Source organism: Mangrovitalea sediminis (assembly GCF_002514725.1).
In the GTDB taxonomy this organism is placed as follows: Bacteria; Pseudomonadota; Gammaproteobacteria; order Pseudomonadales; family Oleiphilaceae; genus Mangrovitalea; species Mangrovitalea sediminis.
The window spans coordinates 519044-576478 of record NZ_NTLB01000004.1; the positions used below are offsets into that span (position 1 = coordinate 519044).

Consider the following 57435-nt stretch of genomic DNA (forward strand, 5'->3'; position numbering starts at 1 on the left):
GGGATAGCCAATGCCGACCGAATACCCACAATGATGGCGACTGTATTGCGCCAGGTTGTTCCTATCGAGCACGCCCTGCCAACGCTCATAGACATCGCCCGCAATGGCTCCCGGCCGGATCTCCCCCGCCGCGGCCATCATGGCCTCCTGGCAAATGGCATTGATGTGCTCTGCGTCACTGGGCGCTTGGCCAATAAAGACGAAGCGCCCCATCGGGGCATGGTAGCGGCGTACACAGCCCGCCATTTCCAGAAAGAGCAGGTCACCGTGCTCCAGCGCCATGTCGTCCCAGGTCCCGTGCTCATGCTCCAGGTTGCGGGTCGAGCGCACCAAGGGGACGAATCCCGGATAGGTTCCACCGCGGCGAAACATGGCGTCGTAGATCGCCGCCATGATTTCCCGGGCGTTAACGCCCGGACCGGCAGCAGCGATGGCCGACAGCAGCATGGAATCAGAGATCGCAGCCGCCTGCCGGGTCAGCGCCAGCTCGGCATCGGACTGGATAATGCGGATGTTGTCCACCAGGCTACCCAGGTTTTCCCAATCGGCCTCGGGTGTGCCTTCGATCAGGCCTTCCGCAATGGAATATGGCAGAAAGGTGCTGCTCATATCGATCCCCAGCACCCCCTTCTCCAATCCCTGCTCACGCAGGACCCTCAGGGTTTCCGACACGGCTGCTGAGGGCATGAGGGAGGGCCGGCGGCTGAGCTCGCGGGTCGGCGCACCGGCCGTCATCGACCAAGGACTATCGATGGGTGCCGCCTCGGCACCATCCACCGGGGGTGGCTGCGTGCCGTCCGTGTAGCCGACATGTACCACATCCGGCACCTGATCTCTCAGGGTCGCCCGCTCCATGGCTCGCGCCACCAGCATCGGTTCGCCCTTAAGGGGGAATATCAGCAACTGACAGGCGAAATACCCCATGTGATCCAGGCCGGTCAGGTAGTAAATATTTTCGGGACTCGCGATCAGGCAGGCATCCAGCCCGCGTTCCGACATTTCATCGCGCACTCGCTGGCGACGTTGCTCATATTCGGCGTCACTGAAATAACGGCTGCTTGCCACCATCTCGCCGGCTCCTTTGGTCCATGGGCGGCATCGCCGGCCCGGGAATGCATGCATCGCCGCAGGAAGAACCTCCGGCGCCAGTATCGACGAATAGTGCAGTTGGAAGCGGGATTCAAGCCTTTATATTGAGGAGTTTCACGATCGATCACCGTCTTTTTTTCAGACAGCTTCGACGATGGAACTTATTGATTGAACAGCAATAAACCTTACCGATTTCAGACGTTACTCTGACGACTGAAACGCTCCGTGATTTCTTCTGCGGTTAACGGCAGGCTCAGCAGGAACCCCTGGGCAATACCGCATCCCTTTTCCTTCAGGAACGCGAGCTGCTCTTCGGTTTCCACGCCCTCGGCCACCACCGGCATACTCAGGCTATGGCCCAGGGAAATCACTGCCGTAGCGATTGCCGCATTGTTTTCGTCACGCGGCAGACCGTGCATGAACTCACCTGCGATCTTGATTTTATCCACCGGCAATTGCTTGAGAAGACTCAGCGATGAATAGCCTGTGCCGAAATCGTCGATCACGATATGCAATCCGAGCGCTCTCAGCTCACGCAACACACGCTCGCCTTGGCCGGACACATGCAGGACACTCTCGGTAACCTCCAGCTCCAGCTGTAGGGCGTTGGCATCGATCCCATGGCTCTCCAGCATCTGATGCAGGCGTCCCACCAGATTGTTACGCGTTAATTGCGAGGCGGAAATATTCAGCGACAGCGGTCCTACTGAAATACCGGCATCCTTCCAGGCGCTGGCCTGACGACACCCCTCCTGGAGTACCCAATATCCTAGGGAATGGATCAGGCCGGTATCCTCGGCGGCGGGGATAAACTGTCCGGGCAGCAGCAGCCCCCGCGAGGGATGACGCCAGCGAATCAGACCCTCGGCCCCGACCATACGTCCGGTCCGCACATCGAACTGGGGCTGGTAATAGAGCACGAACTCGTTGCGTCGAATACCTTCCCGCAACTCGGTTTCCAGCTTCAAAAGGCTCGATGCCCGAGCTGTCATTTCGGAAGAATAAAACTCAAAAGTGCGACGCCCCCTTTCCTTGGCACGGTACATGGCGGAGTCGGCTGTCATCGTCAGGGCGTCACTGGAGTCCGCATCATCCGGGAACAGGCTGATACCGATGCTGACCCCGACATTTACCGTCTGGTGATCGATCAGAACCGGTTTATCGACTGCTGAAATAATCTTTTCGGCAATACGGATAACGTCTTCCGTGTGCGCCACATCTCTCAGGATAACGGCAAACTCGTCCCCTCCCAGGCGGGCAACTGTATCTTCCGCCCGCACGCAGGCGCGCAGCCGTTCTGAGACGATCTGCAGGAGACGGTCCCCCGCAGGATGTCCCAGGGTATCGTTAACCAGCTTAAAACGGTCGAGGTCCAGCAGCATGACCGCCACACGGGCGGGATGACGCTCGGCCTCGATAAGCACCTGATCCAGGTTGGCATAGAAAAGCAGGCGGTTGGGCAACCCGGTAAGGGAATCGTGATGGGCCAGGTAATTCAACCGTGCCTCAGCCTGCTTGATGGCACTGATATCGGATAACACGGCCACATAGTTGCTAACCCTTCCATCCGACGCATGCACGACACTGATATTTTCCCAGAGAGGAATCACCTCGCCACTCTTGTGGCGGTCCCAGATCTCCCCCTGCCACTGTCCTGCCGACTTCAAGTCATCCCACAAACGGCGGTAGAAGGCCTCATCGTGGATACCGGATTTCTGGAAACGCGGCGCCTTACCCATCACCTCATCGGCGCTGTATCCGGTAATCGTCGTATAGGCCTTATTCACCGCAATAATGCGCATATCGGCATCGGTGACGATGATGCCCTCATTGGTGCTTTCGAACACGACGGCAGCCTGGCGCAACTCAGCCTCGATCTGCTTTCGCTCAGTAATATCGGTGGATATGCCACAGACGGCCTGACCATCACCCGATTGCTGCAGGGGGAACTTGACGGAAATAAAAATTCGGTCGCCATCCTCAGACGGGACAACTTCCTCGAACTCCTGAGGCTGACCGCTGTTGAGCACCGACAAATCGTTCTGCCGATAGGTCTCTGCAAACTCGGGCGAAAAGACATCCCGGTCGCTCTTTCCCGTCAATTCATCGGCAGGCTGCCCAATCATCTCCGCCATCCGGCGGTTGACGAACAGGTAGTGGCCATCGCGGTCTTTGAGGTAAGCCAGTGCCATCGTGTTGTCCAGAACGGTCCGGAGCTGCGCCTCGCTTTCCCGGGTGGCATGCACATGAATCAAAACCACTGCGCGGAACCAGGCGAGAATAGCGCTGATCAGCGCTACCAGGACAAGCATGCCTCCTACGTATACCCGGTCATTCCACAACAGGGTCCAGGGGCTGACATGCACCCATTCCGAGGGAATACGGGCAACCAGTTTCCAGGCATCGTCCACACTCTGCAACGTGCCCGTGCTCCGATTCGAAGCAACGGAGGTATCCCTGGCCGGGAATAGCGTATCGACAACGAAAGCAGACGACGCGGTCTCGATCACACCTTCATCCATCGACTGGATACGCGACCAGGCACCATTGAACAGCACATCCGGTTGCGGCAGCCGATGCCATTGCACCATACCGCCCTTGCCTGGCAGGCGCCGGAGAACCCAACGGCCATTGCGCTCGACGATAATAAATTCACGACCCGATACCAACGGCGCACTGTGTGAAAAACCATCGAACAATCGCTCGTTACGCAGGTTCATTTGCAGGAAGCCGACCCGCACGCCTTCTCTCCCTGATACCGGACTCGACAACCGCAATGTTGGTGTCACAGACGAAGCCATATCCTCGCGATCAGAATCACTCTCCAGCGACGACAGGTAGACGTCCCCATCAGGGAGCCGCTGCTCCGTTTCCGATAGATGGACCGACCGGCGTAACTTTTCCGCTGGCACAATCTGCGTCTGCGCATGCCCACGACTCCGGTTCACCCGGATAAGCTCATGGCCACGGTTATCGACGAGCCGGATATCGTTGTAGAAATCGACATTGTCGATAAACACGCCAAACAGCTGTGCCAGGTCTTCCCGGTGGCCGGGCGTCTGCGAGAAGGCATAATTGCGAAACGCCGGCGTCTGCATCAGGATTTTCATATGCGCGACACCCGCATTGAGGTTACTGACAACCCCGGCGGCTTCCGCATCGAGTTGCGCGCGTTCCTGCGTGAGGATTTTTTCGGCTTGATGATTCTGACGTTGATAGTCGAACCAGAGCGCAATCCAAACGGACAGCACGGAAGCGATCAGGAAGTACAAGACAAAGCGGCCCAAAAACAGCCGAATATGTCGGGGAGAGCCCTCGATTTTGGTCATGTAGCCCGCCAACGTTGCCCCCTCCAGACACAGGGAATATTCCCCCAGTCAAAACAGATTACTGACGACCTCGCAGGGCTATTCTGACACGGATCAAGGACAAAGGGTTTTGCTAGCTACCTATCACAATAAATTGCAAAGGTGCTTCACGATCATTGCGGAGACAACAACGGCAGCAAGTCCTGACGCATGGCAGCCAGGACATCAAGGTAGTAAATGTGCGGCCAACGCGAGGTCCCATTAACAATCATGGCAAAGGCCCCCCAGCCTCCGGAAGTCGTACGGAAGTAGCCTGCCAGTGACATCACCGAATAGGGCTGGTTGAGTGAACCAGTCTTGACACTGAGTTGATTCAGCCAGGAGTCGTCACCATGGTGCAACATGCGCAACGGCGAATAGCGGGGAACGGAAAGCGCGCCCAGAAAGGCGGGGAACAGGTCGCTGCGGTGATAGAGGTGGCCCAGCAAGGCGCCGATATCGGCGGCAGACAGCGTATTGTCCAGGGTAAGACCGCTGCCGCTGCGAAACACCGGGGATCCCCCCCCCGCCGAAATATCCGTTCCAGAGTCGCGGGCACTCGATAACGCCAAAGCCTGCAGACGACGCCCTGCGGCCGCGAGCGAAACCGTCTCAGGCGAAGGCTGAGCGGCCACCAGATCCAACGCCAACATATCGGCCATATAATTATTGCTGTACGCCATCATACGGGCCAGTTGTTCACGTAAAGCCTGCCCTTCAACGCTTGCCACCTCTCGGGCACTCGCCGGCGGCGGCAAATCGGTGATCCGATTATCCCCGCGGACAACGATACCCGAGCTTTCGAGAATACCGCGAAGTACCAGGCCTGTCTGATCCGCCGCGTTCGACACCGCCCGGTAAATCTGGAGGGGTTCTGCATTCAGGGGAATATGGCCCGACACGATGAGCCGATCATGTCCGTCATGGGTTTGCCGCGATACAGACACATCAGCAGAGCCCGCGGCCGAGGTCGTCAGCACCTTGCCCCCCAGGGTGACGCCTGTGGCAGAAACCCGGCACCAACCGATTCGAGCCGGCCCGCCCACCTGCTCAGCAGGGCTGACCTGTACGCACCAGGTGGCGAAATCGATCCCTGCCGCCGACAACGGCGCATTGTAGGCATGTCGCGAAGCCGATCGCGCAGAGCAGCGGTCGCGCGCTTGACAGGAAACGGCACCAAAGAGGGACTCATTGATCACCAGGTGGCCGTCGACTTCTCGAACGCCCTGATGACGTAACGCGCTGACCAATGACCAGAGATCACGGTCTTCCAACGTAGGATCACCGGCGCCCATAAAAATGAGATCGCCGCGGAGGACGCCCTTATCGAGCGGTCCCGTGACCAACAAGCGTGTGACAAAGCGATGATCGGGCCCCCATTGCCCGAGGGCCGCCGCCGCCGTGTACAACTTGGAAACCGATGCGGGAGTGAGACGGGTCTGAGCATTGCGCTGCCCAATGACTTTTCCGGATTCGAGATCGACAGCAATGGCGCTGACTCGTGCGCCCTTGGCCTGCAACGCCGCCAGCGCCGGGAAATCCCCGGCAATGGCCGTGAAGGCGGCCAGCCAACCGACGAGCAGCGCGCCGACCAGGCATATCCGCTTCCGCATCCAACGTTTCACGGTACTCAATTCCGTCATAACCGCGCCAAAATAGATTTTGGGTGAGAGAAAAGCCCATACTCCCATATACTGGACAAAGAGCGCCTATCCACAGAGATCCTTGCCATGCCCCTTGGTCGCATAGCTTGTCTCGGATTAGCCTGCACCCTCGCCCTCGCAGCAGCCACTGCTACCCAGGCAGACTGCGTCGTTCGTGCCGGCTGGGAACCCTGGCCCCCCTATACCTACCGAAATACCGTTGGCAGGCTGACCGGTGTCGATATCGAACTGGTACGCCTTTTCAGCCAAGCCGCCCATTGCCACATCGAATTTCTACAGATGCCCTGGAAACGCCAGCTAAACAGCCTCAAAGCGGGCACCATCGACATCATGATAGGGGCTTCGATGACCGCCGAGCGCCAAAAGATCGCGCGCTTTTCCATTCCCTACCGCAAAGAAACCATGCGGCTATTCGTCCGTCGTGACGAGCTTAAACGCTACGATTTCCGCACTTTCGATACCCTTCTGCACCAGCGATTCCAGCTCTGCGCAACGCGTGGCTATTTCTATGGCAGTGCCTTCCAGGCCATTCTCGACAATCCGAAAGAGCGTCAGGACGTTACCCTTGTGACCAACTCCAGCCAAGGTTTCATGATGCTTCAGCTACATCGTGTGGACGGTGTGCTGGAGGACGCGTTGGTCGCCCACTTTCTGCTGCAGGAGCTGGCTTTTCGCGATGCGGTTGTCGCCAGCCCGTTACCGGTCAACGAAGATGATATTTACCTGATGTTCAGTCGGCAGAATGACAGCCAGCAGCTCGTCGACCGCTTCAATCAAGCCATCCAAACAGTACGAGACGAAGGGCGCTACGCCAGCATCCTGCGCCCCTATACCGGCAAGGGTGATCCCCAGTAACGCCCTGCTGGCGCCTCCTTACTTACCGCCTAACTTGGCGCGAATAAAGGCCGCCGCGTCTTTCGACAACTGATCGATCTTTGCCTTGTCCTTGGGGTTGTCTTTGGGCACGCCATAAGTCACCCGATAGGGAAACCACTGCGCCTGCCCGTTATTCACCAACTCCAGCAGGGACACGATGACGTAACCATCGCCTAAATGACTGAAGTGCGCCTGGTAGCATACTTCTGTCGTCGCCTTTGGCTTCTCGGCCTTCACCCAGTCCGCCTTGTCGCCACCGTCGAACCAGAAGCGGGACAACTCAGGCTCCTTTGTACAGGGTTTGATAGCGCTGACCTCGCCCGCCTTTTGAAAAAAGAAACCAAACAGCAGTTGCATGGCTTGCTGATTCGCCTGCAGTTCAGCCTGGGCGTAGTGGGCCGGGTAATACAACACGTTCGACAACACCTGCGCCTGCGACTTGCCAAAGGCCATCATGACCTCCGTAGCCACCGCCCGGGCGGAACCCTGATCCGCATGAGCCTGGAGACTGGAAAGTGGAGCCAACGCCAGCGCCATCATGATTTGCGCGATCCACAGCGGCATTTTTCGGCTAAACGGAAACAGTTTTTTCATCAGAGGCACCTTCGAAAGACCTTGTCGTCATGCTCGGGGGGAGACCACAGACTAAAGTACCTTCTCTACAGTGTCACCACCCGCACCGCCACCACAAACAGCACCAGGCCCGTCACCCTATCCACCCATTGGGCATGGGCCCGCAGCCAGGGTAAAACCGCAGAGTGCGACAGCACCAGCGCTACCAGCACATACCAGCCGGTATCGATCAACCAGGCTGTGGCTGCCATTATGGCTCGCGACGCCTCATTCTGGCCGGGACTGACAAACTGGGAAAACAACGCCAGGAAAAAGACGGCAACCTTGGGGTTCAGGCAGGCCGTCAGAAAACCATCCCGCGCCGCATCAACCAGTGAAACTGCCGCAACATCAGTTCGCTCCGACAGAGGACCGGCGCCTGACGAACGCAACGACTTGAAGGCAATCCATGCCAGGTACAGGGCTCCCAGCCATGTGATGGCATGAAACAACCAGGGCACATGCAGGATCAACGCAGCGAGTCCCGCTACCACCAACAAGGCATAAAGACCGACACCCAGCCCGTGCATAACGCCGGTCACAACACCGTGCAGACGGGAACCGTGCAGCGTGTGACGCAGCACCATGGCGAGGCTGGGCCCTGGCGACATGGCGCCGAGCACGCAAATCGCAGCCACCGACAGCCAGGCGGACCACAGCATCAGCTGCCTCCGGACGCGTTGGCTGGAGAAGGCACCGTCTGCCAGTGCCGCCCGCCATCATGGGTCTCCAGCAACGTTTGCTGCGACAAGGCCCATCCGTGCCGGCGGTCGACAAATTGCAGCGACTGCCACGGCTCGATCAAATTCTCCGTCAGCGCCGTCCAACGACCGCCCCCGTCTTGGGTGCCATAAAGCACACTGCCCCAACGCATCCAGCCGATCCGGGCATCGACAAAACTGATCACCGGCGTTCGATATCCGCTGCCGTCACGGCGTTTCAGTGGCAACTCCGGCTTCCAGGTACGGCCGCCATCGGCCGAATGGAAAATCACTGCCTGAGCGTGCTCGCCGCCCTTCTCATCCTGCCAACTGAAACTGGCGGCGATGACCGCATTGTTTTCATCCAGGAAAATGGGCGGAGAGACCTGCGAGAATGCCTCGCTTTCCTGGGGTGAGAGCGGCATCGACTGGTCAACCCACTGGCGGCCGCCATCGCGACTGACCTGCAGGTAGAACTTCGGAATCACGCCGTACGCACCATTGAGCCAGGCGTGACCGGCATCCTTGAACGTTACCCCGGCGATGCAGCAGATATCGTTCAAGGGCCCAATCATCAGGGGCCCACGAAAATATCCAGGCCGCGTACCGGCGACGGCCGTCCAGTGCGCCCCGCCATCTGTTGTGGTCAACAAGGCAACGGCTTCATGGTTCATGCCGGAGTCCAGGCCAACCAGCAGGCTGCCATGACGGGCATCGGGGAACTGCAGGGAAATGGGGCCACCGCGCCGGGTCAGGGGGACCGACGTCCAGGAGTCGCCGGCATTCGTGGTACGGAACAGCCAGACGCCTTTGCCCGGCAGGGATGCAGCCACCCAGGCATGACGGGCGTCTAGGGCCGTACCCAGGATATAGCGCAGGGATTTCAGGGGTGCTGGCGTAAGATCCTGCCAATGACTGCCGCCATCCGAGGTGCGAAACACACCTCCCACAAAGAGCCAACCGTGCTGATCGTCCAGCAATCGCATACCGGCATACTGGCTTATCGGCCATTGGCCGCTCACTGAGGATTCCTGCGCTGAAGAGGGTCCTGACGGCGAGCTGGCACAGGCACTTAGGAGCATCACCGACAGCAGGATGGTCCAGTTTTGCGGTCGCATCACACGCAACAATATCAGCAACATAGAGGAAACAATCCTGAAAACCGGGGTTACAGGTTCGAAGAACCGGCAGACAGGGACTTATAGCATAGCGTCATCGCCTTTTCACGATCCTCGACATCGGTGCAAAGGTCAAACAGCGCTCCTTGAGAACCAAAACATTTCCACATAAGCAAATTCCTTGAAGCTATAAGCCCTTCAACGCGATAATGCCGACAGCCAGCCGACCTCCAACCGTGAAACGCTGAAACAGATGCTCACTGTTCTACCCCTATGCCTGATGGGCCTGCTTGTGGGATGCCTGGGTGCCCTGACCGGCATCGGCGGCGGCATCATCCTTGTCCCGTTGCTGACACTGCTGTGGCACGTGCCCCTGCATGCCGCAATGGGTGTGTCCCTGATAGCCGTGGTCGCCCAGTCGACCGGTGCTGCAGCCACTCCCGGCCGGGACACCCTGCGCAACGACCGTGTAGCCATTTTCCTGGAAACCGGGGCTGCCGTCGGCGCAGTGATTGGCGCAATTCTGACGGCTCATGCGCCCCTCCCACTGCTCTCTATTCTGTTTGGCCTGCTTCTGCTGTTCGCCAGTTACAGCGCCTTCCGAAAAACCGGTCGCCCGGAAACCGATGCCGCCACACCCGACATCACCAACTGCGATGGCTGGGCTGGCCGCCTTCAGCTGCATGGCGAATGCCTGGACCGCGGCGAACGCACCCGCTACCGTGCCCAGTCCGTCTGGTCTGGCTGGAGTACCATGACCGTAGCCGGCTTTCTGTCCGGATTACTCGGAGTTGGTGCAGGCGCGGTCAAGGTCATTGCCATGGATCAGATCATGAAGCTGCCCTATAAGGTGTCCACCGCCACCAGCAATATGATCGTAGGCCTGACCGCGGCGGCCGGTATCGGCATCTACCTGAAGAACGGCTTCATCAACGCCACACTGGCAACACCCGTGGTGTTGGGCATGGTCGGCGGAGCCATGTTGGGAACGCGCATCATCACCCATGCGCCAGTAAAACCCTTGCGGGTACTGTTCAATGCTGTCGTGCTGAGTTTTGGCCTTCTCATGATCGCCAGAGGTGTCGGGTTATGAGCATACAGACCGACCTGGCAACGGGAAGCAACCGCCTTCTGCAATGGCTGCTTCTTGTCTCCTTGAGCATGCTGGTCGCAGGCGGCATCCTGTTTCTTGCCCATCACGGTATGACCTGGCCTGCACCGCACGCCGCCAATCACGGAGACGCCGCCTTGCGCAGCATCCCTTACGCCCTGCATCCAGGGTCGGGACGTTTCTGGATGGAGCTGGGCCTGGCCCTGTTGCTTTGGTCGCCGGCGCTGCGCCTTTGCGGCCTGTTATGGCACTTCATTCGTATCGGCGACTGGCTGTACCTGTCCATGACCGCACTGCTTCTGGCACTGATTGTTCACAGCCTGCTGCCTTGAATTCCTCGGGCGCCGATGAAATTACGTATGAAACCACCACCTTTTGCCGGTATCCTCGCGAGCCCCATCGGCGTATAATCGTTTCTTCATAACGTTGGTCCGCCAGCGTTTCATCCCCCGTATTCCGAGTTTTTCATGCAAACACCGTCTTTCTCCGACCTGGGCTTGGCCCCGGCCGTGCTTCGTGCCATTGCCGACGTCGGTTACGAAACACCCTCGCCTATCCAGGCACAAAGTATTCCGGTCCTGATGCAGGGCCGTAACCTGCTGGGTACCGCTCAGACCGGCACCGGCAAAACCGCTGCGTTCGCCCTTCCGTTACTGAGCCGGCTGGACCTGTCCGCCGTCAACCCGCAAATTCTGGTACTGACGCCGACCCGTGAACTGGCTATTCAGGTCGCTGAAGCCTTTTCCACCTACGCAGCTCAACTGAAGGGATTCCATATACTGCCCGTATACGGCGGCCAGGAATTCCGGGGGCAGTTGAAAGCCCTGCGTCGTGGCGTTCACGTGATCGTCGGCACTCCCGGGCGTATTCTCGACCACCTGCGTCGCGGCACTTTGGTGCTGGGAGAATTACGTGCACTGGTGCTAGACGAAGCGGATGAAATGCTCCGCATGGGCTTTATCGACGACGTCGAAACCATCCTGGCCGAGACACCCTCCGACTGCCAGCGAGCCCTGTTTTCGGCCACCATGCCGCCGCCCATCCGTAAAGTGGCGGAGAAATACATTCCGGCTGCCGAAGAAATTCGCGTTTCCAGTCCGACCTCGACAGTCGAAAGCATTCAGCAGTTCTCCCTGCGCGTATTCGCCGAGCGAAAGATGGAGGTGCTGACCCGGATTCTTGAAGTCGAGGATTTCGACGCCGCCATCATTTTTGTCCGCACCAAGGCGGAAACCACCGAGGTCGCCGAGAAGCTGGCTGCCCGTGGGCATGCCGTCGCTCCGCTGAACGGTGACCTGAACCAGCGTCAGCGCGAACAGACCATCGAAGCGCTGAAAAATGGCCAGCGCGACATCGTCGTTGCCACTGACGTCGCCGCCCGGGGCCTCGATGTGCCCCGAATCACGCACGTCATCAACTACGACATGCCCTACGACGCCGAGGCCTATATTCACCGTATCGGCCGTACGGGCCGGGCCGGTCGCGAAGGGCGCGCCATTGCACTGGTAACGCCGCGTGAAAGCAACTGGCTGCGCACCATCGAACGCACAACGCGCAGCACCATGAAGCCCTATGAGTTGCCGTCGCCGGATGATCTGCAGCAATTGCGCCTACAGCAGTTCGAGGCCCAGCTGCTCAATCTGACCAATGACGGCGATCTGACCGAGGTCCAGGCACTGCTCAGCACGATTGCCGAGCGTCAGAAACTGGATATTTCACTGATTGCCGCGGCGCTCGGGCGATGGCTGGAAACTGCCCAGCCCGGCATACTGCCGCTGAAACCGCCGGCGCATGTGCCTCAACCCAGCGCCGAACCGCGCCGCCCACGAGGAGCCCAGCCACGGGATGGCAATCGCCCCCCTCGCCGCCGTGACGGGAAGCCGGGCTATGCAGGAAAAGGTCGCAAGGACGGCGGCAAGCCGCCCTTCAAGGCGGGCCGCAAAGAATACGCGGCCAAGAAACCACAGTCCTGAAAAGCAAAAAGGCTGCCCTCGGGCAGCCTTTTTTTGACGCTAGAACGATCAATGGGATCTGCGGCGATCGTAAACCACGAAGCTGTAAGAATAGGGATTCTGCTCCGAAGCACCATGTTCCTGAGCGGCAACCTCTTCCCACTCATCCCAGTTCACTTCCGGAAAATACACGTCTCCCTCGACATCCGCATGCACCTGAGTGATGTATAGGCGGTCCATCAACGGCAGCGCTTCCTTGTATAGCTGACCACCTCCGATCACGACCATCTCATCCACACCATCCAGCTCAGCCTGGGCTTGGGCACGGCGAAACGCCTCGTCCAGATTGCCCGCCCGAGCCGCTCCCGCAGGACAAGCCCAGTCAGGATCGCTGGTCACAACAATATTCAGTCGCCCCGGCAGGGGCCGGCCGATTGACTCGAAGGTGCGCCGGCCCATGATTATCGGCTTCTGCATCGTCACTTCCTTGAAATACCGCAAATCCTCCGGCAAATACCAAGGCAGCTTGTTATTGCGTCCGATGACACGATTACGCGACATCGCAACAATCAGAGTTTTTCTCATATCAGGATGATCCTGTACTTCTCAGACAGCGATGGGAGCCTTGATCGCCGGCCAGGGGTCGTAATCCACGAATTCGAAATCCTCGAGTTCGTACTCGAACAGTGAGGCCGGCTTCCGGCGGATCACCAGCTTGGGCAAAGCCCTGGGGCTGCGACGCAACTGCTCGTAGACAATTTCTTCAGTGATGTGGTTTTGATAGAGGTGACAATCCCCGAAGGTATGCACGAACTCTCCGACGTCCAAATCACACTGTTGCGCGATCATGTGCGTCAACAGGCTGTAGGACGCAATATTGAACGGCACGCCAAGAAACAGGTCCGCACTCCGCTGGTAAAGCTGGCAGGACAAGCGGCCATCGGCGACATAGAACTGGAACAGACAGTGGCAGGGCGCCAGCGCCATACGACCGTTTTCCGCATTTTCCTGTGGCCCTACAGACTCGTCAGGGAGATCTGCCGGGTTCCAGGCGGAGACGATAAGGCGCCGGGAATTCGGTTTGCGGCGTATCTGATCGACCACCTCAGCAATCTGATCGATGACACGACCATCCGGACATTGCCAGCTACGCCACTGCTTGCCGTAGATCGGCCCCAGCTCGCCATTGTCCAGGGCCCACTCGTCCCAGATGGAGACCTTACGCTCGTTCAACCAGCGGTTATCCGTCGAACCCTGCAGAAACCACAGCAATTCGACGATCACGCTGCGCAGGTGCACCTTCTTGGTGGTAACCAGAGGGAAGCCCTGTGACAGGTCGAAACGTAGTTGACGCCCAAAGACAGAGCGGGTTCCAACGCCCGTACGATCACCGCGGTCGGTCCCTGTCTCCAGGATATCGGTCATCAGGTCCAAATACGCCTGCATGTTTTTCAGGTCCCCTCATCGACGGCGCGGGTCACTCTGGCCTGACGCCGATAGGCCCAAACCAGCAAGATGATACCCACAAGGATCATCGGCAACGACAGCAACTGCCCCATGGTCATCCAATGAAAGGCGATAAACCCCAACTGGCGGTCCGGTTGACGGACAAACTCGACCAGGAAGCGGAAAATACCGTAGAGCAGCAGGAATAATCCCGACGGAGCCATTCTAGGCCGCTCCTTACGCGTATACAGCCACAATACCGTGAACAGAACGATCCCTTCCAGCCCAAATTCATAAAGCTGCGAGGGGTGACGCGGAAGGTTGTCGGGTGCTCGCGGGAACACCATGCCCCAAGGCAGATCCGTTGGCCGGCCCCAAAGCTCGCCATTGATGAAGTTACCCAGGCGACCCGCCGCCAAGCCGACGGGAACCAGCGGCGCCACAAAATCGGCCAACTGGAAGAAGGTCGAATTCACCTTGCGCGCAAAAAGCAACATGGCGAGCATGACCCCGATCAGCCCGCCATGGAACGACATGCCGCCGGTCCATACTTCAAACAGCCAAAGCGGATGTGCCAGGAAGTAGTCGAAGTTGTAAAACAGGACATATCCCAGACGACCGCCCAGGATCACGCCGATAGCGATGTAGAACAACAGGTCGCCCATCTGTTCTTCGTTAATCGGCGACCAGGGTTTACGGGTGCGCATACGGCCCAACCACCAGCCGCACACAAAGCCCACCAGATACATCAGGCCATACCAGTGAATTTTCAGGGGGCCCAGTTTCAGGGCTATCGGATTGAAGTCTGGATACTTCAGCATGTCGGCCTCGCCAGTCGAACCATTATGCAATCAGAAAATGCGACCCCACGACCAGCAACAGCAAAGCAAAAGTCCGCTTCAGCCAGACATGAGACAGCTTGTGGGCCAGGATGGCTCCTACCCGCGCAAACGGAACACTCGTCAGGACGATTCCGATCAGCGCCGGCAGGTAGATAAACCCGGCGGAATAGGGCGGCAAATGCGGTTCGCCCCAACCGGTATAGACATTGGCTACCGCCCCGGCCACCGCTATGGGCAAGCCACAGGCAGCGGAAGTACCGACGGCCGCCTGCATGCGCACGTTGCACCAGCTCAGGAAGGGCACCGTCAAGGTCCCCCCTCCAATACCGAAAATCGCCGAAGCCCAGCCGATAAAGCCGCCGGCTGATCCCAACCCCACAGCTCCCGGCACATCGCGGGATGCCTTGGGTTTGACATCCCAGACCATGCGCACGGCCATCAGCAAGGCAAAGACACCGATGATTTTCTGCAACATGGGCCCGCTGAGAAGCGCCGCAGTCTGAGCCCCCAATGCCGCACCGATCACGATTCCGACCGCCATCGGCCGAAAAATATCCCAACGCACGCCACCTTTCTGATGATGCGTGCGAATCGAGCTCAGTGAGGTAAAGGCGATCGTCGCCAGGGAGGTCCCCACAGCGAGATGAGTCATGGCATCAGTGCCAACGCCCTGCAGGTGAAAACTGAGAATAAGCGCTGGGACAATGATCAGGCCGCCGCCAATACCGAACAAGCCGGCCAGAGTACCGGCAAACGCGCCCACGAGAAGGTAAATTACCAGCGATGTCAGTATGGTCATAGCGCTAGCAGGTTCCGGAAAACTTGGGGGTGGTATCATACACAACCCGGCGACCACCTGCATAAAAGGATGCAGGTAAGGAAAGCCCGTTGCGCAGGACGCCAGAAGCCGACGAGCGATCCTTGCAGGCCGTCGGAAATCGTCTGATGTGGAGTTTTACCGTGTGCCTGATGCTATTTGCGTTGCAGCAACACCCACGCTTCCCACTCATTCTCGCGGCGAACCGCGATGAATTCCATGCCCGCCCCACCCTTGCGATGCATTGGTGGCCGGATCGCGATATCCTCGCCGGACGCGACGAACAGTCCGGCGGCACCTGGATGGGAATTACGAGGAATGGCCGTGTCGCCGCCGTCACCAATTACCGCTCGGGACGCCCCGAGCCCGCCTCGCGCAGCCGCGGCGAACTCCCGTTAAAGGCACTGGCAGGAGAACACGAAAACCCTGACTTTGCGAAAACCCTGGAGCAGGATGCCGACCTATATGGCGGTTTCAACCTGATTTGGCTGAATGGTCGTGGCGGACTCTACAGCAGCAATCGCGACAACGTCAGCTTCCGGCGCATGTTTCGTGGCACTTTCGGCCTAAGCAATCACCTACTGCAAACCGCCTGGCCCAAAGTTGAACGGGGCCGCACCGCTCTCAAGCAAGTTATGACTGCAGCAACCTCGGTGGAGGAACTACACGAACAGTTGCTGACCATGCTGGGCGACACTCTCCAGGCGCCCGACAGCAACCTGCCAGACACCGGCGTTGGACCAGAAACGGAACGCTTCCTGTCGCCTCTGTTTATTCGCGGGCCAGGCTACGGAACCCGCGCCAGCACGGTCATTACCCGCGACACCAACGGCACACTCACCGTCAGCGAAATCAGCTTCGGCCCCGATGGCCGGCGAGAAGGCGAACAACGTTTCCAGTGGCAACCCTGAGCCGGGAATGGATTATGTCGGGTCCTGCCGCTCACGTCGCTGACGCAGGGCCCGGGACTGGCACTCCAGCACATGCTGCACCAGCACTTCACGATCGGCCTCGGCAAGATTCTCGAAGTCCGCACGGATAAGATAGCCATCCCCACTCTGATCGCAGGAAATGACGCGGGCAACAATTCGCACGTGTTCGCCGTCGGGATAAAACACCAGATTCAGCACCACATGCTCACCGGTCTTGTACCATTCGTCGACGGGGAACAAGATACCGCCAGCACTGAGGCTGACGTCCTCCACACGGAGATCGGCAGATTCCGATGCGCCAGCCTGGCGAAACATCTCCATCATCAGATTGAGCTTGCGGTCCAGCAACGCCAGCGTTTTGCCCAGCCGGGGCGATTCCTCGGAGACAACCTCCAGCTCGTAGCGCAGCTCCTGCTCCAGCGTTTCCAGTTTCGCGTTCATGGAAAGCCGGGACAGCTCAGACGCCAGCTCCACCTCATCACGCAGCCGCGCGTGACTCATCGCAACGCGATCCTTGATCCGAAAATACCGACGCCTTTCTTTACCCTGCCACACGCTGGCTCTCCACAGATCGATCAAAAGAAGTCCTGGCGGTGATTGACACCCTACCATTAAGCATACCCCGTAACGGCTATCCAGGCCGCATTTTCAGGCAATACCTCGCATGCGGAAGGCTTTGCAACCGGACAAGGTCAAAAAACCGAATGGGGCAACAACGCCAGCTTCGCTGTTATACTGGCGCCTCCTTTTTCACCGATAATGATCGACAGGGCCATCATGACAGAGGAAGGCGTTACCCGCGTTGCCGATTTCGAGAAGGCACTCAGCGAACTGGAGGAACTCGTTCGCAAACTGGAACAGGGTGAGTTGTCGCTTGAACAGTCCCTTGCCGCCTTTGAGCGCGGCGTAAAGCTGACACGTGAATGCCAGACTGCGCTGCGCTCGGCCGAACAACGCGTTCAGCAGTTAATGCAACGGGAAGATGGCAGCGTTGAGAGTATGCCGTTTCAGCCGGATGCCGATGCAGAATGAGTGTCGAAAACTACTTTCAGCAGTGCCGTGCGCAAATCGATGCGGCATTGGACCGCGCGCTGCCCACGCCGGAACAGCGCTTCGGCCAGCTTCACGAAGCCATGCGCTACAGTGTTCTGGGCGACGGCAAGCGTATTCGCCCCGTCCTGACCCTGGCGACGGCCGAAGCCTTCTCGGTCCCCGTTGAACGGGTACTGGCGCCAGCCTGCGCCGTAGAGCTGATCCATGCGTATTCGCTGATCCACGACGATCTGCCCGCCATGGATGATGACGACCTGCGCCGTGGACGTCCCACCTGCCATATTGCCTTTGATGAAGCCACCGCTATCCTGGCCGGTGACGCGCTCCAGGCACTGGCCTTTGAACTCCTGGCTACGGCACCAGCGCTGTCTGCCGATATCCGCTTGCGCATGATCCAGGCGCTGACCAGTGCCAGCGGACATAGTGGAATGGTGGGGGGACAGGCTATCGACCTCGCTGCTGTCGGCGCTCAACCGCGCCTCGAGGATATCGAGCGGATGCACCGCTGCAAGACCGGGGCACTGATCGAGTGTGCCGTCAACCTGGGCGCCCTGACCGCAGCCGACGCGGCCACTCCCTGGATGGACGGATTGCAACACTACGCCCAATCGATTGGCTTGGCGTTTCAGGTCCAGGACGACATCCTCGACGTCGAGGGGCAAACCGAAACGCTGGGCAAGCAACAAGGTGCCGATATCGCTCGCAACAAGCCCACCTATCCAACCCTCTTGGGCATGGACGGCGCCAAACAGCTGCTGCAGCGTCTGCACCAGCATGCGTGCGACAGCGTGTCCTCACTGGGTTCGCGTGGTGAGCGATTAAGGGCGATTGCCGACTTCGTGGTACAGCGTCATCGCTGAACAGGGGCCAGTATGGCCTCCAGCTCCTTGTTTAGCGCCCGAGATTTGCCGCTAAGCAATGAAATCAACCGCATTGATCCCGTATAATGCGGATATCATTTCGCAAAACTGAAGCTCAGAGCCGGATGCAGGACACCTACGTATTTCAGGAAATTCCCACACGGCGCCCTAACACACCGTTGCTGGACCGCATCGATTCACCGGCCCAACTCCGCTTACTGGACGACGACCAGCTGGTTCAGGTGGCAAGGGAACTCCGCTCGTTTCTACTCTGGTCTGTCGGCCAGTCCGGTGGACATTTCGGCGCAGGCCTCGGCGTGATCGAACTGACACTGGCATTGCACTATGTGTTCAACACGCCGGAAGATCGCCTGGTCTGGGATGTGGGCCATCAGGCTTATCCGCACAAGATCCTGACGGGCCGGCGCGAGCAGTTGACCAGCATCCGCAAACGGGATGGGCTGGCCGGTTTTCCCAACCGCGGCGAAAGCGAATACGACACCTTCGGGGTCGGCCATTCCAGCACCTCGATCAGCGCTGCGCTGGGCATGGCAATTGCCGCACGCCTGAAAGGCATCTCCCGCAAGAGCATTGCGGTCATCGGCGATGGCGCCATGACGGCAGGCCTGGCTTTCGAGGCGTTGAACCATGCCAGCGATCTCGATTCAGACCTGCTGGTCGTTCTCAACGACAACGACATGTCGATTTCCCACAATGTCGGCGGCCTCTCCAACTATTTCGCCCGCCTGCTGTCGAGCCGCACCTATAACCAGATGCGTGACAGCAGCAAGAAAGTCCTGTCCAGCGCCCCAAACCTCATGGCGCTGGCCAAGAAAACCGAAGAACACGTCAAGGGCATGATTTCCCCCGGCACGCTGTTCGAGGAGCTAGGGTTCAACTATATCGGGCCAGTCGACGGCCACGACCTGCCCTTGCTGCTGGAAACCCTGCGCAATATTCGCGACCTGGATGGCCCCCAGTTCCTTCACGTGGTCACCCAGAAAGGCAAGGGCTTCGCACCGGCCGAGCGCGACCCGATTGGCTACCACGCCATCAACAAGATCGAACCGAAGCCCACGGTACAGCCCACGCCGGTCCCAAGCGCACCGAAAAAACCCAAATACTCCAATGTATTCGGGCAATGGCTGTGCGACATGGCCGAAGCGGACCCTCGTGTCGTCGGCATAACCCCGGCCATGCGTGAAGGCTCTGACCTGGTAGCGTTTTCCGAACGCTTCCCGGATCGCTATTTCGACGTCGCCATTGCTGAACAGCATGCCGTGACCCTGGCAGCAGGATTGGCTTGCGACGGCGCCAAGCCAGTGGTGGCCATCTATTCGACCTTCCTGCAGCGAGCATACGATCAACTGATCCACGACGTTGCAATCCAGAACCTCGACGTCCTGTTCGCCATCGATCGTGCCGGACTGGTCGGCGAGGACGGCCCCACCCACGCCGGGGCCTTCGACCTGACCTACCTGCGCTGCGTGCCGAACATGGTGATCATGGTACCTTCCGACGAGAACGAAACCCGTCAGATGCTGTATACAGGCCTCGAACATACCGGCCCAGCAGCTGTGCGCTACCCTCGCGGCACGGGTCCCGGCACGGAAATCGTCGCAGAGATGAGCGCCCTGCCCCTGGGCAAGGGCCGCCTGGCCCGCCAGGGTCATCGGGTGGCGATTCTCGCTTTCGGGACCGTACTCGCCGCTGGCCTGGAGGCTGCCGAACCCTTGAACGCCACTGTCGCCGACATGCGGTTCGTCAAACCACTGGACGAGGCATTGATCGACAGCCTCGCAGACAGTCATGACCTGTTGGTGACGTTGGAAGAAAACGTGATTGCCGGTGGCGCGGGCTCTGCCGTGGTGGAATATCTCAACAGCCGCAGCCGCACCCTGCCCGTGCTGCAACTGGGCCTACCTGACCGTTTCGTCGATCACGGAAAGCACAGCGAGCAACTTCACGAATGCGGACTGGACGCCGAAGGCATCCTGTCTTCTATTCGTCACCGTCTGCAGACATTGGAAAAAGACACTCAGAACCTGCGCCTGGCACAGCACCTCTGAGCAGAGGATAGATCGGCGCCGGGCAGCTGATGATGCCTGGCGCCGGGATAACTCAAAGCGCGTCGTCGTCCTGATGGGTGTTCAGCCAGTGGCCCATCTTCGACATTTTCGTATCCAGGTAATGTTCGTTGTGAGGATTGCGCCCCACTTGCAGCGATACCCGCTCGACGACATCGATACCCAATTCCCTCAGGGCTTCCACCTTCTTCGGATTATTGGTCATCAAGCGCAGTTGGTGAATGCCCAGATGCGCCAGCATGTCCTTGCACATGCTGTAGTCACGCAGGTCGGCGGCAAAGCCCAGGCGCTCGTTAGCTTCGACGGTATCCGCCCCCTCATCCTGTAAATGGTAGGCTCGGATCTTGTTGAGCAAGCCGATACCCCGGCCTTCCTGTCGAAGATAGAGAAGAATACCGCGCCCCTCACGGGCAATACTGCGCAACGCCTCTTCCAGCTGATAACCGCAGTCACAGCGCATACTGAACAGGGCATCGCCGGTGAGACACTCGGAATGGGTACGACCGAGAACCGGTGCACCATCGGTAACGTCACCGAGTGTCAGCGCCACGTGCTCTCTGCCCGTATCCGGTTCTTCGAAGCCGTGCATGCGAAAGACCCCGAACGGCGTCGGGAGACGGCAAGAATCAATGAAACGAACGACCACCGGATAACCTCGCAATTCTAAAGGCCGCGGCATTTTAGCAGAAGGCGCGACGGACAGCGACACGGCGTCGCGGGCTAAAGCGGCCATCATCGCCTGTCACGGATGGATTGAGTAGCTCCCTAACCGCCTGTCGCATTCATAAAGCGCAGGATCTGCGGTTCGGATTGCAGGTCGAAGTGATGCCGTTCAGGCTTGACCGTCATGGCCTCAACGATGGCCCGCCGCAGCGGCGCATCGTCTTCGGGATGAGCCCGCACAACGGCGCGGAGATCCACCGAGTGCTCGTTACCGAGGCACAGTAACAAGCGCCCCTCGGCAGTCAGTCGCACCCGGTTACAGGCAGCACAGAAGTTCTCACTGTGCGGCGAAATAAAACCGATGCGGCTTTCATGGCCGGGCACCCGGTAGTATCGTGACGGGCCACCTGAATCATCGGCAATGGGCTCCAGAGGAAATGCCGGCGCCAACAGCCCCCTCACTTCCTCGCTGGAACAGAATGCCTCATGACGGCTGTGCTCAGAGATCACGCCCAGCGGCATCTCTTCGATAAAACTGATGTCCAGTCGACGCTCCAGCGCAAAACGGACCAGGTCACTCACCTCATCGTCATTGCGTCCGCGCAGAATGACCGCATTCAACTTGATACGCTGGAAACCGGCGGCACGTGCGGTTTCAATCCCCGCCAACACCTGAGCCAACTGGCCCGTGCGGGTTAGTTGGCGAAAGCGGTCCTCATCCAGGCTGTCGAGACTGACATTAATCCGCTTAACGCCTGCCGCCGCCAGCGATGACGCAAACTCTGCCAGGCGCCCGCCATTGGTCGTCATACAGAGTTCGTCGAGCCCCGCCAAGTTACCCAGTTGCGAGGCCAGATCCACCAAACCACGCCTGACCAGAGGCTCCCCTCCGGTCAGACGTATCTTGCGGACGCCAAGTTCGACGAAGACACGGGCAATACGGGCCATTTCCTCAATACTGAGGACCTGGGCCCGCGGCAGGAAGGTCATATCCTCCGCCATGCAATACACGCAACGGAAATCACAGCGGTCCGTGACCGACAACCGCAGATAGGTGACCCGACGGCCAAATCTGTCGATCAACATAGAGTCGGTTCCGCTGGCACCAGACATTCAGCGCACCTCGCCTGTCGCGTCGGCCACCCAGTGCCCGGAACGTCCGCCGGACTTTTCCAGCAACCGAGTCGACTCGATGACCATACCCCGGTCGACGGCTTTGCACATATCGTATAGCGTCAAGGCTGTCACGGAAGCTGCTGTGAGCGCTTCCATCTCCACACCTGTACGGTCCGCCAGGCGACACAGCACTTCGATGCGCAGGCCTGCGCTGTCGTCACAGGGAGCAATATCCACTTTGACGGCCGTCAGGTTAAGCGCATGACAGAGCGGAATCAGTTCATGGGTCTTTTTAGCCGCCATGATACCGGCGATGCGGGCGGTCGCCAGCACATCCCCTTTCGGGTGACGTCCTTCCAGCACCATATCCAGTGTCGCGGGTTGCATCCGAATAATGGCCTCGGCACGCGCCTCGCGCTGCGTTACAGCCTTGCCGGTGACGTCAACCATACGTGCCGCGCCACTCTCATCCAGATGCGTCAATCGAGTCACGTTACAGTCACCTCCCGCCTGCACTTACGTTTCTGACAGGATACCAGATGCGCGACTTACCACCACGCGCTGATTGCTGCAACACCGCGGCCACCGTGCTGCCGGGCTGTGGTGATATCCGCCTCGCCCAATCCACCCAAGGCATATACAGGGAGATGACTTTGGGCGACCGCTGTTTCAAACCCCGACCACCCGATCGGCGGTGCTTCCGGATGACTTTGGGTGGGCATGACCGGAGATAAGGTCGCCAAATCGGCCTTCAAGGTGGAGGCATGCTGCAATTGTTCGATCGAGTGACAGGATACTCCGAGCAGGAGGTTATCTCTCACAGGACGGTCGTCGAGATCGGCGGCCAGCCGCCAGGGCAGATGTACGCCATCGGCAGGCACCCGATCCAGCATCTGCGGATTCCCGTGCAACATCAAGCGCACGTCATGACGACGACAAAGCGTCAGCGCCGAGGCAGCCAGCAAAACGTAGTCTTCGTCATTAAGGTTGGGTGCGCGCAACACCACGAGAGGGAGGCAGTGCTGGTTCAGCACCTTTTCCAGCCGGGACAACAAGGATTGCGGACTCTCCGCAGCCCCGGTAATGAGATAGCGGTCAGGTAACCGCAAGGCACGTATGATGGGGCGGTTCGCCGCGGGAAAATCGGCATCCTGAAGCGCCGCGATATCCAGCCAGAAGACCGGCTGCCCTTCCCGCCCATGGGGCTCACCGCTATAACTATCGATCAAACAGACATCCAGAAAGACCCGTTTGTCGCCATAATCGTGCCGGATACCGATCAACGGACTGATCGCCTCGGCGGCAACCCGGATACCCAGCTCTTCATGGAGTTCACGATCCAGCGCCTGAGCCGTCGTTTCGCCAGGCTCAACCTTGCCGCCGGGGAACTCCAGCAGCCCGCCCTGATGCACATGATCCGGACGGCGAGCGACCAGAACCTTATCACCCTGGCGGATAACGCCGACAGCCACCTGGATAAAACTCATGGCTCAGGTGCGGTATTCCGCGTTGATCGTAACGTAGTCGTGAGAGAAGTCACTGGTCCAGACGGTTTCGCTGACCTTGCCACGGCCAAGCTCGATACGGATCTCGATTTCGGCACGATCCATCACCCCCTGACCGAGCTCCTCCGTATAGTCCTCAGCGCGGGCACCGTCACGAACGATACAGACATCACCGAGATAGATGCTGATCCCTTCGATAACCAGATCCTCGACACCCGCCCGCCCGACAGCCGCCAGGATGCGCCCCCAATTGGGGTCTGAGGCATAGAGGGCCGTTTTCACCAGCGGCGACTGCGCCACCGTGTAGGCCACATCCAGCGCCTCCTTCTGAGTCGCCGCCTGTTCGACACGCACGGTGACGAACTTGGTGGCGCCCTCACCATCGCGAATGATCGCCTGGGCCAAGGTCACAAAGAGTTGCCGGAGCGCTTCGCGGAAAACCCCCAGATGCGGGCCGTCAGCAGTAATCGCCGGCGCAGCCGAGCGTCCAGTCGCGGTCAGGACACAGGCATCGTTGGTCGACGTGTCACCGTCGACAGTAATACGATTGAAAGAGCTTTCGACGACCTCGCCCAGTAATGTCTGCAGCAGCGTTTTTTCTATCCGGGCATCCGTCGCTACGAATGCGAGCATGGTCGCCATATTGGGGCGAATCATGCCAGCCCCCTTGGAGACACCGGAGAAATGCACCGGATGACCATCAATCTCGATACGGCAAGTCGCACCCTTGGGTAAGGTGTCGGTCGTCATGATACCGCTGGCAGCGTCCGCCCAACCGTCGGCACGCAAATCATCGACCGCCGCAGGCAATGCCTTTTCCAGTTTGTCGACCGGTAACAGTTCACCGATCACGCCGGTGGAGAATGGCAGCACAGTCTCTGTCGCCACGGCCCCCAAGGCAGCCAGGGCACTACAGGTGCGCGTCGCAGCCTCCAGCCCCGCCTTACCGGTGCCCGCATTGGCATTACCGGTATTGATGACCAGATAACGCGGCACCTGCTGAGACAGGTGTGCCCGCGCCAGGGTTACCGGTGCCGCGCAAAACTGATTGCGAGTAAATGTGGCCGCGGTCGTACAACCTTCGGCCAACTCGAATACGACGGTATCCTTGCGCCCGGGCTTTTTGATCCCTGCACTGGCGACACCAATACGAATGCCCTCAATCGGGTGGAAGTCGGGCAAAGGCCCAAGTCCTACCGCCATCGGTGCGAACACTCCTATGAGATAATTTCTGGAGAGGAAAATGCAACAAACCGGGGACAAACCCCGGCTTGATGCAGACCTTCAGGTCAGGCCGGCTCCCGGCCTGATTACGCCACTTTGCCGTGGCACTGCTTGTACTTTTTACCCGAGCCGCAAGGACAGGGCTCGTTACGGCCAACCTTACGTCCTTCCCGTACAAACGGGGCCTGCGGTTCGGCGCCTGGCTGCCCGGCGTAAGCGCCTTCCCCGTCATCGGGCGTTTCGGATTCCGGGCGCTCGTCGTGGCGAGTCTGCGCGCCAGCCATCTGCCGCTGCAACTCCTCGCGACGACGACGTTCGACCTCTTCCATCTCGTCCGGGCGCTGCACTTCGACATGGCAAAGAATACGGACGACATCACGCTTGATATTGTCCAGCATGCTCTCGAACAGGTTGAACGCTTCCCGCTTGTATTCCTGCTTCGGATTCTTTTGCGCATAACCCCGCAAGTGGATACCGCGGCGCAGGTGATCCATATTCGACAGATGCTCTTTCCAGAGCGTATCCAGGACCTGCAGGAAAATCTGCTTCTCGAAGTTACGCATCACGTCAGCGCCGACGATACGTTCCTTCTCCTCGTAGACCTTGACGACGGCCTCCAGGATAGTCTCGCGCAGTTTTTCCTCGTACAGCTTGTCGTCCTCGTCCAGCCACTGCTGCACCGGCAGCTTGATGGCCATCTCGGATTCGAGCTGCCCTTCCAGCCCTTTGACATCCCACTGTTCATGCATACTCTGCGGCGGGATAAATTCGCTGATCAGCGTATCCACGACGTCGACACGAATCGCCTGAACCATCTCGGAGATGTCATTCGAACCCATGACCTCGTTGCGCTGGTCGTAGATCACGTGACGCTGGTCATTGGCCACGTCATCGTATTCAAGCAGGTTCTTACGAATATCGAAGTTACGGCCTTCGACCTTGCGTTGGGCCTTCTCGATGGCATTGGTCACCATACGGTGTTCAATGGCCTCACCCTTCTTCATGCCCAATGCCTGCATGATGTTCTTTACACGGTCAGGCGCAAAGATCCGCATCAGGTTGTCTTCCAGCGACAGGAAGAAACGGGACGACCCCGGATCCCCCTGACGACCGGCACGGCCACGCAACTGGTTATCGATACGCCGTGATTCATGGCGCTCGGTACCGATGATATGCAGACCGCCAGCCTGCAGCACCGCTTCGTGGCGTTTTTCCCACTCGCGCTTGGCCTGCTCGACCTGTTCCGGCGACGCATCCCCATCCGAATGGGCCAGCTCTGCCTCCCAGTTACCGCCCAGCACGATGTCAGTACCCCGACCAGCCATGTTGGTGGCAATGGTCACAGTACCGGCACGACCGGCCTGGGCGATGATCAGAGCCTCACGCTCATGCTGCTTGGCGTTAAGGACATTGTGGGCGATACCCCCGCGCTGCAGTAGGACCGACAGCACTTCGGAAGCCTCAATCGAGGCGGTACCCACGAGCACCGGGCGACCTTCTGCCGTCACGTCTTTGATCTCATCGATAATCGCCTGGAACTTTTCTTCCTGGGTCAGGTAGACGAGGTCGTTGTAATCGATCCGCTGAATCGGGCGGTTGGTGGGGATGACCACCACGTCGAGATTATAGATTTCACGGAATTCGTAGGCTTCGGTGTCCGCCGTACCGGTCATGCCGGCCAGCTTTTCGTACAGGCGGAAATAGTTCTGGAAGGTCGTCGAGGCCAAGGTCTGGCTTTCAGCCTGGACGTCCACTCCCTCCTTGGCCTCGATGGCCTGGTGCAGGCCCTCGCTCCAGCGGCGTCCCGGCATGGTCCGGCCGGTGTGTTCGTCGACGATGACGATCTGGCCGTCCTGCACGATATAGTCGACATCGTGCATAAACAGATGATGGGCCCGCAGCGCCGAATGAACGTGGTGCAGCAGCGCCAGGTTGGTCGCCGAATAAAGGCTGTCGCCCTCTTCCAGCAGACCCACTTCCGTCAGCAACTGCTCGACCTTCTCGTGACCCCGTTCGGTCAGTTCGACGTTTTTCGTCTTTTCATCCAGAACGAAGTCGCCTTCAGGCTCGCCTTCCTCTACCGGTTCGCCTTTATCAAGCTTGGGCACCAGCTTGTTGACTTCGCGGTAGATGCGAGAGCTGTCCTCAGCCGCGCCGGAAATAATCAGCGGTGTACGCGCTTCGTCGATCAGGATCGAGTCCACTTCGTCGACAATGGCGTAATTCAGCCCCCGCTGCACCTTGTCGTCGATGCTGAAGGCCATATTGTCACGCAGGTAATCGAAACCGAACTCGTTGTTCGTACCGTAGGTAATATCGGCAGCGTAAGCCTCACGTTTGGCCTCTGGCTCCTGACCGGCGACGATAACGCCAACGCTCATACCCAGCCATCGGTAAAGACGCCCCATCCACTCTGCGTCCCGCTTTGCCAGGTAATCGTTGACCGTGACAACGTGGACACCCCGACCGCTCAGGGCGTTCAGGTAGACAGCCGCCGTCGCCACCAACGTCTTACCTTCACCGGTCTTCATCTCGGCGATACGGCCCTCGTGGAGGGTGATACCACCGATCAGCTGGACATCGAAGTGACGCATGCCCAGTACCCGCTTGGCCGCTTCGCGCACAACGGCGAACGCTTCCGGCAGGATCTGGTCGAGCGTCTCGCCGTCTGCCACCTGCTTCTTGAGTGCCGGCGTCCTGGCTTTTAGTTCCTCGTCGGAGAGAGCTGAAATTTGCTCTTCAAGCGCATTGACACGAGCAACGATCTTGCCCATCCGCTTAATTTCGCGCGCGTTCTTACTGCCAAAAATTCGGGTTGCAACCTTAGTCAACATAACCAACAGCTACTTTGATCCGTGTCGTGTGGCAACGCCTTATTGGTGTGCGCCACGCTGAATAGGCCGGGAAGCGTCAAAACCTTCGGATTCCAGGCACTCGTAATCTTGTCATCGTGCCGGGACAGGCTCATGACAGGTTGGGAAAACAGGAAGTCGAATCGGCGTGAACACTTGGGAATCTGCAAGGATTCCCCAGGGAAACAGGCGTTAATTCGTGTCGATCTGCCCAGCCCGGCACCTATCTAAAGACAGGCATTCTAACCCCATTTATCCGGGCGGTGAAAGTTAGGAAAATGAGGCAATGAGACTTGGGGCACGACGACCTCTCAATCCGGGGGCCAAATAGGTCCCCCGTAGGCGCCGAAAACGGTCTAGCGACTCGCCCGCTGAATGTATTTCTCCGGATTGGTTTTGTGGTCGCCGATCAAAACCTCAAAATGCACATGAGGTCCCGTCGAACGCCCGGTACTGCCAACCAACCCAATCACCTGCCCCTTCTTGACGATGTCGCCGGCGTGCACCAGAACCTTCATCGCATGACCGTACCGCGTCCGCAAACCGTTGCCATGGTCGAGTTCGATCAGGTTACCGTATCCGTATCGAGGCCCAGCCCATGTCACCACGCCCGCCGCTACCGCGATGATGTTACTGCCACGCTTAGCGGCGAAATCCATCCCCTCATGCCATTCACGCTTACCCGTGAACGGATCGGTACGCCAACCGTATGGCGACGACATCCAACCGAACTTGATCGGGCGTCCCGCAACAAAGCGCTCGCTCTGAAGACGACGGTTCGACAATAACTCGTCGAGCAGGTCCAACTGCTTTTCCCGATCCGACATCTGGGCATCGAGCCTGGCCAACATTTCGGAGAGGTCCGGCATCGTGTAGGATTCCGACTTCGCGCTTTCTACCGGCCCCCCCATGGGCGGCGGCTCGTTAAAGTTGAACTCACCGTTATCCAGGTGCGCCGTGGCGACCAACCGCTCGCCCAAGGCATCCAGCCGCAATATCCGCCCCTGCATGTTGCCCAGGCGCAGCGTCAGGGCATCGATCTGACGATCAATCTTCTGGCCCAGGCCGGCGACGTTTTCACGGTCCTGCTGCAGGCGGGCCTGCCAGCTTTCGATAACGGCTTTAGTAAGAACGGGATCAGCAGCAGTGTGCCGCTGCGCGAGGTAATACCCCAGATAAAGGGTCGCAGCCAGAACAGAGAGGATCAAAAGCGCCAGCAACGCCATAAGGCCGCCATGCACCTTAAAGGTTCTGGCGCGACCATGATGCTTGCCAACGACAATGATGTTCATGAGGCTTGTTACCGCTTAGCTGATAACGCCACCCCATCGGCGACGCCAGGACAATATTCGTTCGACTCGCCTTGATTGTAGAGAAGGCCCTTCCCATAATCCTTGTCAGTGCGTAACAAAGCGTACCACTGTGACGGATATCACCCTCCGACTGCCTGCATTATTCCTGTCGGGGAGGCGTATGCAGGTTACGGGGCCTGTTACCACAACCGATACATAAAGTCCGTTCAACCGGACAATATTGACTCCATTATGCAGAGACCCTTGCCAGGTATGAATCGATACCCCCAAAAAGTGGCATTCGACAAACCCCGGCGGAACTCCCAACTCTACGGACTGCTGACCCGCGCCGCAGAACACGAAACATTAGAGGAAGCCGTTCTTGCCCGGTTACCGGCCGCACTGGCAGGACGCTGCCGCTTTGTCAGCTACCACGATGGAGATCTCACCCTGAGCGTCACATCCAGCGTTCAGGCAACACAGGTCCGATTTCATCAGAAGAGCATCCTGACTGGCCTACGGGAAGATGAGCGTTTTCGATTTGCCTGGCGATTACAGGTCAAAGTGATCCCCAACGCAAGGCGTCAGAGACCGTCCAGGCCAAAAATGAAATTGAGTCACGAAAATGCCCGGCTCCTGGAAGAGGAAGCCGAGCATACAAAAGATGAAAACCTAAAACAGATCCTGCGGCGCCTGGCGCGACACGGTACCTGACAACGGTGCCGTGCCCGTCACTCCGTCATGCAGGAGCCAGCACCGGCTTCAGATAGGAGATGGGCGCCAGCGCCTCATCTTCAAAGGTCACGACTTCCCAGGCGTCCTGCTCTGCAATCAGCTTGCGCAGTAGCTTGTTATTGAGATCGTGACCCGACTTGTGACCACGGAACTCTCCAATCAGGCTATTGCCCAGAAGGTAAAGGTCGCCGATGGCATCAAGCACTTTATGCTTGACGAACTCATCGTCGTAACGCAAGCCGTCTTCGTTGAGAATCTTGTAATCGTCAACAACAATGGCATTGTCGACACTACCGCCAAGCGCCAGATTCATCGCCCGCAGCTTCTCGATATCGCGCATGAAGCCGAAGGTCCGCGCCCGGCTGACTTCCTTCACGAAGGACGTACTCGAGAAATCGACCGTCGTTTCCTGAACCCTACCCTTGAATACAGGGTGATCAAAGTCGATAGCAAAGCTGACCTTAAACCCTTCGAAAGGCAGGAATGTCGCTTTCTTGTCGTCTTCTTCAAGCGTCACTTCGCGCTTGATACGGATAAAACGCTTGGCAGCGTCCTGTTCGGCGATTCCAGCGGACTGGAGCAGGAAGACAAAAGGTCCTGCACTCCCATCCATGATGGGCACTTCCGCTGCACTCAGCTCGACATAGCAGTTATCGATACCCAGACCTGCCATGGCCGAAAGTAGATGTTCCACCGTCGCGACTCTCACACCGTCGCGAACCAGTGTGGTCGACAGCATGGTCTCACCCACGTTTTCCGCTCGAGCCAGAATATCCACCGCGGGTTTGAGATCGGTGCGTCGGAACACGATACCCGTGTCCACCGGAGCCGGCTTGAGTGTCAGGTAGACCTTCTCACCCGAGTGCAGACCCACGCCTGTCGCACGGATGGTATTCTTGAGCGTACGCTGTCTGATCATCGGTACATAAATCCGTCACAAAGAAATCGTATCATTCAGACAAAAACCGGCTGCATGATATCAGAAAGAGTGGGTGGGCACCATTTGTACACCCCCGCACTTACCGAAACAAAACGTTTCCGTCTGTAACCCGATCCCGTCCAACGGCACGACTTCTGAAAACGGGGGCGCGCTAGGGCACGCCCCGAATTTGCCAGAAAGCCGCATACCTCCAACCGTCAGTCAGCCTGACGGCGGAGGAAAGCGGGAATGTCCAGGTATTCCACACTGCGCTCGTCGTGACCATCAGCCTTCTGGTCAAGCGCCACATTGCCGTTAGCGACAGCGCGGCGGCGCAGGATAGCGGGACGGTCCAACTGATGGTAGTCAGTAGTTCCATCCAGGTTACGGGTGTTATCGACGACCTTGGTCGGCTTTTCCTGCCCGCCGCCCAAACCTGTCGCAACCACCGTGACCTTCAGTTCCTCAGTCATTTCCGGATCGATCACGGTACCGACGACGACGGTGGCCGAGTCGGACGCGAATTCACGGATGATGTTACCCACTTCGGAGAACTCGCCGAGGTTGAGGTCCATACCCGCGGTGATATTGACCAGGATACCCTTGGCGCCTTGCAGGTTGATGTCTTCCAGCAGCGGACTGCGAATTGCCGCTTCGGCAGCTTCGCGGGCGCGGTTTTCGCCGGTTGCACTGGCGGTACCCATCATCGCCATACCCATTTCCGACATGACGGTCTTCACGTCGGCAAAGTCGACGTTGATCATACCGTTGCGGGTAATCAGGTCGGCAATACCCTGAACAGCGCCAAGGAGAACGTCGTTGGCGGCGGCAAATGCATCCAGCAGGCTGGTGTTCTTGCCCATGACCGCCAGCAATTTCTCGTTGGGGATGGTGATCAGCGAATCGACGTGCTCAGCCAGCTCACGCAGACCTGCCTCAGCCACCTTCATACGCTTGCCGCCCTCGAACTGGAACGGCTTGGTGACCACGGCAACCGTGAGGATGCCCATTTCACGTGCCACTTCCGCCACGACCGGTGCTGCACCGGTACCGGTACCGCCACCCATGCCGGCGGTAATGAACACCATATCCGCACCTTTCAGCGCCTCTGCGATACGGTCACGGTCTTCGAGCGCCGACTGGCGACCGATTTCCGGATTGGCGCCGGCACCCAGGCCCTTGGTGATGTTGCCACCGAGTTGGATCATGGATTTGGCAATCAGATCCTTCAGCGCCTGTGCATCCGTGTTGGCGCAGATAAAATCGACGCCTTCAACATTGCTGGACAGCATGTGCCGGACAGCGTTTCCGCCACCACCACCGACGCCAACCACCTTGATAACGGCACTTTGTTGAACATTATCTACGAGTTCGAACATCTCCCCTTCTCCTTCGTTTGTCATAGCGGCTTCTGGCAGCCGTTTTATATGCACGCTTCGCTTCAGCGCTGAACCGGCAGAGGACCCCCGTCCCGACTACCAGTCATCAGCGTTACCTGTGGTGGCTTCGCTACGCGTCGCCACCGGACTCATCAGCCTCTCCCATCGCCAAAGCAGCGCTAGAAGTTGCCGGTAAACCAACTCTTGATCCGCTCCACCAGCGACAGCCCCTGTTCCCCCCGCATCGCCGGGGCCTGACCCGTCGCCAATTGGCGGAAGCCATAAATCAGCAGCCCTACACCGGTGGCATAGATCGGATTATTCACAACATCGGTCATGCCGGTGACGCCCTGGGGGGCCGCCAGCCGAACCGGCATATGGAAGATTTCCTCTGCCAGCTCGACCACGCCTTCCATGGCGGAAGACCCGCCGGTCAGCACAATGCCCGCTGGAATGAGGTCTTCGAAACCCGAACGCCGCAATTCCGACTGCACCAGTGTGAACAGCTCTTCGTAACGGGGCTCCACAACTTCAGCCAGCGCCTGGCGTGACAGGTCGCGCGGCGGCCGTTCGCCAACACTGGGAACCTTGATGGTTTCCTCTGCACCCGCCAGTTGAGCGAGGGCGCAGGCGTACTTGATCTTGATCTCTTCCGCATTCTGCGTCGGCGTCCGCAGAGCCATCGCGATATCGTTCGTGACCTGGTCCCCCGCGATCGGGATAACCGCGGTGTGACGAATGGCGCCGCCGGTGAAAATCGCGATATCGGTGGTCCCGCCGCCGATATCCACAACGCAGACGCCGAGTTCCTTTTCGTCGTCGGTCAGTACCGCATAACTCGACGCCAGCTGTTCGAGAATGATGTCGTCCACATCCAGGTTGCAGCGGCGCACGCACTTCTCGATGTTCTGAGCGGCATTCACGGCACAGGTCACAAGATGCACCTTGGCTTCCAGGCGCACCCCGGACATTCCCATCGGTTCCTTGATGCCTTCCTGGTTATCGATGACGAACTCCTGCGGCAGGATATGCAGGATCTTCTGGTCGGCAGGAATGGCCACCGCCTGGGCTGCATCGATGACCCGGTCGATATCCGCCTGGGTGACCTCACGGTCGCGGATTGCCACGATGCCATGGGAGTTCATGCTGCGAATGTGACTGCCCGCAATCCCGGCAAAAACGGAGTGGATGCGGCAGCCGGCCATCAGCTCGGCCTCCTCCACCGCCCGCTGGATCGCCTGCACCGTTGTCTCGATATTGACCACCACGCCGCGCTTTAAGCCCCGCGACGGATGCGACCCGATACCGACCACCTCAATGGCACCGTCCATCTTGCGTTTGCCGACAATGGCAACCACTTTGGAGGTCCCGATATCGAGGCCGACGATCATGTTTTCCGTTTCGACCGCTGACATGTTTATCCTGTCCTGCCTGTCACCTGAGTGAATATTCCGTTCCGGCGATTACCCTTTATGCTGGGCAATCCCCTCCCCTGAAGACTTCCATTGCACCGCCACGCCGTTGGCATAACGGGCATCGATACGCTGCACCTGATCGGCCCTGTCGGCCAATTCCTGGCGATAGACCGTCAGAAAGCGGCCGAAGCGCGCGTTTACCGGATCCTTACCGAGCACGACCTGGATGCCGTTACCCAACTGCAGGGTCCAGGAGCCTCGCTCTTCCAATGCCAGGCCCGCCAACGTCAATCCCTGCGCAGCCAACTGGTGAGACAGGGTCTGCGCCATAGCCAGCACATCCGCCGAGCGGCCTTGCGGGCCGGTCAGATGCGGCAAATTACCGGCGATCTGCGGATTGGTTGGACGGAACACCTCGCCATGCCCGTTCATCAACGCATTGCCGTTCCAGTAAGCGACCGGCTTCTGCTCTACGACATCAACTGCCAGCCCGTCAGGCCAAACCCGGCTGACTGCGACGCTGGCGACCCAGGGCTGCGCCTCCACATAGGATTTGACCCGGCCCAAGTCCGTGGCGAAATAACTGCGCCCCAGGAATGGCTTCAATTCCCGTTCCAGTGCGTGGCGATCAATTCCATGCAAATCACCGCTTACCTGAATGCGGGTGATCGGGTTGTCCAGGGCGCTGACACCCTGCCCGACCAGCCATGGCAACAGGGACGCCAGGATGGCGATGGTCAGGGCGGCCCCAATCTGGGGCCAGGGCAAACGGCGCACAAGGTGGACGAGAGCCTCAACGAATGACGTCTGATCCACCGGGGCGGCTGTCGCACCTCTATATCGCACAGGGCGCTCCAGCGCTTCCCTCTGACGTAGCCGCAACCAAAAGTGTGGGGTCATGTCGGTGTCTCCAGAGTGTCCTCAAGAATGCGCACCACCAGCTCACCAAAACCGATACCCGCAGCGCGGGCAGCCATCGGCACCAAACTATGATCGGTCATGCCCGGAACCGTATTCACTTCCAGCAGCCAGAACCGGCCCTGCTGGTCCTGCATCACATCGACGCGCCCCCAGGACCGACAACCGACAACGTCGAACGCCTTGCAGGCCAGTTGTTTCAGATCGGTCTCCTGCGCTTCCGGCAGCCCGCAGGGCACCAGATAGCGGGTATCGTCGGCAAGGTACTTGGCGTCGTAGTCGTAGAACAGGTGGTCAGTGCTCAGGCCGATCGCCGGCAGCGCCTGTCCCTGCAAAATGGACACAGTAAATTCCGGACCGACGATCCATTCCTCGACCAGCACCATGACATCCAGCTTGGCCGCCTCTTCAAAGGCCTCCCGCAACTCATTCAGCGTTTCCACCCGGCGCACACCGATACTCGAACCTTCGCGCGCTGGCTTGACACTTAGCGGCGCCTTGAGTTCCGCAAAGATCGCTTCAGCCTGGCCAGCGTCCGTCATCAACCGGAAGGGCGGCGTCGGCAACCCACAACCGGCAAACACGTACTTGGTACGCAACTTGTCCATAGCCAAGGCCGAGGCCATGACATCGCTGCCGGTGAAAGGCAGTCCCGCCTGCGACAGAATTGCCTGCAAGGTTCCGTCCTCACCACCGCGACCGTGCAGTGCGATAAAGACCCGATCGCATTCAAGGCCGGCAACGACATTGAGGAGATTGCCACGCACATCCAGGCCGAAGGCATCCACACCGGCCTTCTGCAGCGCATCCAGAACGGCACTCCCACTTTTCAGCGAGACCGCACGCTCGGCGGAGTCTCCACCCATCAACACGGCAACCCGGCCCAATGCGGCACGCGTTTTGTCGTCGACCTGGTATTCCTGCACCGTCATTTCAACCATCTACCTTCAATTGCTTTCCGGCCAGCCTGATCGCCAGCCCACCGATGTCGCCGGCACCCTGCGTCAGGAGCAAATCCCCGTCCTGCAGAATGTTGGCAAGCAGATTTTCAATTTCCGAACCATCCTCCACAAACACCGGATCAATGCGCCCGCGCAGACGAATACTGCGGCACAGGCTGCGACTGTCGGCACCGGGTACCGGCTCCTCGCCCGCGGGATAGACTTCCATCAGCAGCAAGGCGTCGGTTTCCGACAGCACTCGCACAAAGTCCTCATACAGGTCGCGGGTACGACTGTAGCGATGCGGCTGATAGATCATCACCAACCGCCGCCCCGGCCACGCCTCACGTACCGCCTTGATCACAGCTTCCACTTCGCGAGGGTGATGCCCGTAGTCGTCGACCAGCGTGACCTTGCCGCGCCCGGTGTCGAAATCTCCATAGACCTGGAAGCGGCGCCCAACTCCGGAAAATTTGGCAAGCCCCTGAACAATGGCCTCGTCAGCCACCCCCTCGTCGGTCGCGACCGCAATGGCCGCCAGGGCATTCAATACGTTATGACGACCCGGCATCTGCAATTCGATCTTCAGGTCGGCATGTCCCGCTGGCCGCTTGGCAACAAAGCGCGAGCGAAAGCCTTCAATATCGATGGCTTCGGCGCGGAAATCCGCCTGCTCGTTCAGACCGTAGGTAATGATGGCCCGGGAAATCTTAGGAATGATCTCCCGCACCACATCATCATCGGTGCACATCACCGCCACACCGTAGAACGGCAGGTTATGCAGGAATTCCACGAAGGTCTGCTTGAGGCGCCCGAAATCGCCACCGTAGGTATGCATGTGGTCGGCATCGATATTGGTGACGATGGAAATCAACGGCGTCAGATGCAGGAAGGAGGCGTCGCTTTCATCCGCCTCCGCCACCAAATAGCGGGAGCCGCCGAGCTGGGCATTGGTGCCTGCACTATTCAGGCGACCACCGATCACGAAGGTCGGGTCGAGACCTGCCTCGCCCAAGATCGATGCGATCAGACTGGTTGTCGTGGTCTTACCATGGGTACCTGCCACAGCAATGCCGTGCCGGTAACGCATAATTTCCGCCAACATTTCTGCCCGCGGAACGATCGGCACACGCCGCTCGCGCGCGGCGCTGACCTCGGGATTACCCTCGGAAACCGCACTGGAAACCACAACCACGTCGGCATCGGCAGAATTCTCATCACGATGCCCGATCATCACGCGGATACCCATTTTCTCCAGGCGCTCGGTCACCCCGCTGGTCTTGATATCGGAACCCGTAACCTGATAGCCCTGGTTGTGCAGAACCTCCGCAATGCCGCACATGCCAGCACCGCCGATTCCGACGAAATGGATCCGTCTGATCCGGCGCATTTCCGGAACCTGATAAACCAGGTTGTGACCGTTAGGTTCAGACATTCACCGTCTCCAAGCACTGCGTAACAACATCATGAGTGGCATCCGGTCGCGCCAGCTCGCGAGCAGACCGGGCCATTTCCAACAATCTGCCACGATCGCGACAAAGTTCATCCAGCGATGCGGCCAGCACTTCCGGCGTCAATTCCGCCTGCTGATACAAGCGAGCTGCCCCAGCATCGACCATATAGCGCGCATTACGCGTCTGATGGTCATCCACCGCATGAGGGAATGGCACCAGAATGGCGCCTAAACCTGCGGCACAAAGCTCTGCAATGGTCAGAGCGCCAGCGCGGCAAACCACCAGATCGGCCCAGGCATAGGCCTCGCACATATCCGAAATAAAGGGCTCGACGGTCACGTCGACGCCAGCCGAGGCATAGGCCGCACAAGTCGCCTCCTGATGCTTCTGGCCACACTGGTGGCGCACTTCCAGCCGTACCGTCTCCGGCAGTTTGGCCAGGGCTAGAGGCAGCGTGGCATTCAACGCCTGCGCCCCAAGGCTGCCGCCAAGTACCAACAGGCGGACAGGTCCTTCACGGCCGGCCAGTCGCTGCTCGGGGGCCTCAATCGCGGCCACGTCGGGGCGTACCGGATTGCCCGTGCAGAGCGTCTTGATCCCTGAACCAAAGCTTCCCGGAAAGGCTTCCAGCACCCGCGTCGCAAGCCGGGCCAGAATGCGGTTCGTCATACCCGCGACGGCGTTCTGTTCGTGAATCACCAGGGGCCGGCGCGTCAGCCAGGCAGCAAGGCCTCCCGGCCCGGTCACAAAACCACCCATACCAACAACACCATCGGGTCGTACCTTGCGCAGCACCTTGAGCGCCTGCCACAGCGCACGCATCAGCTTCCAGGGCGCCGCCAGCAGCGCCAGACGCCCCTTGCCGCGCAACCCGGTGATGGCGATCAGGTGCATAGGAATCCCTGAACCTTCAACCAACCGGACTTCCATACCGCCGACAGCGCCCAACCAGAACACGCTGTGTCCGCGTTCCTGCAGCTCACGGGCCGTCGCCATCGCCGGAAAGACATGGCCTCCGGTGCCACCCGCCATAATCAGAAAACGTTTAGCGGCCACGCCTGCCCTCCTCCTGGCTGACGAGATCGAGACGCTCGATCTCGACACGCGCCAGAATACCGATGCAGACACAACTCGCAGCCAGACTACTGCCGCCATAACTCACCAGCGGCAAGGTCAGCCCCTTCGTCGGCAGCAAGCCTGTGCTGACGCCCATATTGATGAACGCCTGTAACCCGAGGATCAGTGTCACGCCGTAGGCAAAACAGGCAGCGAAAAGCATTCCGGCACGTTCCGCATTACGGCCGATGCGCATCCCGGTCCAGAACAGCAAGGCGTATATCGCCAGCACCGCCAGGGCGCCAACCAATCCGAATTCCTCGCCGATAATCGCGAAGATAAAGTCCGTATGGGCCTCGGGCAGATAAAAGAGTTTCTGCACCGAATTCCCCAAGCCGACGCCGAACCAGTGACCACGTCCGAAAGCAATCAGTGATTGGGTTAGTTGGTAACCGGTGTCGAATTGGTCTTTCCAGGGATCCAGATAAGCCACCACACGCTTGAGGCGGTATGGCTGGAACACCACCAGGGCGACTCCGACGGCAACACAGGCAACGATCAACGGCAGAAAGCGCGTCAGCCGGACGCCGCTCAGGAAAATCATCCCCAGTGCCGACGTCATCAGCACCACCGTGGCACCGAAATCCGGCTCCACCACCAGCAACGTGGCTGCTGCCCCCAGGATAATGAAAGGTTTGAGGAACCCCTGCCAGCTGCCAAGCAATTCATCCCGACGGCGATCGACATAACCCGCCAGATAGGCGATCAGGCATAGCTTGGCGATCTCGGACACCTGCACATTGAACAGGCCCATCGGAATCCAGCGGGTGGAGCCGTTGACACTGCGCCCCAACGGCGTCAACACCAGGATCAGGCTGGCAAAGGCCACCCCCATCAGGAGCCACCCGCTACGCTGCCACCAGGCGATCGGCAAATTGGCCACACCCAGGGCGATCACCAGTCCAATCGCGACATAGGCAAGTTGGCGATAAACGAAATAGAAGGGCGAGCCATAAGTCTGTGCGGCCATATCCATGGAGGCCGACGCAATCATGATGGTGCCGATCACCATCAGCGTACCCGAGCAAAGCAGCAGCATCTGCAGTGGCTGGAAAGGATTCCGAAGCGCCTGGCGCGTGGTCATCGCAAGGGAAGTCATAAGGCCTCCACCGCGCTGATGAAGCGCTCACCGCGCTCCTCGTAATGCCGGAACATGTCGAAACTGGCGCAAGCCGGCGACAGGAGGACGATATCGCCGGGAGCCGCCATCGCGGCTGCCGCTTTCACGGCGGCCTCCAGGGAGTCAACACGTTCAACCGGTACACCCGTCAGCACTTCGGCAAGTCGGGGGGCATCGCGCCCAAACAGGATAACCCCTCGGCAATGACGCTCAACCGGCGCACTCAAGGGCGCAAAGTCCGCCCCTTTGCCGTCACCGCCAGCAATCAGGACAATCTTGCCCCGCTCACTGGCAAGGCTATTGATCGCAGCCACAGAGGCGCCGACATTGGTTCCCTTCGAATCGTTGATATATTCGACGCCGTCCAGAGTGCGCACAGGCTGACAACGATGCCGCAGCCCCGTAAACGATTGCGCCGTCTGAACCATGACATCCAGCGGCAACCCCACGGCTTCGCCCAGCGCGAGAGCGGCCATTACGTTCATCAGGTTATGGGTACCACGCAGTGTCAAGGTGTCTGCGCGCACCAGATTCTCCAAGCCGCGGGTTATCCAGACCCCCTCATCATCCTCACGGGTGCTGTATATCCCGGGATTGATGCTGTGCATGGCAAACCCACGCAAGGTCATATCAGTGCGGACCAACGGCGAACTCAGCGGATCGTCAAGATTGATCACGGCAGTCCGGCAACCGTTATAGATCCGCTGCTTGGCCTTGAAGTATTCCTCCCGGCCCGAGTAGCGGTCCATATGGTCGTCACTGATATTGAGAACCGTTGCCACCTCCGCATCCAGACGCTCCGTCGTTTCCAGCTGAAAGCTGGAAAGTTCCATGACGTACAGTTCGATATCGTCGGCCAGCAGCTCCAACGCGGGCGTTCCCAGGTTGCCACCAACCGCTACCCGCTTACCCGCGGCCCTGGCCATTTCACCCACCAACATGGTCACCGTGCTCTTACCGTTAGAACCGGTAATGGCCACAATCGGTGCCTTGGCCGCCTCGCGGAACAGGTCGATGTCCCCCCGGATACGAGCACCTGCCTGCCGGGCTGCCACAATCGCAGGTTCGCTGACCGCCACACCTGGGCTGACGATCAATTCGTTAAACTGACTGAACAGATCCCCATTAAAGGGACCACAATGCAGGACGACATCCGGAAACTCGGACTGAAGCGTCTCCAGCCCCGGCGGCTGTATACGGCTGTCGGCCACAACAACATCATGCCCCTGCCCGCGCAGGAAACGCACGCACGACAGCCCGGTCTTACCAAGACCGACTATCAGTATGTGACGATCCGTTGCGATCAAAGCCATGGCCCGATCAGCTCCCGTTAGCGAATTTTCAACGTGGCCAGTCCGATCAGGACCAGGACCACAGTCACGACCCAGAACCGCACAATCACGCGCGGTTCCGGCCAGCCTTTAAGTTCAAAGTGGTGATGCAGCGGCGCCATGCGGAATATCCGCCGGCCTGTCAGCTTGAACGACGCCACCTGCAGGATCACGGAGATCGTCTCCATGACGAAGACGCCGCCCATGATGAACAGCACAATTTCCTGATGCACGATCACAGCGACAATCCCCAGGGCTGCCCCCAGGGCCAGGGCCCCCACATCGCCCATGAAGACCTGCGCCGGATAGGTGTTGAACCAGAGGAAGCCCAACCCCGACCCCACGAGCGCGCCGCAGAATACAATCAACTCCCCGGTACCTGGCAAGTGAGGAATATGTAAATATTCCGCAAATTTCACATGCCCCGACAGGTAGGCAAATATTGCCAGCGCACCGGCCACCATGACGGTCGGCATGATGGCCAAACCGTCGAGGCCATCGGTCAGGTTCACCGCATTGCTGCTGCCGACAACCACGAAATAGGTGATAACAACGAACATGATCGGCCCGAGCGGAATCTCGACACCTTTAAACAAGGGCACGATAAAGGTGGTCTCCTGGGGCAGCGTTGCGGTGGCGTAGAGCACGATGGCGGCCAGGATGCCGAAAATCGATTGCCAGAGATATTTCCAGCGCGCCGGCAGCCCCTTGGGATTACGTTCAACGACCTTCCGGTAGTCGTCCACCCAACCGATGGCACCGAACAACAAGGTCACGATGAGCGTGATCCAGACATACCGGTTTGCGAGATCTGCCCACAACAGGGTGCTGACAGTGACTGAGACCAGAATCAGTGCGCCACCCATGGTTGGCGTGCCGGCCTTGCTCAGGTGGCTTTGCGGTCCATCGTCCCGCACCGCCTGTCCGATCTGGTATTGTCCCAGCTTGCGGATCATGGTCGGCCCGACCAGCAATGAAATCACCAGCGCCGTCAACACGCCGAGAATCCCGCGCAGGGTCAGGTAGTTAAAGACCGCAAGCTCGCTGACATAGCGGGACAGATAATCGGCTAGCCAGAGCAGCATCAGCTATTCACCTTGTCGGTAAGCGCGCGGACCACAGCATCCATACCCGCGCTACGGGAACCTTTTACGAGGATCGACAGGGGGCGCTGCGCCACCTTTTCCAGCGCTGCGATCAGCGCCGCCTGGTCCTCGAAGACAACCGCGTCACGGCCAAACCCGCGCGCGTAATCTGTGGCATGGTGGCCACAGGCATAGAGAGACTCGATACCCAGTTCCAGGGCAATGCGACCGATGGACACATGCAATGCGGATTCCTCGGGCCCCAGTTCCGCCATATCACCCAAAACGGCGACCCTGAATCCGGAGCGCTCGGCCAGCACATTCATCGCAGCGCGCATGGACGCCGGATTGGCGTTATAGCTATCGTCGATGACCATTACATCATCAGAGACAGGAATGCTTTGCAGCCGGCCCTTGACGGGCACCACCGCCCCCAGGCCCTCGATAATGTCGACGTCGCCGACGCCCAGCGCCCGACAGGCAGCAATAGCCATCAGCGCATTCATCACATTGTGCTGCCCCAGAAGCGGCAGCCGAATCCGACAATGCCATCCACCGGGACCTGCTACCGTAAAGACGCTTTCGCCATCCTCGCTGATCAATTCACGCGCCTGATAGTCCGAGGTGTCGTTCAAAATCGACACGGTCCGCAACTGACGTTGCCCGGCGCGTTCCCGCCATTGCGGATAGGCAGGATCATCGGCATTCAGTACGACGGTACCGCCATCAGCAACACCGTCGATAATTTCGCCTTTGGCCGACACGATATTCTCGTAGCTGCCAAAGCCCTCGAGGTGCGCCTGGCCGGCATTGGTGATAATCACCACTTCCGGGGCTGCCATCTGAACGGTTGCCGCAATTTCGCCCAACCCGCTGGCCCCTAGTTCGATCACGGCAAACCGGTGTTCAGGCGACAGCCCAAACAGGGTCAGCGGTACACCAACCGCATTATTGAAATTACCGACCGTCGCCAGCGTTGATCCCGCCTGACGCAATATGGCTGCGGTCATTTCCTTGACGGTGGTTTTGCCTGAACTTCCGGTCACCGCCACGGTCCGCACCTGACTTTCCCGCCGGTTCATACAGGCCAGAGCGCCCAGCGCGACGAGACTGTCCGCGACCTTGAGCTGCGGCAGCGCCAACCCGTTATCCACGCGCTCCACCACCGCAGCGACGGCGCCTTTTTCAGCCGCCAACGTCACAAATTCATGACCGTCGAAATTCCCACCGCGCAAGGCCACATAAAGGTCGCCAGGCTTTAGCGTCCGGGTATCCGTCGACACACGGGTAAAAGCCGCATCGGCTCCGGCCAGTTCGCCCGCCAGGGCGGCGGCGGCTTCGGTCAGGGTAAAAGTGCGCATCATAGTGCTGCCCTCTTCGCCGTCAGCAGCTCGCTGACCGTCTGGATATCGCTGTAAGGTAGGCGCTCGGTACCCACTTCCTGATAATCCTCATGCCCTTTCCCTGCGACCAGGACTACGTCGCCTGCAGCAGCCTGCTCCAGGACATCGGCAATCGCCTTGGCACGCTGATGCTCGACCGTCACCTCAGCAGGCACACGAAAACCTTTCAGGATGTCGGACACGATCTGCTGCGGCGATTCCGTTCTCGGGTTGTCATCGGTCACGACCACACGGTCAGCCAGTTCTTCCGCGACGGCGGCCATCTCGGGTCGCTTGCCGGTATCGCGATCGCCTCCGCAACCGAAAATGCACCAAAGGTGGCCATCGACGTGCGGCCGCAATGCTGCCAGCGCATTGCTCAGTGCGTCCGGAGTATGGGCATAGTCAACGACAACCCGTAATCCATCGTCGCGCATAAAGGGCTGCAGACGACCTGGGGCCGGCGTCAGACGTGAAACACTGGCGGCTACACGATCAGGGGCATACCCCATCGCCAGAACCGCCGTCATTGCCGCCAAAACGTTGCTGACGTTAAAACTGCCCATCAGCGGCGCAGCAATGTCCATCAGGCCCCAACGACCATTCAACCGGGCCTTGAATCCCGAAGGTGCCGTGTGCAGCTTTTCCAGCCAAAGCTCGACCGACGACTCGTGAAGGCTGTAACGCAGTACGTCGCAATGATCAGCCACCTGCGTCGCCAGCTGACGCCCGAAAGGATCGTCGAAATTGATGGCGGCGAAACTCAGCCCTTCACGCTTGAACAGTTTCGCCTTGGCCGCACCGTAGGCATCCATTGAACCGTGATAATCCAGATGGTCGCGCGTCAGGTTGGTGAAAATCGCTCCTTCGAAGCGAACGTCATCCACTCGCCCCTGCTCCAGTGCGTGGGATGAGACCTCCATCACGACCGCACCGGCCCCCTCACGCTTCATCTCCTTCAACCAGCGATGGACCCGCACAACATCGGGCGTGGTGTGAGTTGCCGGCATCAATTTCTCGGGTAAACCGTATCCCAGGGTTCCCAGTTGCCCGGTTCGAACGCCCAGTTCATTAAGCAATTGTTCTACATACCGCGTGACAGACGACTTGCCATTGGTGCCGGTGACACCCAGAACGTGCAATTCGGCAGACGGTGCCTCGTAGAACCGGTCGGCAATCAGCCCCAGACGGCGTGACAGACCAGGCACCTTCACCAGCAACACACCTTCACGCTCGTCGCAGCCCTGGTCGTCCTGCGTTTCCAGCAAAACGGCAACGGCACCACGCTTGATGGCCTCAGGCACATAGGCCCAGGCGTCGCCTTTCGAGCCGGCCAACGCCATAAACGCATCGCCGGTTCGCACGCAGCGGCTGTCAGACTGCAGTCCGTGAATCGTCACATCCAACACGGAAGGCACTTCGACAATGCCTGTTAGCAGACTATGCAGCGTTCGGTTGCACATAACGCTACCCCCGGCCTCCACTCTTCTCAGGAGTCGCCTTACCGGCGACCTCCTGTGAGTCCAAATTCAGGTCCGGCCGCACATTCAGCAGGCGCAGGGAATCTCCCATCACCCGCGAGAATACCGGCGCGGCAACTTCTCCACCGTAATACTGGTTACCCTGCGGGGCATCGATCATCACCACGCATACCAGTCGCGGATTATCCGCGGGAGCCATGCCCGCAAACACGGAGCGATACTCGTTACTTTCGTAGCCATTGCGTCCCACCAGATGCACCGTTCCGGTTTTGCCCGCGGCTTGATAAAACGGAATCTGGGCCCGTTTCCCAGTGCCTTCCTGCACCACTGCCTCAAGCATATGGCGAATGTCGGCAGCAACGCCCTCCGGTATTTCCCGCACGCCCTGCGGCGGGCGATCCAGCTTGATGAGACTGACGGGATAGCGAATACCGCCGTTAGCCAGCACCATATAGGCCTGCGCAAGCTGCAGTGCCGTCACGCTGACACCGTAGCCATATGCCATGGTGGCCTCATCTACAGGCTTCCAGTCGATATGGGTCGGCAGCACGCCCACGGCTTCACCGGGAAAACCGATACCCGTCGACTGACCGAGACCAAATCGGTAGAGCATGTCATGGATGCGCTGGCCGCCAATTGTCATGGCAATATGGGACATTCCGACATTGCTGGATTTTGCAATGATATGGGTAAGGTCGAGGACGCCGTAATTGCCATCATCACGGATGGTGTAACGCCCCAGTCGCATATAACCTGGCGACGTATCTATCTCGGAGCCCATGTGGAATTTGCCCGACTCGAGAGCGGCCGCCATGCTCAGGGGCTTCATGGTCGAGCCGGGCTCAAAAACGTCGGTAATCGCGCGATTGCGTAACAGGCGGGGCTGCAACTGACTGCGATCGTTCGGGTTGTAGGAAGGCTGATTGACCATGGCGAGCACCTCGCCGGTATCTACGTCCAGCATCACCAGCGTACCGCTGTGCGCGCCATGCTCTTGCACGGCCGCCTTAAGCTCGCGATACGCCAGATATTGCAGACGAAGATCAATACTCAGATGCAGATTCTTGCCCGGCTGCGCATCACGGATCAGGCTCAGATCCTTGATGACGTGTCCGCGGTTGTCCTTGAGCACACGTTTGGCGCCTTCCCGGCCGGAGAGCCAACTGTTGTAGGCCAGCTCCAGACCTTCCTGCCCCTGCTGATCGATATTGGTAAAGCCGACAACCTGAGCGGCAACTTCGCCTGCCGGATAATAGCGACGATATTCGCGACGGGTATAAATGCCGGGAATATCCAGCGCCTCAGCGGCTTTTGCCAACGATGGCTGGATCTTGCGACGAATATAAATGAACTCACGATCACGATCTGCACGCACCCGTTGGCGCAACTGACCGAGATTGAGGTCCAGGAGTTTTGTCAGGCTTGCCAGTTTGGGATCGTTCGGATCCATCTCACTGGGATTGGCCCAGACGGTTTCCACAGGTGTGCTGACCGCCAGCGGCTCGCCATCACGGTCAGTAATCATGCCTCGATGGGCATCGATGGTTTCCACCCGGGCAGAACGCATTTCCGCTTGCCGGCTGAGGAAGTGCTGATTGATGACATCCAGATAAACCAGTCGCCAGCACAAGGCACCGACCACTCCGAGGAAAGCGCAGATCACGACGGCATAACGCCATGACCGCAATACAGTCATCACGCGCTCTGCCATTGTTTGTCGTGGCGCTGACTTCGTCACAACCCGTCCCCTGACGTAACCTAACTGCTTATTACGGTAAGGCCCCTGAATTCAGGGGCCGTCCGGCTTTATGGTTTTTTCACCACGAGCGTAATGTCGTCACGCCCGGGCACTTTCATGTTCAAATCAGCGACCGCATGCTGCTCAACCCGGCTGTGTGCGCTTAACGCACTCTCCTCCAGCAGCAGCTGGCTCCAGGTTCGCTGGTACGCATCCCGCTGCACTTGCAAATGATTCAGCGAACTGAACAGTTGTCGATTCAGGTGGACGGCATAAATCACGCCAACGGCAGAAGTGATCAACAAACCGACCAGCACCAGCGTTATCAGCAAGTCCCGGCGCCACAGACCGCGAAAAATCAATCGCGACAGGCGCCACGCAGATGCCAGGCTGTCCCGCCAACGGAGGGACCGAGAGCCTGTTTCGACGCTGACTGCACCCATGGTCCTATACCACCTTCTCGAGCACTCGCATGATGGCGCTGCGCGCCCTCACGTTTTCGTCCACTTCACCTTCCGAAGCCCGTGCCGCCTTGCCGATCAACCGAAATGCCGGCTCGGCCATACGCCCCGTCACGGGCAATCCCCGCGGTAACTGCGGACCTCTGGCCAGATCCCGCATGAACCGCTTGACGATACGGTCTTCCAGCGAATGAAAACTGATCACGACCAGACGGCCACCTGTAGCCAACAGATTCGTCGCCGCCAGCAACCCTGTTTCCAGATCTTCCAGCTCGCGGTTCAGATGAATACGAATCGCCTGAAAGCTACGTGTTGCAGGATGCTTACCCTTCTCCCGCCTTGGTACGGCACCCTCGATCAGCCGAGCCAACTCACCAGTCGTCGTCACCGGCTGGATCTGACGCTGTTCGACAACCGCCCGGGCAATCCGTCTGGAGAAACGCTCCTCTCCCAACCGCCAAAGCACATTGGCGATCTCCGACTCTTCGGCACGGGCCAACCAGTCCGTCGCACTCTCCCCTTCGCCGGGGTTCATCCGCATATCCAAAGGACCGTCACGCATAAAGCTGAATCCGCGGCTGGCATCATCCAACTGCGGCGAAGACACCCCCAGGTCCAGCAAGACACCATTCACCCAGTCCCAACCACGCTCAGCCACGAACTCTGCCAACTGAGCGAAGGACCCCTGTCGGATCACGAAACGGGCATCCTCGGCAGACAACCGAACGCCCTCAGCAATCGCGGCAGGATCCTTGTCCACCCCCAGCAACCGCCCTGACGCTCCCAGCCGGGACAGAATTTCACGACTGTGACCACCCCGACCAAAGGTGCCATCCACGTAATGGCCCTGCACGTCGGTCACCAGCGCCTCTGCGGCCTCCTGCAGCAACACGGTCCGATGGACATGGTCCACTTCATTTCCTGGGGTTTCGGTCATCACAGTGATAGCGATTCCATTTCGGGCGGCATCTCGCCGTCGCCTTCGGCATCATCCAGCCAAGCTGTCCAGCGATCTTCGCTCCACAACTCGAGTTTGCTGCCCTGACCAATCAGCAGCAGCTTTTTCTCCAGACCGGCATATTCGCGCAGCGTCGGCGGGACCAACACTCGCCCGGCAGAATCCAGTTCCAGCGGCGTGGCATGGCCGATCAACAGACGCTGTGCACGCCGCGCTGCCTTGTTAAAGCTGGGCAGCGCCTCGATCTTGGGCAGGATTTCCCTCCATTTGGGTTCCGGGTAGACCAGCAGGCAACGTTCCTCGGTGTGCGCCGTCAACACGATGCGCCCCTCGCACAACGAGGCAAGATCCTCGCGCACGCGGGCGGGGATCGCTATACGACCCTTCGCATCCATATTGATGGCATGACTGCCGAGAAAATTGCTCATATCCGGTGTCCGGAATCCTCTGGTGCTAAAGCTGAGTTGGCCAATCAGTCATGCGGCAACACTTCAAACAGGACCCTGAAGTCCACTCTCCTCCACAATTTTCTCGCCAGGGAGGTTTCGTCGCCACAAAAAACCACTTCCAACCACTTTTTCCCACTTTTGCACACTATAGGAACACGCCATACACAATGCAAGCGTTCCGAATGCCGACATAAAGCAAAAAGTTGCTTTAAAAACAGAAGGATAGACCTTAAAGGATTCGCAAAGAGAGCAATTCAGGAGAGGAAATACCGACAAATCAACATGATGCAGACAAAACTCAACAAAACGCCTGAGAGATAAGATTATTTTGCTATAACGAGCAGGAAGGAGAAGCGCGATACCTAATTATCAGGCAACGAAAGAGGCCTCATTAAAAGCACCTCTTAAGCAGTGATACCGCGAACGCAGTACAACACGTCCACGAAATGAAAGAAAGGAGTTCGCCTGTAAGCCGGGTTCTGTCAAGGACAGTCATTCATCTGGGACCGACGTCACCGTCGGCCTCTAGCAACCTACCCGAGTCCAGTGCGGGCCACACCGTAGGACTCCTATTTGGTCTTGCTCCGAGTGGGGTTTTCCATCGCCGTGGACTGTTGCCAGCCACGCGGTGCGCTCTTACCGCACCATTTCACCCTTACCGGCGCCGAAGCGCTTAGGCGGTATACTTTCTGTTGCACTTTCCGTCGGCTCACGCCGCCCAGGCGTTACCTGGCACTTTGCCCTATGGAGCCCGGACTTTCCTCCATCCCGCCACCGAAGCGGCAGGACAGCGACTGTCCAGCGAACTCGCGGCACACGATACTGCGCCCTACCGCTTCAAGCAAGCAATGAAATCGGTATTTTCCGGATTTCCGGGTGCCACCGATCCAATTCAGGACGTCTTGAGTTGCAACGCGCGTTCATAAAGTTGGTTTTTCGGTATGCCTGTTGCGTCTGCCGCGATGCGCGCGACCGATTTCACCGGCAACTCCGACAACAGCGCCTTAAGCAGACGATCAATATCCAGTCCTGTCGCCTGAGCCAGCGAATTATCGACAGGCGCCGCACCTGCCACTATCAACACCATCTCTCCCCGGCTGGCATTGGGATCTGCTTCGAGCAAAGCCTGCAGAGCACCCAGCGTCGCGTCGTAGAACTGCTCAAAAGTCTTGGTCAGCTCCCGCGCCAGCACAACCTGACGCGTCTCCCCGAAACACGCGACCATCGCATCGATCGTATCCCGAACCCGATGAGGCGATTCATAAAAGACCAGCGTACCGGTTTCATTGGCGAGAGCAGCCAGAAAATCCTGGCGAGCCTTGTTCTTGGCGGGCGGAAATCCGGCGAACACAAAACGATCAGTGGGTAAGCCCGCTGCCGACAACGCCGTAATCAACGCACTGGCACCCGGTATCGGAACAACCCTGAGACCCCGTTCCCGCGCCTCCCGCACCAGCACAAAGCCCGGGTCCGAGATCAAAGGTGTGCCTGCATCAGACACCAGGGCGATTTGTTCGCCACCGGCAACCCGATCAAGCAAGGCGCCGCTGCGAGCACGCTCATTATGGTCGTGCAATGCGATGAGCGGTTTATGCAATCCCAAGTGTTGTAGCAGACGAGCGGAGTGACGGGTGTCCTCCGCAGCAACGGCGTCGACCTTCGATAACGTATCTATTGCTCTTTGCGTGATATCACCCAGATTGCCGATTGGGGTGGCGACGACATAAAGGCAACCCGCGGCGTCGGCGGTTCGGGGATCATGGGCCATGACAACTCCGGAGGTTCAGGGAAAGCATTACTTCGGTTATCCTCGCGTGACGGCGCACGTCATGAGAAACAGGGGACAACCTGTTACACTTGCGTCTTCCGCGCATGATGCCGCCGCCGGCGTTGCGCAACAAGCGTTTCTTCACTCTTGATCTGACTGGTGCAGCGAGCCGTTCATGTCCAAATTTTCAGTGAGCTCCCGCGTTGCCGCGCTGGCATTCGCCGCGCTTTTGGTCACCGCCTGTACACCCGGCCCGGTCAAACCGACCGTCAGCACAGCGGCGAACACCCCGGAATCCTTAATTGCAGCGGCACAAAAGGCCACTCAGGCCAATGAAAGAGACCGCCTGCTGCTACAGGCTGCAGACATCCTGCAACAAAAGACTGACGACCACCGGGCTCGGCAGGTACTGAAATCCGTAACAGCCGACCAACTGACACCGGCACTGAAGGACCAGTATCTCCTACTCTCGATGCGAAGCGCGATCAATCTTAACGATGTAGCCTGGGCTCAGGACCTGGCACCGTCGCTAAGCCCCGATCTTTACACCCATTACCCATCGGACAAGCAGCCACAAGCAGCACTGCTCGAATCAAAAACCCTGGCATTGGCCAACCAGCAGGTCCAGGCCGCAGCCATACTGGTCGCGGCCAACAGCCTGTTTCCCGATGACCAGGCCCACCAGAATCGCAACCAGATCTGGCGCTGGCTGGAGTCGGCCAGCAGTGACGCCCTAGCCCAGGAAGCCAAGCGGTCGAGCAGCTACAACATGCAAGGCTGGCTGGAGCTGGCAATGGCCCTACACCAAGCGGGCCAAAGCCTGGACCAGCAGAGCCGGGAAATCCGGCAGTGGCAGCAAAACTGGGCCAATCATCCCGCCGCCACCCAGCTGCCCGACGAGCTGGCCCTGATCGTCTCGCTTGTCCAGCAGCGGCCGGAGCGACTCGTCCTGGCCCTGCCGCTTAGCGGCAACCTGGCCGACGCCGGCAAGGCCATCCTGGAAGGCTTCGTTGGCGCTTTCTACCAGGACCAGCGCCACAATGACCACAAAACCCGAATCGACGTGGTGGATACGGGATCCGGCGATTTCATGCAGCACTATAAGCAGATCATGGCCAAGTCTCCGGACCTTGTGATCGGCCCTCTGTCCAAAGCCTCGGTGGCAGAACTGGCCGGTCAACCCAGCCTGCCGGTACCGGTCCTGGCTCTGAACTACCTCGACAACCCGTCAGCCACAACACCGGATAATCTATTCCAGTTCGGTCTTTCGCCAGATGATGATGTTCGCCAGATTGCAGAGCGCCTGCGCAGGGACGGCGACAAGAAGGTCCTCGCCATTCTGCCGACAGGCGATTGGGGAGACCGGGTCCTCCAGGCATTCCAGGACAGCTTTGTCCAGCTCGATGGCGAAGTTCTCGACAACAGCCGCTTTGCCGGCGACGACACTCTCAAGCGGGCTGTAGCCAACCTCCTGGGCGTCACGCAGAGCCGCGACCGGGCAATTCAGGTGGAACGCACTATCGGCATGGACGTCAAGTTCGAACCACGACGCCGTCAGGATGCGGACGCCATTGTCATGGTGGCCTCTCCGCCAGTAGCTCGCCAGATCAAACCATTGCTGGAGTTCTATTTCGCTGGAGACCTCCCGGTCTACGCAACCTCTCTTGTCTATACCGGCAAGCCAAACCCCCAGCGCGATGCCGATCTCGATGGCGTCCGCTTTACCGACCTGCCCTGGGTACTGGCCAACCAGAACCCTCTGCGAAAGGAAGTGCAGACGACGTTTCCGTCGCTGTTCGGACAATACGACCGCCTTTTTGCGATGGGTGCCGATGCCTATCTGCTGAGTTCGAGACTGCCGCTGCTGAAACAGGTCCAGGGAAGCATGGTCGACGGCGCCACTGGCTTGCTGACCATGGATGACAGCCGCCGCATTCACCGAAAGTTGGACTGGGCCATTTTCCGAAACGGGACGCCGCAGTTGCTGCCTGCCGACCAGACAGACACTTCGGCGCCGACTTCCGACAATACAAACCCAGCGCAACAACAACCCGCCGGCGAACCTCCGGAAGCTTCGTCGGCCAATGACAACACGGTCAAGGAAGATAACGATGCCGGCAACTCGGCGGGCGACGGGACAGCAAATGGAACAGCTGGCCAGCCGCTACCTGCGCAAAAAGGGACTACAAGTCCTTGAAAACAATTACTACTCGAAGCGAGGTGAAATAGACCTCATTTGCCGGGACGGTGACACGCTGGTCTTTGTGGAAGTCCGCTTCCGCAAGAGTGACGGACTGACCAGCGGCGCAGAAAGCATCACGCCGACCAAAACCCGGCGCATCATTCATACGGCCCAATGCTATCTGCAGCAACACGCGCTATGGCAAATGCCCTGCCGCTTCGATGTCGTGGACATCTCACGCTCGTCGCTGGGCCGTCATCATATTCACTGGATTGCTAACGCCTTCGACACAACATGACCGATCATCGCGCTTTTATCGAAAACACCTTTGCTGAACACATGGAAGCCGTTGCCGAGACGGCGTCGGACTTGAGCGGCGCCATCAGCGCCATCGCCGAAGCCCTGGTCGGCACATTACTGAACGAAGGTCGCATCCTGGCCTGTGCCAACGGGACAGCCAATGTCCTGGCACAGTATTTCTGTACGAGTCTGCTCAACCGACTGGAACAGGAACGCCCTGCGCTGCCAGCCATCAACCTGGGAGCCGACGCCACCACTTATGCCGCCATTTGCCGTGACAACCGTTTCAACGACACTTTTTCCCGCCAGGTACGGGCTCTGGGTAAGGAAAACGACACGCTTCTGGTCATTGTGGACGACGGTCACAAAGCCAACCTGATCCAGGCGATACAGGCTGCTCACGACCGACAGATGCGGGTAATCGTTATCAGTGCAAAAGAGGAAAACGACATTATGTCGCTATTGCACCCGGAAGATCACGAGATCGCCTTGCACGACCTATCTTCAACCCGGGCTGCCGAGGTCACACTGCTCGTCATCAACGCTATCTGCGCACTGATCGACCAGATGCTGTTCGGCGTGTAACCCAGGTTACACGCCCCGCCACTGTTACTTGATGACCTTGAGATTGGGCTTGCTGCTTTTCTTTTCAGCAGCAGTCCGCTCCGTCGATGATGCGTCTGCCGGTACGCTGGCAACGCCTACCGGGCGGCTTTCCGGTGGCATTCCCGGCTCGCTGCCAAAGACCATCCCCTGCCCATTTTCCTTGGCATAAATCGCCAGGACACCTGCCATAGGGATGTAGACATGCATCGGCACACCGCCAAACCGCGCACTGAACTCCAAGGCTTCGTTGCCAATCAGGAGCCCCTGAACAGCAGAGGGACTGATATTCAGCACAATCTGCCCATTCGCGACGTAATCCATGGGCACCTGTACTCCAGGCACCGCGGCGTCGACCACGACATAAGGCGTCACCTGGTTATCAAGGATCCATTCATTGAAAGCCCGGACCAGGTAAGGACGACTTGAGACCATGTTATTTGCTGGCGGATTCATAAAGCCTCCGTCGCTCATTGATGAAAATCCTCAACGCCCCTAACAAACGCTCAATTACTGCACACGCTGGTCAAGATACGCCTATTGAGGGTGCCGGAACAAACGCTTCTTCGGAAAGACAGGCAAACCGCCGAAAAGTTTGTTCCAACCAGGGAGTTTGCATTCGAGAACCGCGCGCCCCCTCATCAAGCCGGAATGCTCAATCCCGCATATCTTCTTCGATATCGGACAGGCTGGCTTTAAAGCCTTCTCTGGCAAAAATACGTTCCATATATTTGGTAATTGCCCGAGCCGGCTTCTCTGGCAGCTCGATACCCATTTTCGGCAAACGCCAAAGGATCGGAGCTACACAGCAGTCGACAATCGTGAACTCTTCACTCATGAAGAAAGGCCCTTCGGCGAACAGCGGCGCTGTCGCTGTCAGGCTTTCACGCAATTCCTTCCTGGCTTCTTCCACATCCTTGTCGTTACCGCCGGAAAGAATGCGATCCACAAGGCCGCACCAGTCACGCTGAATCCGGAACATCATCAAGCGACTGTTGGCGCGAGCCACAGGATAGACCGGCAACAGAGGAGGATGCGGGAAACGCTCATCCAGATATTCCATCATGATGTTCGGCTCGTACAGCACCAGATCCCGGTCGACCAGCGTCGGCAGCGCATTGTACGGATTCAGATCAGACAGTTCCTCAGGAGGATTGTCGGGATCTACATCCACGACATCGACCGTAACACCCTTTTCAGCGAGCACAATACGGACACGGTGGCTGTAATGACTGGCCGGATCAGAGAAAAATGTCATTGATGACCGTTTGGTCACAACGCCCATAGGACTACCCCGTGATGATTGGTATGGACAGAATGGTTCCAGACAAAACCCAGCGAGCGACGATATATCGCTCGCTGGGTCTGTAAGATCCAGCGATTATACCCGAAAACGTTAGTGCACGTCTTTCCAGTACTCGCGATTGAGCAGATAAGCAAACACAAAGAAGATTGCGATGAAAATCAGGACGTATGTCCCCAATCTTTCCCGCTGCAATTTTATGGGCTCACCCATGTAAAACAGGAAGTTCGTGATGTCATACGCAACCTGATCATACTGCTGCGGGGTCATCGATCCCTTTTGCGCCCACTTGGAGCAGCCACCCTCACCCCGCACGTCACCGCTCATAGGATCGACATGCGGCTTCGCACCCAGGCGCGGCGGCTCAGCACACAGCCCCTGAAGATTCACCAGGACATGAGGCATGGCAACCTTCGGAAAGACCACGTTGTTCACACCACGCGGGCGACTGTCATCTTTATAGAAGCCTTTCAGGTAAGAATAAATCCAGTCCGCTCCACGCAAACGTCCTTCCAGCGTCAAATCCGGCGGCGCCTTACCGAACCAGCCTGTAGCCTGACTCGGACTCATTGCGTTATCCATGAGCTCACCGATTTTAGCGCCGGTGAAGATCAGGTTCTTCTCATACAGTTCGTTCGGTATTCCCAAATCCTTCGCCACCCGTTGATAGCGCATGTATTTGGCCGAATGACAGCCCATACAGTAGTTCGTGAAATATTTATCGCCCCGCTGCAAGGAAGCCTTGTCATGCAGATCCGGCGTCATATGATCCAACGGAATGGCATCTTCAGCCGCCACCGCAAAAACCGGAACGAGGAGTAGCGTCAGCAAGACCATCAGCTTTTTCATCAGCCTGTCACCCTCTCTGGTACCGGTTTGGTTTTCTCCATCCTTGTGTAGAACGGCATCAGGATAAAGTACGAGAAGTATAGAACCGTCATGATCGACCCCCAGGTATTATGGGTCGGCGAAGGCGGCACCATGCCCAGATAGGCTAGCGAACAGAAGCTGATCACAAAAATAAGCAGGAATATCTTACTCAACCAGCCCTTGTAGCGAATCGACTTCACCGGACTGCGGTCGAGCCAGGGCAGCACAAAGAGAATCGCAATCGCGGCACCCATCGTAACCACACCCCAGAACTTGCCGGGCAAACCAAACAGGTTCACGTGCACGGCCCGCAACATCGCATAGAAGGGAGTGAAGTACCAGACCGGCTCTATATGGGGCGGTGTCTTCAGCGGATTGGACGGTTCAAAGTTGGGCGTTTCCAGGAAGTGGCCACCCAATGTCGGGAAAAAGAAGACCACTGCGCAGAAGACGAAGAGGAAAACCGCCACAGCGCAGATATCGTGGACCGTATAGTACGGATGGAAGGGAATACCATCTTTCGGAATACCATTCTCATCCTTGTTTTTCTTGATTTCGATACCATCGGGATTATTCGAACCAACTTCATGCAGCGCCAGGATGTGCATCACGACCAGCGCAAGCAGAATGATCGGCACCGCCACGACATGCAGCGCAAAGAAGCGGTTCAGCGTAATGCCTGAAATCAGGTAGTCACCGCGAATCCACAGCGACAGGTCGTTACCGATGCCCGGAATCGCGCCAAACAGGTTGACGATAACCTGCGCTCCCCAGTAAGACATCTGCCCCCAAGGCAGCAGGTACCCGAAAAACGCCTCCGCCATCAGGCAGAGATAGATCGTCATCCCGAAAATCCATACCAGTTCCCGCGGCTTGCGGTAAGAGCCGTACATCAGCCCACGGAACATGTGGAGATAGACCACGATGAAAAACGCGGACGCACCCGTTGAATGAAGATAACGGATCAACCAACCCCACTGCACATCGCGCATGATGTACTGCACCGACGCGAAAGCACCTTCGGCAGTCGGGTTATAGCTCATTGTCAGCCAGATACCGGTCACTAACTGGTTGACCAACACCAGCAGCGAGAGAGAACCGAAGAAATACCAGACGTTGAAGTTCTTAGGTGCGTAGTATTTGCTCAGGTGCCGCTCGTAGGCATCGATGATCGGCAGGCGAGCGTCAATCCACTGAATCAGCTTTTGCATCACGCTTTCTCCGGATCCACGCCAACAACGATAGTGTCCTCGCCCACAAAGTGATAAGGCGGAACCTCCAGGTTCAACGGCGCAGGCTGGTTAATCCAGACCCGGCCAGCGAGATCGTATTTGGAACCGTGACAAGGGCAATAATAACCACCTACCCAGTCCAGCCCCTTGAGATCGTCGGGATGCACTTCGGGCCGATAGTTCGGCACGCAGCCCAAATGGGTACAAATACCAACCAAAACGGAAATGTGGGGCTTGATAGAACGATAGATGCCGGTAATGTAGGGAGGTTGCTGCGGATTCTTGGACTCGGGATCGGCCACCCGATCATTCATTTTCTTGATATTTGCCAACATCGCATCAGAGCGGCGAACGACCCAGACAGGCTTGCCGCGCCATGCAACAGTCGCCTGCTGCCCTTCCTCAATCTTGCTGATATTGAATTTGACCGGAGCTCCGGCCGCCTCTGCTTTGGCACTGGGCTCCCAGGACGCCACGAAAGGCACGGCAGCCCCGACGACGCCAACTCCCCCCACAACCGAGGTCGCACCAATTAGGAATCGGCGCCGACCCTGGTTTACGTCGCCATTACTCATGCTGGTTTTCTCCCATCAAGCAAAAGCGCCCCTCGGTGTGACGAGATCCGCGCCGACACAAACCGCAGGAATTTCTTATTAATACGCAAAGATACTAATGAAATTAACGATACCTTACAAGCAAGCCACCGCCGCAAACCTGTCCCGGATCAATGAATTGCCAAAGCCTGAAGATAGCAGCAAGAAGAGAGGTTTGCCGGAGGATGCCACAAAAAAACCCGGCCAATAGCCGGGTTTTTTGAACAGTCGGAGTAAGCCGCTGTTAACGCTTGGAGTACTGCGGACGCTTACGCGCTTTACGCAGACCCACTTTCTTACGTTCGACTTCACGTGCATCACGAGTCACATAACCCGCACGACGCAGCGCAGAACGCAGATTCTCATCGTATTCGATCAGGGCGCGCGTCAAACCGTGGCGAATTGCGCCAGCCTGACCGCTGGAACCACCACCAGCAACCGTTACCTTGATGTCGAAACGATCCACTGCTTCCGAAAGAACCAGCGGCTGACGCACGATCATGCGCAGCGTTTCGCGACCGAAGAATTGCTCGATGGTGCGAC

At 58.5% G+C, this 57435-nt stretch carries 52 protein-coding genes, 1 other RNA gene and 1 pseudogene (2 of these 54 only partly in view); 12 read left to right on the forward strand and 42 right to left on the reverse strand.

What is annotated here, in order from left to right; translation table 11 throughout:
• The 3 genes from CLR77_RS12255 to dacB all read right to left on the reverse strand — a co-directional run.
• A protein-coding gene (locus CLR77_RS12255) for a M24 family metallopeptidase (RefSeq protein WP_097460923.1) crosses the window boundary here: on the reverse strand, positions 1-1068 show its 5' portion. The gene continues 201 nt to the left of window position 1, outside the view; 1068 of the gene's 1269 nt are visible here — the first part of the coding sequence; its start codon is at positions 1066-1068; its stop codon lies beyond the left edge, outside the window.
• Between the two features lie 215 nt (positions 1069-1283).
• Positions 1284-4418, reverse strand: coding sequence for a putative bifunctional diguanylate cyclase/phosphodiesterase (locus CLR77_RS12260; protein WP_097460924.1), 3135 nt, complete (start codon positions 4416-4418; stop codon positions 1284-1286).
• Positions 4419-4570: 152 nt separating this feature from the next.
• On the reverse strand, positions 4571-6061 hold the full coding sequence (dacB, locus tag CLR77_RS12265) for a D-alanyl-D-alanine carboxypeptidase/D-alanyl-D-alanine endopeptidase (protein WP_158227189.1): 1491 nt from the start codon (positions 6059-6061) through the stop codon (positions 4571-4573).
• Between the two features lie 105 nt (positions 6062-6166).
• Here dacB and CLR77_RS12270 point away from each other — a divergent pair, with 105 nt between their 5' ends.
• Positions 6167-6955: a substrate-binding periplasmic protein gene (locus CLR77_RS12270; protein WP_097460926.1), complete on the forward strand. Its 789-nt coding sequence runs from the start codon at positions 6167-6169 to the stop codon at positions 6953-6955.
• 18 nt (positions 6956-6973) lie between these two features.
• Here CLR77_RS12270 and CLR77_RS12275 read toward each other — a convergent pair whose 3' ends face one another.
• From CLR77_RS12275 to CLR77_RS12285, 3 genes are all read right to left on the reverse strand, one after another.
• The gene (locus tag CLR77_RS12275; RefSeq protein ID WP_097460927.1) at positions 6974-7570 is read right to left on the reverse strand and encodes a hypothetical protein; all 597 of its coding nucleotides are present in this window, start codon (positions 7568-7570) and stop codon (positions 6974-6976) included.
• A 65-nt stretch (positions 7571-7635) separates the two neighbouring features.
• Positions 7636-8250: a LysE family translocator gene (locus tag CLR77_RS12280; protein WP_097460928.1), complete on the reverse strand. Its 615-nt coding sequence runs from the start codon at positions 8248-8250 to the stop codon at positions 7636-7638.
• The gene (locus CLR77_RS12285; protein WP_097460929.1) at positions 8250-9431 is read right to left on the reverse strand and encodes a WD40/YVTN/BNR-like repeat-containing protein; all 1182 of its coding nucleotides are present in this window, start codon (positions 9429-9431) and stop codon (positions 8250-8252) included. Before CLR77_RS12285 ends, CLR77_RS12280 begins: the two co-directional genes overlap by 1 nt.
• Before the next feature lie 229 nt (positions 9432-9660).
• Here CLR77_RS12285 and CLR77_RS12290 point away from each other — a divergent pair, with 229 nt between their 5' ends.
• The 3 genes from CLR77_RS12290 to CLR77_RS12300 all read left to right on the forward strand — a co-directional run bounded on the left by CLR77_RS12290 (position 9661) and on the right by CLR77_RS12300 (position 12491).
• Positions 9661-10500 carry a sulfite exporter TauE/SafE family protein gene (locus CLR77_RS12290; RefSeq protein WP_097460930.1) on the forward strand — a complete coding sequence of 280 codons (840 nt, stop codon included), beginning with the start codon at positions 9661-9663 and terminating at the stop codon, positions 10498-10500.
• Positions 10497-10850, forward strand: coding sequence for a DUF1634 domain-containing protein (locus CLR77_RS12295; protein ID WP_097460931.1), 354 nt, complete (start codon positions 10497-10499; stop codon positions 10848-10850). Before CLR77_RS12290 ends, CLR77_RS12295 begins: the two co-directional genes overlap by 4 nt.
• A gap of 135 nt (positions 10851-10985) precedes the next feature.
• Positions 10986-12491 carry a DEAD/DEAH box helicase gene (locus CLR77_RS12300; RefSeq protein WP_097460932.1) on the forward strand — a complete coding sequence of 502 codons (1506 nt, stop codon included), beginning with the start codon at positions 10986-10988 and terminating at the stop codon, positions 12489-12491.
• A 48-nt stretch (positions 12492-12539) separates the two neighbouring features.
• Here CLR77_RS12300 and CLR77_RS12305 read toward each other — a convergent pair whose 3' ends face one another.
• Genes CLR77_RS12305 through CLR77_RS12320 form a run of 4 tightly spaced genes read right to left on the reverse strand, consistent with a single transcriptional unit; the run spans position 12540 to position 15557 of the window.
• Complete coding sequence (locus tag CLR77_RS12305) at positions 12540-13055, reverse strand: dihydrofolate reductase (RefSeq protein WP_097460933.1); 516 nt, start codon at positions 13053-13055, stop codon at positions 12540-12542.
• A 21-nt stretch (positions 13056-13076) separates the two neighbouring features.
• Positions 13077-13916 (reverse strand): thymidylate synthase, encoded by an 840-nt coding sequence (locus tag CLR77_RS12310; RefSeq protein WP_097460934.1) that lies wholly within the window; start codon positions 13914-13916, stop codon positions 13077-13079.
• 5 nt (positions 13917-13921) lie between these two features.
• Complete coding sequence (lgt, locus tag CLR77_RS12315; RefSeq protein WP_097460935.1) at positions 13922-14737, reverse strand: prolipoprotein diacylglyceryl transferase; 816 nt, start codon at positions 14735-14737, stop codon at positions 13922-13924.
• Between the two features lie 22 nt (positions 14738-14759).
• On the reverse strand, positions 14760-15557 hold the full coding sequence (locus CLR77_RS12320; RefSeq protein WP_097460936.1) for a sulfite exporter TauE/SafE family protein: 798 nt from the start codon (positions 15555-15557) through the stop codon (positions 14760-14762).
• 146 nt (positions 15558-15703) lie between these two features.
• On the opposite strand from CLR77_RS12320, the gene CLR77_RS12325 reads away from it, so the two are divergent.
• Complete coding sequence (locus CLR77_RS12325) at positions 15704-16486, forward strand: NRDE family protein (RefSeq protein WP_227519899.1); 783 nt, start codon at positions 15704-15706, stop codon at positions 16484-16486.
• 12 nt (positions 16487-16498) lie between these two features.
• Here CLR77_RS12325 and CLR77_RS12330 read toward each other — a convergent pair whose 3' ends face one another.
• The gene (locus CLR77_RS12330; RefSeq protein ID WP_158227190.1) at positions 16499-17008 is read right to left on the reverse strand and encodes a PilZ domain-containing protein; all 510 of its coding nucleotides are present in this window, start codon (positions 17006-17008) and stop codon (positions 16499-16501) included.
• A gap of 276 nt (positions 17009-17284) precedes the next feature.
• On the opposite strand from CLR77_RS12330, the gene CLR77_RS12335 reads away from it, so the two are divergent.
• The 3 genes from CLR77_RS12335 to dxs all read left to right on the forward strand — a co-directional run bounded on the left by CLR77_RS12335 (position 17285) and on the right by dxs (position 20489).
• Complete coding sequence (locus CLR77_RS12335; protein ID WP_097461022.1) at positions 17285-17539, forward strand: exodeoxyribonuclease VII small subunit; 255 nt, start codon at positions 17285-17287, stop codon at positions 17537-17539.
• Positions 17536-18420: a (2E,6E)-farnesyl diphosphate synthase gene (gene ispA / locus CLR77_RS12340; protein ID WP_097460938.1), complete on the forward strand. Its 885-nt coding sequence runs from the start codon at positions 17536-17538 to the stop codon at positions 18418-18420. The genes CLR77_RS12335 and ispA overlap by 4 nt, the downstream gene beginning before the upstream one ends.
• A 125-nt stretch (positions 18421-18545) precedes the next feature.
• Positions 18546-20489, forward strand: a complete 1944-nt coding sequence (gene dxs, locus CLR77_RS12345; RefSeq protein WP_097460939.1) for a 1-deoxy-D-xylulose-5-phosphate synthase — start codon at positions 18546-18548, stop codon at positions 20487-20489.
• A gap of 52 nt (positions 20490-20541) precedes the next feature.
• Here dxs and ribA read toward each other — a convergent pair whose 3' ends face one another.
• The 7 genes from ribA to CLR77_RS12380 all read right to left on the reverse strand — a co-directional run bounded on the left by ribA (position 20542) and on the right by CLR77_RS12380 (position 29159).
• Positions 20542-21186, reverse strand: a complete 645-nt coding sequence (ribA, locus tag CLR77_RS12350) for a GTP cyclohydrolase II (RefSeq protein ID WP_264754699.1) — start codon at positions 21184-21186, stop codon at positions 20542-20544.
• A gap of 86 nt (positions 21187-21272) precedes the next feature.
• A complete protein-coding gene (gene moaA, locus CLR77_RS12355; protein WP_264754693.1) occupies positions 21273-22256 on the reverse strand; it encodes a GTP 3',8-cyclase MoaA in 984 nt (327 codons plus the stop codon).
• Between the two features lie 27 nt (positions 22257-22283).
• Positions 22284-22778, reverse strand: coding sequence for a cyclic pyranopterin monophosphate synthase MoaC (moaC, locus tag CLR77_RS12360; RefSeq protein WP_097460941.1), 495 nt, complete (start codon positions 22776-22778; stop codon positions 22284-22286).
• 56 nt (positions 22779-22834) lie between these two features.
• Positions 22835-23773, reverse strand: a complete 939-nt coding sequence (locus tag CLR77_RS12365) for a Nudix family hydrolase (protein ID WP_097460942.1) — start codon at positions 23771-23773, stop codon at positions 22835-22837.
• Positions 23774-23776: 3 nt separating this feature from the next.
• On the reverse strand, positions 23777-24994 hold the full coding sequence (argJ, locus tag CLR77_RS12370) for a bifunctional glutamate N-acetyltransferase/amino-acid acetyltransferase ArgJ (RefSeq protein WP_097460943.1): 1218 nt from the start codon (positions 24992-24994) through the stop codon (positions 23777-23779).
• 107 nt (positions 24995-25101) lie between these two features.
• A complete protein-coding gene (gene secA, locus CLR77_RS12375) occupies positions 25102-27849 on the reverse strand; it encodes a preprotein translocase subunit SecA (protein ID WP_097460944.1) in 2748 nt (915 codons plus the stop codon).
• A 374-nt stretch (positions 27850-28223) separates the two neighbouring features.
• Positions 28224-29159, reverse strand: a complete 936-nt coding sequence (locus CLR77_RS12380) for a M23 family metallopeptidase (protein WP_097460945.1) — start codon at positions 29157-29159, stop codon at positions 28224-28226.
• 273 nt (positions 29160-29432) lie between these two features.
• On the opposite strand from CLR77_RS12380, the gene CLR77_RS12385 reads away from it, so the two are divergent.
• Entirely contained in the window at positions 29433-29873 is a 441-nt protein-coding gene (locus CLR77_RS12385) for a DciA family protein (RefSeq protein WP_158227191.1), read from the forward strand.
• Positions 29874-29898: 25 nt separating this feature from the next.
• Here the strand turns inward: CLR77_RS12385 and lpxC are convergent, their stop codons facing one another.
• The 18 genes and pseudogenes from lpxC to rsmI all read right to left on the reverse strand — a co-directional run bounded on the left by lpxC (position 29899) and on the right by rsmI (position 49809).
• Complete coding sequence (gene lpxC / locus CLR77_RS12390) at positions 29899-30813, reverse strand: UDP-3-O-acyl-N-acetylglucosamine deacetylase (protein ID WP_097460947.1); 915 nt, start codon at positions 30811-30813, stop codon at positions 29899-29901.
• Positions 30814-31150: 337 nt separating this feature from the next.
• A pseudogene (ftsZ, locus tag CLR77_RS12395) lies at positions 31151-32192 on the reverse strand (cell division protein FtsZ); the annotation flags it as partial.
• Positions 32193-32371: 179 nt separating this feature from the next.
• The gene (gene ftsA, locus CLR77_RS12400; RefSeq protein ID WP_097460949.1) at positions 32372-33607 is read right to left on the reverse strand and encodes a cell division protein FtsA; all 1236 of its coding nucleotides are present in this window, start codon (positions 33605-33607) and stop codon (positions 32372-32374) included.
• Between the two features lie 48 nt (positions 33608-33655).
• A complete protein-coding gene (locus CLR77_RS12405; protein WP_097460950.1) occupies positions 33656-34507 on the reverse strand; it encodes a cell division protein FtsQ/DivIB in 852 nt (283 codons plus the stop codon).
• Entirely contained in the window at positions 34504-35457 is a 954-nt protein-coding gene (locus tag CLR77_RS12410) for a D-alanine--D-alanine ligase (protein WP_227519910.1), read from the reverse strand. The genes CLR77_RS12405 and CLR77_RS12410 overlap by 4 nt, the downstream gene beginning before the upstream one ends.
• A 1-nt stretch (position 35458) precedes the next feature.
• On the reverse strand, positions 35459-36901 hold the full coding sequence (gene murC / locus CLR77_RS12415; RefSeq protein WP_097460952.1) for a UDP-N-acetylmuramate--L-alanine ligase: 1443 nt from the start codon (positions 36899-36901) through the stop codon (positions 35459-35461).
• Positions 36894-37976, reverse strand: a complete 1083-nt coding sequence (gene murG, locus CLR77_RS12420) for an undecaprenyldiphospho-muramoylpentapeptide beta-N-acetylglucosaminyltransferase (RefSeq protein ID WP_264754694.1) — start codon at positions 37974-37976, stop codon at positions 36894-36896. The genes murC and murG overlap by 8 nt, the downstream gene beginning before the upstream one ends.
• A complete protein-coding gene (ftsW, locus tag CLR77_RS12425) occupies positions 37966-39135 on the reverse strand; it encodes a putative lipid II flippase FtsW (protein WP_097460954.1) in 1170 nt (389 codons plus the stop codon). The genes murG and ftsW overlap by 11 nt, the downstream gene beginning before the upstream one ends.
• Positions 39132-40469, reverse strand: a complete 1338-nt coding sequence (gene murD, locus CLR77_RS12430; protein WP_097460955.1) for a UDP-N-acetylmuramoyl-L-alanine--D-glutamate ligase — start codon at positions 40467-40469, stop codon at positions 39132-39134. Before murD ends, ftsW begins: the two co-directional genes overlap by 4 nt.
• 17 nt (positions 40470-40486) lie before the next feature.
• A complete protein-coding gene (mraY, locus tag CLR77_RS12435; RefSeq protein WP_097460956.1) occupies positions 40487-41572 on the reverse strand; it encodes a phospho-N-acetylmuramoyl-pentapeptide-transferase in 1086 nt (361 codons plus the stop codon).
• Positions 41572-42936, reverse strand: a complete 1365-nt coding sequence (locus CLR77_RS12440; RefSeq protein WP_097460957.1) for a UDP-N-acetylmuramoyl-tripeptide--D-alanyl-D-alanine ligase — start codon at positions 42934-42936, stop codon at positions 41572-41574. The genes mraY and CLR77_RS12440 overlap by 1 nt, the downstream gene beginning before the upstream one ends.
• Positions 42933-44417, reverse strand: coding sequence for a UDP-N-acetylmuramoyl-L-alanyl-D-glutamate--2,6-diaminopimelate ligase (locus tag CLR77_RS12445; protein WP_097461024.1), 1485 nt, complete (start codon positions 44415-44417; stop codon positions 42933-42935). Before CLR77_RS12445 ends, CLR77_RS12440 begins: the two co-directional genes overlap by 4 nt.
• 4 nt (positions 44418-44421) lie before the next feature.
• Positions 44422-46131 (reverse strand): peptidoglycan D,D-transpeptidase FtsI family protein, encoded by a 1710-nt coding sequence (locus tag CLR77_RS12450; protein ID WP_227519900.1) that lies wholly within the window; start codon positions 46129-46131, stop codon positions 44422-44424.
• A 110-nt stretch (positions 46132-46241) separates the two neighbouring features.
• The gene (ftsL, locus tag CLR77_RS12455; RefSeq protein ID WP_097460959.1) at positions 46242-46616 is read right to left on the reverse strand and encodes a cell division protein FtsL; all 375 of its coding nucleotides are present in this window, start codon (positions 46614-46616) and stop codon (positions 46242-46244) included.
• 4 nt (positions 46617-46620) lie between these two features.
• A complete protein-coding gene (rsmH, locus tag CLR77_RS12460) occupies positions 46621-47571 on the reverse strand; it encodes a 16S rRNA (cytosine(1402)-N(4))-methyltransferase RsmH (RefSeq protein WP_097460960.1) in 951 nt (316 codons plus the stop codon).
• Positions 47571-48020 carry a division/cell wall cluster transcriptional repressor MraZ gene (mraZ, locus tag CLR77_RS12465; protein WP_097460961.1) on the reverse strand — a complete coding sequence of 150 codons (450 nt, stop codon included), beginning with the start codon at positions 48018-48020 and terminating at the stop codon, positions 47571-47573. Before mraZ ends, rsmH begins: the two co-directional genes overlap by 1 nt.
• 473 nt (positions 48021-48493) lie before the next feature.
• Positions 48494-48851, reverse strand: an RNA gene (rnpB, locus tag CLR77_RS12470) — RNase P RNA component class A.
• 82 nt (positions 48852-48933) lie between these two features.
• Entirely contained in the window at positions 48934-49809 is an 876-nt protein-coding gene (rsmI, locus tag CLR77_RS12475) for a 16S rRNA (cytidine(1402)-2'-O)-methyltransferase (RefSeq protein WP_097460962.1), read from the reverse strand.
• 175 nt (positions 49810-49984) lie between these two features.
• Between rsmI and CLR77_RS12480 the strand changes: the two genes are divergently transcribed.
• From CLR77_RS12480 to CLR77_RS12490, 3 genes are read left to right on the forward strand one after another with little or no spacing between them, the layout of a single operon-like run.
• Positions 49985-52006, forward strand: a complete 2022-nt coding sequence (locus CLR77_RS12480) for a penicillin-binding protein activator (RefSeq protein ID WP_097460963.1) — start codon at positions 49985-49987, stop codon at positions 52004-52006.
• Positions 51954-52289, forward strand: a complete 336-nt coding sequence (locus CLR77_RS12485) for a YraN family protein (protein ID WP_264754695.1) — start codon at positions 51954-51956, stop codon at positions 52287-52289. Before CLR77_RS12480 ends, CLR77_RS12485 begins: the two co-directional genes overlap by 53 nt.
• Positions 52286-52876, forward strand: a complete 591-nt coding sequence (locus tag CLR77_RS12490; RefSeq protein ID WP_097460965.1) for an SIS domain-containing protein — start codon at positions 52286-52288, stop codon at positions 52874-52876. Before CLR77_RS12485 ends, CLR77_RS12490 begins: the two co-directional genes overlap by 4 nt.
• A gap of 24 nt (positions 52877-52900) precedes the next feature.
• On the opposite strand, the gene CLR77_RS12495 is transcribed toward CLR77_RS12490, so the two are convergent.
• The 6 genes from CLR77_RS12495 to rpsI form a co-directional block, all read right to left on the reverse strand.
• Positions 52901-53350 (reverse strand): ClpXP protease specificity-enhancing factor, encoded by a 450-nt coding sequence (locus CLR77_RS12495; protein WP_264754696.1) that lies wholly within the window; start codon positions 53348-53350, stop codon positions 52901-52903.
• 199 nt (positions 53351-53549) lie between these two features.
• Positions 53550-54179, reverse strand: coding sequence for a glutathione S-transferase N-terminal domain-containing protein (locus CLR77_RS12500; RefSeq protein WP_097460966.1), 630 nt, complete (start codon positions 54177-54179; stop codon positions 53550-53552).
• Between the two features lie 111 nt (positions 54180-54290).
• A complete protein-coding gene (locus CLR77_RS12505; protein ID WP_097460967.1) occupies positions 54291-55046 on the reverse strand; it encodes a cytochrome c1 in 756 nt (251 codons plus the stop codon).
• Positions 55046-56278, reverse strand: a complete 1233-nt coding sequence (locus tag CLR77_RS12510; RefSeq protein WP_097460968.1) for a cytochrome b — start codon at positions 56276-56278, stop codon at positions 55046-55048. Before CLR77_RS12510 ends, CLR77_RS12505 begins: the two co-directional genes overlap by 1 nt.
• Complete coding sequence (petA, locus tag CLR77_RS12515; RefSeq protein ID WP_097460969.1) at positions 56278-56874, reverse strand: ubiquinol-cytochrome c reductase iron-sulfur subunit; 597 nt, start codon at positions 56872-56874, stop codon at positions 56278-56280. Before petA ends, CLR77_RS12510 begins: the two co-directional genes overlap by 1 nt.
• A gap of 262 nt (positions 56875-57136) precedes the next feature.
• On the reverse strand, positions 57137-57435 hold the 3' portion of the coding sequence (rpsI, locus tag CLR77_RS12520; RefSeq protein WP_097460970.1) for a 30S ribosomal protein S9. Its footprint extends 94 nt past the window's final position; the window shows 299 of its 393 coding nt (coding positions 95-393); its start codon lies beyond the right edge, outside the window — the gene reads right to left on this strand; its stop codon occupies positions 57137-57139.

Excerpts from the sequence above, each read along its gene's own strand:
- CLR77_RS12330 (WP_158227190.1), bottom strand. The coding sequence starts at position 17,008 with ATGAGTCACGCGCGGCTGCGTGATGAGGTGGAGCTGGCGTCTGAGCTG.
- CLR77_RS12445 (WP_097461024.1), bottom strand. The coding sequence starts at position 44,417 with ATGTGCAACCGAACGCTGCATAGTCTGCTAACAGGCATTGTCGAAGTG.
- murD (WP_097460955.1), bottom strand. The coding sequence starts at position 40,469 with ATGGCTTTGATCGCAACGGATCGTCACATACTGATAGTCGGTCTTGGT.
- CLR77_RS12495 (WP_264754696.1), bottom strand. The coding sequence starts at position 53,350 with ATGAATCCGCCAGCAAATAACATGGTCTCAAGTCGTCCTTACCTGGTC.
- CLR77_RS12335 (WP_097461022.1), top strand. The coding sequence starts at position 17,285 with ATGACAGAGGAAGGCGTTACCCGCGTTGCCGATTTCGAGAAGGCACTC.
- moaA (WP_264754693.1), bottom strand. The coding sequence starts at position 22,256 with ATGTTGATCGACAGATTTGGCCGTCGGGTCACCTATCTGCGGTTGTCG.
- CLR77_RS12440 (WP_097460957.1), bottom strand. The coding sequence starts at position 42,936 with ATGATGCGCACTTTTACCCTGACCGAAGCCGCCGCCGCCCTGGCGGGC.
- murC (WP_097460952.1), bottom strand. The coding sequence starts at position 36,901 with ATGTCTGAACCTAACGGTCACAACCTGGTTTATCAGGTTCCGGAAATG.
- CLR77_RS12410 (WP_227519910.1), bottom strand. The coding sequence starts at position 35,457 with ATGACGGTGCAGGAATACCAGGTCGACGACAAAACGCGTGCCGCATTG.
- CLR77_RS12450 (WP_227519900.1), bottom strand. The coding sequence starts at position 46,131 with ATGACTGTATTGCGGTCATGGCGTTATGCCGTCGTGATCTGCGCTTTC.
- CLR77_RS12285 (WP_097460929.1), bottom strand. The coding sequence starts at position 9,431 with ATGTTGCTGATATTGTTGCGTGTGATGCGACCGCAAAACTGGACCATC.
- CLR77_RS12280 (WP_097460928.1), bottom strand. The coding sequence starts at position 8,250 with ATGCTGTGGTCCGCCTGGCTGTCGGTGGCTGCGATTTGCGTGCTCGGC.
- rsmI (WP_097460962.1), bottom strand. The coding sequence starts at position 49,809 with ATGGCCCATGATCCCCGAACCGCCGACGCCGCGGGTTGCCTTTATGTC.
- ftsW (WP_097460954.1), bottom strand. The coding sequence starts at position 39,135 with ATGACTTCCCTTGCGATGACCACGCGCCAGGCGCTTCGGAATCCTTTC.
- mraY (WP_097460956.1), bottom strand. The coding sequence starts at position 41,572 with ATGCTGCTCTGGCTAGCCGATTATCTGTCCCGCTATGTCAGCGAGCTT.
- argJ (WP_097460943.1), bottom strand. The coding sequence starts at position 24,994 with ATGGCGGTAGGACTTGGGCCTTTGCCCGACTTCCACCCGATTGAGGGC.
- ftsL (WP_097460959.1), bottom strand. The coding sequence starts at position 46,616 with ATGGGTGCAGTCAGCGTCGAAACAGGCTCTCGGTCCCTCCGTTGGCGG.
- dxs (WP_097460939.1), top strand. The coding sequence starts at position 18,546 with ATGCAGGACACCTACGTATTTCAGGAAATTCCCACACGGCGCCCTAAC.
- CLR77_RS12485 (WP_264754695.1), top strand. The coding sequence starts at position 51,954 with ATGGAACAGCTGGCCAGCCGCTACCTGCGCAAAAAGGGACTACAAGTC.
- CLR77_RS12385 (WP_158227191.1), top strand. The coding sequence starts at position 29,433 with ATGAATCGATACCCCCAAAAAGTGGCATTCGACAAACCCCGGCGGAAC.
- CLR77_RS12270 (WP_097460926.1), top strand. The coding sequence starts at position 6,167 with ATGCCCCTTGGTCGCATAGCTTGTCTCGGATTAGCCTGCACCCTCGCC.
- CLR77_RS12405 (WP_097460950.1), bottom strand. The coding sequence starts at position 34,507 with ATGACCCCACACTTTTGGTTGCGGCTACGTCAGAGGGAAGCGCTGGAG.
- CLR77_RS12320 (WP_097460936.1), bottom strand. The coding sequence starts at position 15,557 with ATGACCATACTGACATCGCTGGTAATTTACCTTCTCGTGGGCGCGTTT.
- CLR77_RS12365 (WP_097460942.1), bottom strand. The coding sequence starts at position 23,773 with ATGAGTTTTATCCAGGTGGCTGTCGGCGTTATCCGCCAGGGTGATAAG.
- CLR77_RS12325 (WP_227519899.1), top strand. The coding sequence starts at position 15,704 with ATGTGGAGTTTTACCGTGTGCCTGATGCTATTTGCGTTGCAGCAACAC.
- CLR77_RS12260 (WP_097460924.1), bottom strand. The coding sequence starts at position 4,418 with ATGACCAAAATCGAGGGCTCTCCCCGACATATTCGGCTGTTTTTGGGC.
- CLR77_RS12305 (WP_097460933.1), bottom strand. The coding sequence starts at position 13,055 with ATGAGAAAAACTCTGATTGTTGCGATGTCGCGTAATCGTGTCATCGGA.
- CLR77_RS12275 (WP_097460927.1), bottom strand. The coding sequence starts at position 7,570 with ATGAAAAAACTGTTTCCGTTTAGCCGAAAAATGCCGCTGTGGATCGCG.
- mraZ (WP_097460961.1), bottom strand. The coding sequence starts at position 48,020 with ATGAGCAATTTTCTCGGCAGTCATGCCATCAATATGGATGCGAAGGGT.
- CLR77_RS12310 (WP_097460934.1), bottom strand. The coding sequence starts at position 13,916 with ATGCAGGCGTATTTGGACCTGATGACCGATATCCTGGAGACAGGGACC.
- rsmH (WP_097460960.1), bottom strand. The coding sequence starts at position 47,571 with ATGACCGAAACCCCAGGAAATGAAGTGGACCATGTCCATCGGACCGTG.
- CLR77_RS12300 (WP_097460932.1), top strand. The coding sequence starts at position 10,986 with ATGCAAACACCGTCTTTCTCCGACCTGGGCTTGGCCCCGGCCGTGCTT.
- lpxC (WP_097460947.1), bottom strand. The coding sequence starts at position 30,813 with ATGATCAGACAGCGTACGCTCAAGAATACCATCCGTGCGACAGGCGTG.
- ftsA (WP_097460949.1), bottom strand. The coding sequence starts at position 33,607 with ATGTCAGCGGTCGAAACGGAAAACATGATCGTCGGCCTCGATATCGGG.
- secA (WP_097460944.1), bottom strand. The coding sequence starts at position 27,849 with ATGTTGACTAAGGTTGCAACCCGAATTTTTGGCAGTAAGAACGCGCGC.
- CLR77_RS12490 (WP_097460965.1), top strand. The coding sequence starts at position 52,286 with ATGACCGATCATCGCGCTTTTATCGAAAACACCTTTGCTGAACACATG.
- CLR77_RS12290 (WP_097460930.1), top strand. The coding sequence starts at position 9,661 with ATGCTCACTGTTCTACCCCTATGCCTGATGGGCCTGCTTGTGGGATGC.
- CLR77_RS12505 (WP_097460967.1), bottom strand. The coding sequence starts at position 55,046 with ATGAAAAAGCTGATGGTCTTGCTGACGCTACTCCTCGTTCCGGTTTTT.
- CLR77_RS12480 (WP_097460963.1), top strand. The coding sequence starts at position 49,985 with ATGTCCAAATTTTCAGTGAGCTCCCGCGTTGCCGCGCTGGCATTCGCC.
- CLR77_RS12500 (WP_097460966.1), bottom strand. The coding sequence starts at position 54,179 with ATGGGCGTTGTGACCAAACGGTCATCAATGACATTTTTCTCTGATCCG.
- CLR77_RS12295 (WP_097460931.1), top strand. The coding sequence starts at position 10,497 with ATGAGCATACAGACCGACCTGGCAACGGGAAGCAACCGCCTTCTGCAA.
- CLR77_RS12380 (WP_097460945.1), bottom strand. The coding sequence starts at position 29,159 with ATGAACATCATTGTCGTTGGCAAGCATCATGGTCGCGCCAGAACCTTT.
- ribA (WP_264754699.1), bottom strand. The coding sequence starts at position 21,186 with ATGCCGCGGCCTTTAGAATTGCGAGGTTATCCGGTGGTCGTTCGTTTC.
- CLR77_RS12510 (WP_097460968.1), bottom strand. The coding sequence starts at position 56,278 with ATGCAAAAGCTGATTCAGTGGATTGACGCTCGCCTGCCGATCATCGAT.
- petA (WP_097460969.1), bottom strand. The coding sequence starts at position 56,874 with ATGAGTAATGGCGACGTAAACCAGGGTCGGCGCCGATTCCTAATTGGT.
- lgt (WP_097460935.1), bottom strand. The coding sequence starts at position 14,737 with ATGCTGAAGTATCCAGACTTCAATCCGATAGCCCTGAAACTGGGCCCC.
- ispA (WP_097460938.1), top strand. The coding sequence starts at position 17,536 with ATGAGTGTCGAAAACTACTTTCAGCAGTGCCGTGCGCAAATCGATGCG.